Source organism: Mesorhizobium sp. WSM4844, from assembly GCF_055811775.1.
The window spans coordinates 56064-110697 of the sequence record NZ_JBVVQB010000015.1 but is presented as its reverse complement, the minus strand read 5'-3'; the positions used below and the strand labels follow the sequence as shown (position 1 = coordinate 110697).

Here is a 54634-nt window from a genome sequence, read left to right as displayed (position 1 = left end):
TGCGCGATCGACCAGCAGGGCTACTGGCAAGGCTACCTCGCCGTCTCGATCTTGAATGGCAAGATAAACTACGGGCTGACTGTGCCGACGCGCGAGATCCTCACCGGTCCTGGTATCATCGACAAGAACACTGTCGAGCTGACCATTGCCGGCGTGAAGGCCGGCGCGCGCTAGGTGTCCTTACGACCGCCCGCCTTGTGAGGCGGGCGGCCAGTTCATTGTACTTCCATAGCGACCCCCAATTTTGGCGCTCGATAACTCGCGGATTACCCATGATGACGGCACATCCCGTGACATCCACCCCAACGCCGATGGCAAACCGCGGCGGTTCTGGACTGGCCCTAGGTCGTCTGGCGCGGCGGCCCGAGACGGGCTCGTTCCTGGGCATGGTCGCAGTCTTTCTGTTCTTCGCCATATTCGGAGGCAGTGGCTTTTTGTCAGCAGCCGGTACGGCCAGTTGGCTGAGCATCGCCTCCGAGATCGGCATCATCGCTCTGCCGATAGGGCTGCTGATGATCGCTGGTGAACTGGACATCTCGGTCGGCGCCGTGATTCCCGCGGCCTCCCTAACGGCTGCGATCATATCCGGCTACTATGGCCTGCCTGATTGGCTCGGCATCACGGCCGCGCTTGGGCTCGGTCTCGCCATCGGCTTGATCAACGGCGTGTTCGTCACGCGAACCACGATCCCGTCGCTGATAATCACAATAGGAACGATGTTCGGCACAATGGGCCTGACGCTGGGTCTTACGGTGATGATCGCCGGCAGCACCGGTGTCTCGCTGGTACCCGACGAACTCACGAAGATGCTTCTCGGCCAATATCTCGGGGGCATGTTCCAAGTGACGATTCTCTGGTGGCTCGTCTACATCGCCGCCCTTCTCTGGCTCCTCCACATTTCGCCCGTGGGCAACTGGATCTATGCACTCGGGGGCGACAAGGAGAGCGCGCGCAACGCGGGCATCCCCACCAAGCGGCTTACCATAGGTCTATTCATGCTTTCGGGGTTTTCCGCCGCGTTCGTCGGAGTCAGCCAGGTGATGGTCTACCAGAGCGCTCAGGTTCTGGCTGGGCAGTCCTTCATCTTCAATTCGATCATGTGCGTGGTCATCGGGGGCGTTCTGCTTACCGGCGGATTTGGCTCGGTCGTAGGTATCGTGTTCGGCACGATCACCTTCTCTATCGTAAATCAGGGCATCTACTTCACGAGTATCGATCCCAACATGGGAAGCGTCATCATCGGCGCGCTTCTCCTGATCGCCGTACTCACCAACGACACCTTTCGGCAGCTGGCGCTCAGCTACTCATCGAAGAAGGCTTGAGGGACCGCCATGACTGAGGCAATCAAATCCTTGTTGCGCCGCCCGGAAGCCGGCTCGATCCTCAGCCTGATCGGGGTGGTGCTGTTCTTCGTATTTTTCGGTGGCGTGGACCTGGGCACACTCCTTGGCGCGGCGAGCTGGGTGAATTTCGCCGCCAATCTCGGCATTGTCGCCATTCCGGTCGGTCTGCTGATGATCTCGGGTGAACTCGACATCTCCATCGGCGCATTGATTCCCGCGGGCTCTATGACCACCGCGATCCTTAGCGGCTACTATGACCTGCCCATCGCGGTGGGCATGGCCGGCGCCCTGGCGGTCGGTGTGGCGGTCGGCCTCGTCAATGGTTTGCTGACGATCCGCACCTCGGTGCCTTCGTTGATCATTACGCTCGCCACCCTGGTTGCGATGCAGGGCTTGGTGCTCAGTGGGTCCGTGTTGTTAACTGGCAACGCCAGCGTTGCCGTCACCGCTCCCGAATGGGCCAAATTCCTGTTCGGACAGCTTATCGGTGGAAGCCACCAGGTCATCATCGTCTGGTGGGTAGTGTTCGCTGTCATCATTGGCTTCGTGCTGCACAAGACCCGCTATGGCAACTGGCTGTTTGCAATGGGCGGCGATCGCGTCAGCGCCCGCAATGCAGGCATTCCGACAAGCCGCATGACCATCGCACTGTTCGTGCTGTCCGCCGTCAGCGCCACATTCGTTGGCATGTGCCAGGCGATCCTGTTCAACTCGGCCCAGGTTTCCGGCGGAATGAACTTCATCTTCAACGCGATCGTGTCCGTGGTGGTCGGCGGCGTGCTGCTCACGGGAGGGTTCGGCTCGGTCATCGGCATCTTCGTCGGTACCATCACGTTCGCCATTGTCAGCCAGGGCATCTACTTCACCCAGATCGACCGGAACTGGTCGAACCTGATCATCGGCGTGATGCTTTTGACGGCGGTTCTGATGAATCAGGCATTCCGGGAACTGGCTCTGTCTTATTGGCGAGGTTCAAAACAAAGCGTGCCGAGGGCACCCATACAGCACTGAGCGATGCGGCTGCAGTTGCGATCAGCGACTGCTTGGAAGAACGAAAGATGCGACAATCATGAGCGAAAAACCTGCCATTCTCGAACTGAAAAATGTCAACAAGTCTTTCGGCCCGATCGACGTGTTGCATAACATCTCGCTGCAAATTCGCCGGGGTGAGGTCTTGTGTCTCCTCGGCGACAACGGCGCCGGGAAGTCCACTCTCATCAAGGTGTTGGCAGGCGTCCACAAGCCGACCAGCGGCGAGATCCTGATGGACGGAAAGGCGGTCAGCTTCGACCGTCCGAGCGCTGCGCAGGAGCGGGGCATTGCCACCGTGCACCAGTTCGGCGGAACGTTCCCCTTGATGAGCATTGGCCGCTCCTTCTTCGTTGGGTTGGAGCCGACAAAGGGTTGGGGTCCGTTCAAGATCTACGACCGCAAGCGCGCCAACGAGATCGCGGTGAAAGCGGTGCGGGATTTCGGCATCACGCGTATCGACGACGGCGACCGGCTGGTCGGTGGCCTGTCAGGCGGCGAACGCCAGTCTTTGGCCATTGCCCGCGCCGTGCATTTCGGCGCTCGTGTTCTGATCCTCGATGAGCCGACGGCAGCGCTCGGCGTCAAGCAGGCAGCTCACGTGCTGCGCATCGTCAATGAAGCCAAGCGGCGCGGTCTCGCGGTCGTCTTCATCACCCACCAGGTGATGCACGCGATGGCGGTGGGAGACCATTTCGCCGTCCTCATTCGCGGTGCGATCGCAGCCGATTTCCGGAAGCGCGAGAAGACCCGCGAGGAGATCACCGACCTGATGGCCGGCGGTGAAACCATGGCTGACCTCGAGGCGGAAATCGAGCATGAACTGCATGCATGATCACAATGACAATGCGCCGTCTTTCGAGCTGGATCGGCGGGCGGCTCGATCGTTTTCCTCGGGAAACCTCTGCCGTCGACCGGCCCTGATGACCCTTGGCGCCACAAGCCACTTCACGTCGAACAAAGCAGAAGAAATATGACAATACGGATTGCGGTGATCGGTGCCGGTGTGATGGGCGCCGACCACGCCAGGATAGTGGCGGAAGACCTTCCCGGAGCAAGCCTTCAGCTGGTGTGCGATAGGGATGAGGCGCGTGCCCGCACTGTTGCCGACACCTTTGGTGCGCCCGACATCTCCACCGATCCGGAAGGCGTTGCCGCGCGGAAGGACGTGGACGCAATCATTGTGGCGAGTCCCGATGCCACGCATGCGCCGCTGTCGAAGGTCTGTATTGCCGCCGGCAAGCGTGTCTTGTGCGAAAAGCCCCTCTCCCAAGCGTCGGCTGACTGTATCGCTGTGATGGAGGCCGAACAGAAGGCGGGCGCGAAATTCGTCCAGCTTGGCTTCATGCGGCGTTACGATCGCTCCTACCAGGAGATGAAACGGGCGCTAGCAGACGGCCGCCTTGGCCGGCCCCTGATGATGCACAATTTTCACCGCAATGTCGAAACGCCGGCTGCAGATTTCACCGGCGCTATGGCTATCACCAATTCGGCTCCACACGAGTTCGATGTCGTGCGCTATGTGGTCTCGACGGAATATGCGTCGATCTCGGCCTTCCAGCCGAAACGCTCAGATGCCCGAGTCGCGCCTGTCTTCATCGTGCTGGAGACGGTCGATGGCCAACTCGTCAACATCGAGATCAACAACAATGCCGCATATGGTTACGATGTCCGTGCCGAGCTGATCGGCGAGCGAGGGACCGTTGCGATGAACAACGTCGCCTACACTCGCATCGATTCTGTGCTTGCACAGAGCACGAGCTACGACGCCGACTGGCGAACCCGCTATGCCGATGCCTACCGTCGGCAGAACCGCGACTTCCTACGCTTCGCCATGACTGGTGAGTTCCCGGCAACCGCTGCGAATTGCTGGGACGGTTATTGCGCCGCCGTCGTTGCCGAGGCGGGCGTGAAGGCGTTGCACGAGGGCCGCCGCATACCCGTCCAAATGATTGCAAAGCCGGAGTTTTACACGTGAAGCTGGGTTTCGTTTCAGACAGCCTCGGCAACCTGCCCTTCGAAACGATGCTGGATCATGCGAAGCGCATGGGTGTCTCCGGCGTCGAGGTAAACACCTGTGGCTGGTCCACCGCGCCGCATTTTCGGCTTTCGCCCATGCTGGGCAACAGGGAAGGCCAGAAGCGCTTCGTTGGCGCGTTCGAGGAGCGCGGCCTGGAAATCATCAGCCTCAACGCAAACGGCAACCCGCTACACCCGACCGACCCGGCCCAGGGCGAAGGGCTGAAAACCACTATTCGCGTCGCGGGCGAAATGGGCATCCGGACGGTCTGCACCATGAGCGGCCTCCCGGCCGGCAACGCTGCAGATACCATGCCCAACTGGGTCGTCTCGTCGTGGCCTCCGGAAACACAGGCCATTTTGAAACACCAGTGGGAAGAGAAGCTGATTCCCTTCTGGACCGAGATCGTGGCGTTGGCTGAAGAGAACGGCGTGGAGCGCATCGCGCTTGAACTCCACGGCAACCAGTGTGTCTTCAACGTGCCCTCGCTTCTGAAGCTGCGACAGGCGGTCGGACCGGTCGTAGGGGCGAATCTGGACCCTTCGCATCTGTTCTGGATGGGTGCCGACCCGCTGGCGGCGGCCCAATCGTTGGGCGAGGCGGTTTATCACGTTCATGCCAAGGACACGATGCTCAACGCACCAGTGCAGGCGACGACATCTCTGCTCGAGAATGGCAGCCTGATGGATCTTCCGGCCCGGTCATGGAGCTACATCACGCTTGGCTTCGGCCATGGCGAGGAGTGGTGGCGGCAATTCTGCTATCGCCTCAAGATGGCCGGCTATGACGGCTGGCTTTCCATCGAGCATGAGGACGTGCTCCTGAACTCCCTGGAGGGACTCGAAAAGTCCGTGGCGCTACTGCAGGGGGTCATGCCGTCCGCCCCCGCCGACTACAAACCGCAAGCCATCTGAAGGAAGGTTCCATGCCTTGGATCGTCGCCTGTGCCGCCGACGACATCGAAGCCGAGGAAGCCAAGCGCTTCGATCATGGCGGTCGCACCTTTGCGATCTTTCGAAATGATGCGGACGAATATTTCTGCACCGACGGGCTTTGCACGCACGAGAGTATTCACCTCGCTGACGGTCTCGTAATGGGGAATACAGTGGAGTGTCCTAAACACGCATCCGTCTTCGACTTCACGACTGGGGACGTAGAGACCCCGCCAGCTTGCGAGAATCTCAAGACATACAAAACGAAGGTCGAAAATGGCCGCATCATGATCGAGATCTGAGCCATATGGACCAGCCGTTCCAGCTTGCAGCCTGCGCCGAGATGCTCTGGCGCGATCGCCCGATTACTTGGCGCGCCGAAATGAATTGGCCATTCATCGCCAAAGCGCTGTTTGACATACAAGGCTGCCTGATCCCCTGCGGAGGCTGATTATGGGCATGACGCTTGACGAGCTCAAAGCGCTGATTGCCAAAAGGGAACTGACACTTCCGGCGAAGTCGGAGGCTGTCGCCCGGGTGATATTTGCGGAGCCGGATTACGTGGCTTTCGAAAATGCCGCCGCAATCGCGCGCCGATGCCATGTATCACCCGCGACCGTGTCCCGACTTGCATCGCGTCTCGGGTTTGGGTCGTTTGAGGAAATGCAGAGCTGCTTCCGAAATCATATACTGCATCGTTTCAAACTTCAGGAAGAACACGTGAAGGCGAACGGCTGAGAAGGACCATGGCATAACACGGGCAACATGTGGCGCTCCCTACAGCGACCAGTTTGATTGTTCTTGCACGAACGCGATCCAGAGCAATGCCGGGACGCCCAGTCATCGTCCAACGCCACCCCAGACGGGGTTAGCCGACTTCTAACTCACAGCGATGCGCAGGCCGGTGTCATCGAAAAGATGCAGATGGCTGGTATCGAACTTCAGATCCACCGTGTCGCCGGAAGCCACCGGATATTGTCCGGCGACAACCGCCAGCATGGTCTGGCCGCCGCTTGTCCTGGTGTGGACGATCGTCTCGGAGCCGAGGGCTTCGACCAGCGCGACGCGGGCCGCAACGTCTCCCTTGCCGGCATCGGCGAGGCTGATGTGATGTGGCCGCAGCCCGAGCGTCACGTCGCCATTGGCCGCGCTGACGTTCCCGTCGATCTCGAATCCAGCTGAAGCGTCCAACGTGAGGCTTGACCGGCCAGCGCCCCCGGGTGCCACCTTTACCGGCAGGAAGTTCATACGCGGTGCACCGATGAAACCGGCGACGAACAGATTGGCCGGATGGTTGTAGAGCTCGAGCGGCGTGCCAATCTGCTCGATGCGGCCGGCGCGCAGCACGACGATGCGGTCGGCAAGCGTCATCGCCTCGATCTGGTCGTGCGTGACATAGACCATCGTCGCCGACAGCCGCTCGTGCAGGGCGGCCAGTTCGGCGCGTGTCGAGATGCGCAGTTCGGCGTCGAGATTGGACAGCGGCTCGTCGAGCAGGAAAGCGGTTGGATTGCGCACGATGGCGCGGCCGATCGCGACGCGCTGGCGCTGGCCGCCGGAGAGCTGGCCGGGGCGCCGGTCGAGATATGGCGCGATTTCCAGCATCCGCGCGGCTTCGGCGATGCGCGCATCGATTTCGGCGCGCGCCATACGGGCGTTCTCCAGTCCGAAGGCCAGGTTCTGGCGCACGCTCATGTGCGGGTACAGCGCGTAGGATTGGAACACCATCGCCAATCCCCTGTCGGCGGCCGGAACGGTGGTCACGTCCTTGCCGTCGATCGCGATGACGCCGCCTGTCGGCCGGTCAAGCCCGGCGATGAGCCGCAGCAGCGTGGACTTGCCGCAGCCGGAGGGGCCGACGAAGACGATCAGCTCGCCGTCAAGGATGTCGAGATTTATGTCGTGCAGCACGCCGACCTTGCCGAAAGCCCTCGATACGCCGGTGAGTGTGATCTGGCTCATGATAGCCTCTATTTCAGACCGGAGCCGGCAATGCCGGTGGTGATGAAGCGCTGAAGGAAAATGAACATCAGCACGACCGGGATCATGGTGACGACGGTCATGGCCAGGATGTAATGCCATTGCACATTGAGTTGGCCGGCATAGGTGTTGAGACCAACCTGCAGTGTATAGACCTCCTTGCGCGACAGGACGATCAGTGGCCAGAGGAAGTCGTTCCAGCGCCAGACGACGGAAAAGATCGCCAGCACCGCCAGCGCCGGGGCGGTCAGCGGCAGGATGATGCGCCAGTAGATCTGCCATTCCGACGCCTTGTCCATGCGCGCTGCATCGATCAGCTCGTCGGGGATCGTCAGCATGTACTGGCGCAGCATGAAGACGCCCGTGGGCGTCGCCACTGTCGGCAGGATCACGCCCCATAGCGAATTGAACAGTCCCATTGCCGAGATGACCGAATAGAGCGGCACCAGGATGACGGAAAGCGGCACCATCAGCGTCGCGACGATGAGCATCATCACAGCGGAGCGTCCCCGAAAATTGTACTTCGACAGAGCGAATGCAGCCATCGAATTGGTCAGCAGCGTAATCAGGGTGGCGACCACGGTGACGAAGACCGAGTTGCGCAGGTAGAGGAAGAAGTCAAAGGCGAGGAAAGGCTGGACATAATTGTCGAGCGCGAAGGCGATGCTGCGCTTGGGCGTACGGTTCTTGATGTTGACGCGTATGATCTCGCCCGGGTTGGCGGGATCGACCATCTGCGCGACGGTGCCGAGGCGGCGCACTTCGGCGAGCACGCGCACGCTGCCGTCGTCATTGCGCACTTCAAAGAGCTGCAGCGGCTCCTCATACCCTTCCACGATCGCTTCGGCGGTGACATAGGGCAAAACAGTCGGCGGGAACTCGGCCAGCGCCGCAGGCGTCTTGAACGACGAGTTGACCAGCCACAGCGCCGGGCCGAACATGACAAGCAGCCCGCCGATCAGCCAAAACCAGGTGAAAACGTCGGTCCAGTGCCAGCCGGCGCCGCCGCGCCGGCGGAACAGAAATTCCGCAACCCTGCTCATCGCATTTTGCCCCGCTGCTCGTTGCGCCTTGCGATGCCCAGCTGGATCAAGGTCAGCACGACCAGCACCGCTCCCATGAGGATCGAGGCCGCGGAGGCGAGCCCCGGATTGCGCAGCATCGAGGCGAAGCCGACCTCGTAGATGTACTGCGTGAGGAACAGCGTGCTGGTCCCGGGACCGCCGCCGGTCAGCACATAGATCTCATCGAATATCTGCACGGCGCGGATGAGTGTCAGCACCAGCACGACCAGCAGGTTGGGCGCCAGCAAGGGCAGCGTTATGCGCCGGAAGACGCGCATGGGCCGCGTGCCGTCCATCTCGGCGGCCTCATAGAGGTCTTTCGGAATGGCCTGAAGGCCGGCGAGAAGGATCAGCGCGTAGAAGCCGACATGGGCCCAGACCGACACCATGATCGCGGCGGTGAAGGCCCAGTTGCGCTCCACCAGCCAGTTGACCGGGGTTCCGCCCGCCTCGAACACCATCAGGTTGAGCAGTCCCTGCCGCTGCAGGATCCAGCGCCAGATGAGACCGACCACGACCGGCGACAAAAGCACAGGGAAGAAGAACACGGCGCGCCAGAAACTGCGCGCACGCAACTCACGGTTGAGTATGAGTGCGGTGACAAGCGCCACGGCGACCATCATCGCCACTTGCAGCACGACGAAGGCCAGGGTGTTCCAAACCGCGATCCAGAACAGGTCCTCCGTGCAGCTCTTCGGGTCGAGATAGCTGCCGCAACTGAACAGCCGCCCATACTGATCGGCGCCGACGAAGGTGCGCTCGCCGAGGAACAGCGCCCCGCCACCGGTCATCGAATAGAGGATGTTGATGACCAGCGGAAACAGCACGAAAATGCCGAACACCAGCATGTTCGGCGCCAGGAAGAACACGGCCATGCCATTGCTGCCCGTGCGCCGTTGCAACATGCGCAGTGGCGCATCGAATAAATTCGCAAGCCAGCCGACCGGCGCCAGGATCATGGCGCCGGCGCGCGTTGCTATGCCGTTTCGGACGTCTGCCATGACACTGCCGCGACGCTACTTCGATGCCTCGGCCACCTGTGCCTTGATGTCCTCGTCGATGCGGACGAAAGCCTCGTCGAGCTTCAACTCGCCGGCCATGACCTGACTGATGCGGGTCACCAGCGCGCCATAAACCGGAGTTCCCCATTTCCATGCCGGCAGCGCGGCGGCATTCGGCGCGATCTTGCCCGATGCCTTCAGGAAGGCTTCGAGCGACGCCTTGACGTTCTCGTCATCGGTCTTGTAATCGATCTTGCCGGCGAGAACGCCCTTGTGTGCGGGCAGGAACAGGGTGCGCTCGGTGAATTCGCGCATGATGTCCTCGCGGCCCAGGAAGTCCATCACCTTGCCGACTTCAGCGGGGTTCTTGGTGTATTTGACGGCGACCAGCGCGGCGCCGCCCGGCATGCCGGTGCAGGCGGCGGTGCCGCACGGCGAGCCCGTCGCCACCCAGTCGAAGTTCTTGCCGATCTTGCTGGCCAGGTTGGCAACCTGCCAACTGCCCGAATAATAGTAGGCAATCTGCCCATTGATGAAGTCGTCGGCGCCGGCGCGATAGGTGGTGCCCGACGCCGACACCCAGATTTCCTTGTTCATGCGGCCGTCGGCAACCCAATTGACCAGCTTTTCGGCGAAGGCTTTCGTGCCGGCGTCGATCGGCGCCGGCAGTCGATCACCGCCGATGTAGTTGGCGCCATAAGAGATGTTCGCCGCCGAGATACGATGGCCGCTGCGGTCGATGGCAAAGGCGGCGTTGAGCTGCTGGCTCTGCTGCACCTTGCCGGCGGCATCGACCCATTCGTCCCAGGTTGCGGTGTCGGCCGGGATCGGCACGCCGGCCTGTTCGAAAAGCGTCTTGTTGACGAAGCCGCCGGTCAGCGTGATCTGGGTCATGAAGCCTGGAATGACCTTGGAACCGTCAGGGCGCATCCAGTCGAACTGGTCGCCGAAATTCGTCTGCCAGTATGCTGGATCGGCAACCACAGGCGTCAGGTCGAGCCAATGATCGGCGAGTTCCTTGATGTTGGTGACGCGGGCGATATCGGGGCCCCGTCCTGCCTCGAGTTCGACCGGAAGCTGCTCCTGGACAACCTTGTAGGCGACATTGTCGAGAATGACGTTGATGTCCGGATTGTCTTTCATGAAGCGGTTGAGCAGGTCCTGTATGACCTCGCCCTCGACGCCGTCCGAGTACCACATCACGCGAACGTCGCCTGCGAACGCGGTCGACGACAGAAGGCCCGCCGAAAGGCCCAGGATTATCGAATTCATTCTCATGGTTCACTCTCCTCCGCTTTTGCGGTCTTCACCGCTTGATTGTCGCTGTCCGAGCTGCTTGTCCTGCTCCTTTTGATCCGATCCTCACCTGGTTGCGATGGCGTCGGCCGTGAAGTACGTGGCTTCGCCCGTGACTTGCCAGTCGGCCGGATCGACGACACGGTCCTCAGCCTCCATGCGGCCATCCGGATGGAACAGCACGTCGCCATATTCCGGGTCATTGACATGCAGAAGGCCGTTTTTTCCGTGGCCGAGGGCGATCTGAGAAAACCGCGCCTCGAATTCCTCCAGCGACCCATATTGCCGGAGCCGGCCCAAGCGGATGATCCATGCGGCTTGATGGCCCGGCACGCGCAACTCGTTTCCAGCGGTCGGCCCGCGGCCGACGAGCTCAAAGGCGCTGTCGGCCTTCAGCATCGCGAGCCCATCGCCGCCGCGCGCCGAAGCGATATGTTCCTTGACCCACGCTTCGTCGAACGCGCTCTGTGGGAACCAGGCATGGGTAAAGTCGGGCTGCTCGGCAGCGCAGCTGAACAGCACAACCGCCAGGTCGCGGTATTGATGCACGCGCGGCAGAGAGCCGGAGCCGCCCCAGTAGGACGGCCGGCCATAGCCCGAATGAATCGTCTCGCCCGGATGGTTGATCCATATCTGCGCGTCGGGATTGCCGCCGAGGCGCAGGTGCAGCACCGTTTCCTGATAACCCCATTCGTTCCAGCGATAGGCGGCTGCGCTTCCCATGGCGAAATCGCGGGTCTTGTAATGGTAGAGCTTGGCGATCCGGTTCTGGCCCTGCGCGAAGCGCCATTCCTGCGCGTCGTCGCCCGCCATGCAAGCGATGCCGGTCAGTTCTTGCGGGACGTGGAGCCCATGGTCGCGCAGGCAGAGCGCAAGCTGCGGCAGGGCGTGGAAGCGCATGCCATAAAAACCTTTGCCCCACAGCATGCGTGCAATGCCGGAAAGTTCCAGCGAACGGGCGGCGCGCAGCGTGTGTTCGTAGGAGCGTCCCTGCGCGCCGGTAAGCATGCCCTGCTGAGCCGAGCGGGCGACGATCTCGAGCAGGCGGTTGATCGCAGCCCCGGCGCGCCGGCGGACGTCGGCGTCTGGCCCAAGCGCGTAGAGGATCGTCAATCCCTTGAGATCGATCGGGAAATAAGGGGCGGAGTTGAATTCCGCCATTTCCCATTCCTCGAAATGATCGAGCCAGGCGCGCACGCGCGCAAGGCCCACGGTCGACTGCTCCGCGCCGGTGCGCCCGGAGCGGACAAAGCGGGCATCGGGCAGGAGATGGCCGCCGAGATAAGCCGCGGTGTGAAACAGAAGCGCGTGGTTTTCGGAAAAGTACCACTGCACGTCGTTGCCCGGCTCATCCATCCAATAGCGGTAATTGAGGATCGCCTCGTCAATGCGGTGACGGAGACCGACCGCGATCCTGTCGCCATAGGCACGACGGCACCAGAGCAGTGGAACCAGGATGAAATCGGCGCAGTCGTGGCAATCTTCGATCGCCGGCAGTGCAGCAGCAATGATGGCGTCGGTTTCGGCGCCGCCACGGCCGGTCGCCAGCCGCGCCAGCGCCCGCACGGTATCGGCCTCCGCGAAGTTGGAGACCTGTTCCAGGGCTTCGCCGATCCTGTCGGCAAGGATGGCAGGGGCGCGGCCCTGACGCGCCGCATGACAGATTTCGACGCCGAAGACCCGCCGGGCAACAAAGCCTGAAGATGAGAGCGATACGGCAAAATGCCGGAAGTCGGCGGGAAGGTCTTCCGTGGTGGAAATCGTGATGCGTCTTGCCCCCGCTTCGATGCGGCGGCGGAAGATCACGGGCGCCTCGATCGACATGAAGTCGCCCTCGATCACAACAGCTACATCCACGGCAACCGGCAGCGCGACATCCGTCACCAGCGCCACTTCGCCGCCGGAATAAAATGGACGCTCGAAATGCATCGCGTCGAGAGCGGCTTCCATGGCCGCCGCGACGTCGCCTTTGACGGTCGTGGGCAAGACCTGTTCGGCAGCTGGGCCCCAGAGATAGTCGAGTTGGAAGAAGTAGCGAGCGTCACGCTCGGCGAGATCGTCGAACCAGATGCTGATCTCGTTGGCGCCGGCGACGAGATCGACCTCGAAATCCTGGGAAGCCTCGAGATTGCGCCCGTAGGGCGCCATCCAGCCGGCCTCTATTCCGTTGACGAACAAAACGGCGCCGCCGCAGGTGCGCAGCCGCAGCCGCGCCCGGCCGTCCGAGCCTGCGTCGAGCATGGTACTTGCCCAGGTGGCGACCACGGTCGGGCGGAACCAGAAGCCCGACAGGTCGACGCGCGGCGAGCCGAACGGAAGCCAAACACGGTCCGGCTCGAACACGCCCTGCGGCTTGGGCCGTTTCCCGCGGCGTTCGGCGGCAAACTCGGTTCGGCAGGGATATTCGTGCGGGATGAAATTCTTGTGCTTGGTCAGGAAGAAGAAGGGATCCATCTCCCCTTGCATCGGCTGATCTGCAACATCGTAGCGCTGCTCGGACGTCGTGCCGACGAGCCAGTAAACGACGGGGCCGCCGAGCGCGAGCGGCCGGCGCAGCGCAAGATCGTGCGTGATCGGTTCCACGGTGTTCATCGCAGCGTCTCAACGGGCACGGGCGACACGTCGTTATAGGCCTGGTTCTCGCCGGTCATACCCCAGACGAAGGCGTAGGGGCCGGTTCCGCTGCCCATATGGATCGACCAGGCCGGCGAGATGACACAGTCGCCATTGGCCACGATCAGATGGCGGGTATTGTCCGGCCGTCCCATCAGATGGATTACCCGATCTTCCGCCGCGAGATCGAAATAGAGATAGGCTTCCATGCGCCGCTCATGCAGGTGAGGGGGCATGGTGTTCCAGACGCTGCCCGCAGCGAGATCCGTGATGCCCATCAGCAGCAGGCAGGAAGGCGCGACTTCCGGATGAATGTACATGCGCAATGTGCGCTTGTTGGCGCGTCGCTCCTCGCCGAGTTCGAGCGGCTTCGCCTCGGATTTCGTGATCAGCCGATGCTTGATGTCTGCGCCGGCCGGAACCGAGTTCATATAGAACCAGGACGGGTGCGCGGCGCTGTCGCTTTCGAGCGTCACTTGCTTAGCGCCGCGCCCGACATAGAGCACATCGCGGTTGGCGAGCGCGAAGCGCTGCTGGTCGACGCTCACCGTTCCTGCGCCGCCGAGATTGGCGATGCCCATCTCGCGCGCGGTGAACAGATGCGGCGTGCCGACGTCCGCGCCATCGCCGAAACTCAGCGGCTCTCCGGTTGGGCACGCGCCGCCGACGATCATCCGGTCGACATGGGTGTAAGCGAAGGCGATGCGGCCGGGCTCGAACAGCCGCTCCACCAGGAACTCGGCGCGCAGCCGCTCCGTCCCGTAGCCATCGATGTCGCCCGGACCGGCGCCGAAGAGAACGCGCATCGTCATGCCGCTGCCTCGTCAGCTTCGGCATGGATCATCCCCTCGGTGAGGCAGAGGATCGCCAGGGCCTGGCCGTAGCCGGTAGGCTGGATCGGGATGTCGCGGTAGAATTGGAGATCATGGCCCATGCGGGTGCCATAGGAAACGTTTCCGAGCACGCCGTTCTCGTCGATGCTGGCCAGCACCGCGTCGAGAGCGCGCCGGCCCGCCGGACCGCACGCCTTTGGCCCGAAGCCCAGGCGCGCAGCTTTCATGAGACCATAGCCGATGCCGGCGGTGGCCGACATCTCCTCATAGGAGGTCGGGTCATCGAGCAAAGTGTGCCATGCTCCCGATGGCGCCTGCAGGCGCAGCAGCGCTTCGATCTGTGCTTTCAGCACGCCGAGCAGATAGGCTTCGACTGGCTTGCCGACACCGCCATTTTCGATCAGGTCGAGGATGCCGACTGTGATCCAGGCGTTGCCGCGGGCCCAGAGAGCGCCGGCAAAATTATGTCGGCCGGCAAATGTCCAGCCATGGAACCACAAGCCGGTTTTCGGGTCGGCGAGATAGCGCGCATGGACGAGGAACTGGCGCACAGCCTCGTCGATGCAAGCTTGCCGGCCGGCCGCGCGGCCGTGGAAAGCGAGGAACAGGCCGGCCATGAACAACGTGTCGTCCCACAATTCGTCGTCGTTGATCTTGTCCGAGACATTGTGCTGGAACCCGCCCTCGGGCGTGCGAGGCATGTCGCGAAGCAGCCTTTCGGCCCATTGGCCGAGAGGCGTTTCCCAGCGCGGGTCGCGTGTCTCGCCCCAGAGCAATGCCAGCGCCATCATCGGAGCGGTGGTGTTGATGTTCATCGGCGGCAGGCCCGCCCTTAAATGGCGCTCGTACCAGTCTTCGATTGTCTTTAGGAGTTTCGGGTCGCGATTGTGCCGCCAGAGGCAAACGAGGCCGTAGAGGCCCACGCCCTGCGGCCATTCCCAGGAATCGAAGCTGATGTAGTCGCCGGCCGTGCCGTCGAGGTTGGGCTCGTCGAAACGGCCGTCATGGCGCAGGCCGGTCATGCCGCGCACGAGCAGGTCGAGCTTTGAGCGCATATCTCTCATGGACGACGCCACTACTCCTCCCAAGTTTGCGCGAGGTCGGGCAAATGGGTGCCACAGGAATTTTTATTGCGCAATCTGAAATTTTTTTGCAGCATGAAGGTCTGGTGAGGAAACAGCCGATGGTCGTCAAGGTCGAAAGCGGGAAACGCGGCACGCCCAGCCGGCGCGTGCGGCTCGAAGACGTCGCCGCGCGCTGTGGCGTATCCGTCAGCACGGCGTCGCGGGCGCTTGCCGGCGGCAAGGGCGTGCGCGGCGACCTTCGGTCGACGATCATCGAAACCGCCAGGAAGTTGAACTACACGATCCCCACGTCGATCGCCGGCCGCAAGGTGATCCTCGCCGCAAGCAACGCTGCGAGGATCGACTATGGCCGCAACCAGTTCACCTTCTATGTGCTCGACGGACTGAACGAGCGCGCAAAAACTCTCGGTGTCGAGCTGGTGTCGCGCTCGATCGCCGACTCCGGTGAGCAGATCGCGCTGCTCAATGAGGCAAGCCAGGACAAGAGCGTCGTCGGTTGCCTGTTTCTGACGCTTGACGACGAGGCGGTGCTGACGCTGAGCGGCGGTTTCGGCAAGCCGATCGTGCTCATAAACGGCGACGATCCGGCGATGCACCATTCGAGCCTGACGCCATGCAACCGCTCGGCGGCGCATCTCGCGACGCAGCACCTGCTCGACCTCGGCCACCGGCGCATCCTGTTCCTGATGCGACGCGGGCGGCGCACGATCGAGCGTCGCTTCGAGGGCTGGCAGGATGCACTGGGAGAGCGCGGCCTGGCGGCCGGCGACCTGGCCGTGGAGGTGGCGGATTGGCTGCCGGACCTTGCGGCCGAAGCGATCGCGCGGCGCATCGAGACGCGCGGCCTCGACTTCACAGCTGTGCTCGCCGCGGGCGACAGTCTCGCTATCGGCGCGATGATGGCGATCCGGAAGTCGGGTTACGAGGTGCCTGCCGACGTGTCGGTCATGGGCATGGATGACCTTCCGCAGGCAGCTTTCCAAAACCCGCCGCTCACGACGATGCATATCCCGATGCGCGAGATCGGCGCGGCGTCGCTCGACCTCCTGCTCGCCGATCTCGGCGGGGACCTGCCGCCGCGCCGTATCGAATTCGCCTGCCATATCGTGCAACGCCAGTCGACCGGCCCGGTTCGCGCCTGAGACGTATGGTTCACACCGCTGTCCGGGCCAGGCCATCACTACATCGATGGGGTCACGTTCGAACCGTCGTCGAAGCGTCCGTAACCTCCGCCGAAGAAAAGCAGAGGTTCGCCGTCTCGCAAGGTCGCGGCGGTTACGCGGGCTACGACGATCAAATGGTCACCGCCCTCATGCCCGGAGATCCGGACGCATTCGAACCGCGACAGGCAGTCACCCAGCAGCGGCACGCCGGCATCGTTCAGGTCGTGCGGGAGGCCGTCGAAGGCTTGCCCGGCGCGAGCGAAGCGCTGGCTCAGCTCGATCTGCTCCGCGCCCAAGACATGAACCGCGAAATGCTCGCAACCAGCGAAGGCAGCAAAGCGCCTCGAATGCCGGCCGATCGACCAGAGCACGATTGGCGGGTCGAGGGACACCGATGCAAAGCTGTTCGCGGTGATGCCGACGGGACCATCAAGCGTCATCGTGGTGACGACGGTGATACCGGTCGCAAACCGGCCGAGCGCGTCGCGGAACTCGCGCTTGCGGTCGGGGCCGGGCACGAAGCTTTTCATCGGTTGCTGCTCGGGGCTGAGGAAGTGGTACATCAGGCGCCCTCCTGGCCAAGGGCTGCGGTGGAGGCCTCAATCTCGTTGAGGCGCATTCGCAGCATCATCATCGCCGCTCGCCGGTTCCGAGCGGAGTCGCCGGGGTGAGTTCCGGCACCCGGCCATAGGCATGCGGCAGCGAACAGGTCTTGATATTCGGCAGCACGCGCTTGCCGAAGGACAAGGCCTCGTCGATATGCGGATAGCCGGAGAAGATGAAGGCGCGGATGCCCATTTTCCGGTATTCCTCGATCTCGCACATGACCTGGTCGGTCGAGCCGACGATCGCGGCGCCACAACCAGAGCGTGCGCGGCCAACGCCGGTCCACAGATGCCGCTCGACATAGCCTTGTGCGTCGGCGCCGGCGCGGTTCTTTGCCTGGTGCGCGACGCCCAGGGATGTCGCGTCCAGTGCGCGGGTACGGATAACGCTGCCCTGCTCGTCGTCGAGTTTCGAAACCAACTCCTCGGCATATTCGCGGGCTTCGGCTTCGGTGTCGCGCACAATCACATGGACGCGCAGGCCATAATCCAATGTGCGGCCATGGGCGGCTGCACGCTCGTGAACATCACGCATGCGGTGCGCCAACACGTCCTTCGCCTCCGGCCACATCAGATACACGTCGCACTGTGCGCCGCAGAGTTCGAGCGCGTCGGGCGAATAGCCGCCGAAATAGAGCAGCGGCCCGCCATTCTGTTGGTAGGGCTTTGCGGGGTCGGCGGTTACTTTCCCGAATTGGTAGACCTCGCCCTGATGGTTGATTTCGTCGCGCGTCCAGGCCTGACGCAGGATTTCGATGACCTCGTGCGAACGCTGATAGCGGAAGCGGCTGTCGGCGAGTTCGCCGGGAAAGTCGGAAGAGATGACGTTTATAGTCAATCTGCCCTTTAGCATGTGGTCGAGCGTTGCGAGCGTGCGCGCCAGCATGATCGGTTGCATTTCGCCGCAACGCACCGCCGCGAGAAGGTTGATCGAATGGGTTATCGGAGCGCAGCCCGCCACGAAGGACAGAGTATCCTGGCCGACCTGATAGGACGAGGGGCACAGGATATTGCGAAAGCCCAGTCCTTCGGCTGTCTTGACGATATCGGAGCAGTGCTCCCAACTCGACCGCAGCGCGCCATCCGGTATGCCGAGATAGCGGAAATCATCGGAGCACAAAGCGGAAAACCACGACACTTCAGCAGCATCGAGATCTGCGGACGTCACCGGAACTACCGTCAATGTCGGCACTCCTCGTTGTCAGAGACTGGATTTCCCTGTTGCATATCATTCGTGTTTGTGTAGATCAATAGTGTATCAATTTTGCGTTGGAGACAATGTGACCACGTCCAGAAACGCCTATGCGCTTCCGATGCATCAGCAGGTCAGCGAAATGCTGATCCGCGAGATCGCGGCCGGGCGGATGATTGAGGGCGAGAAGCTTCCGCCGGAGCGCGACATGGCTGCGGGGCTCGGAATAGCGGTCGGTACTTTGCGCAAGGCGCTCGGCGATCTCGAGCGCAAGGGCTTGCTCAGTCGCATCCAGGGTTCCGGCAACTACGTACGTTCGCAACCTGACGTGGCCAGTGTCTATTCCATGTTCCGGCTGGAACTCCTGGAGGGAGGCGGGCTGCCGACGGCGCGCGTTCTGTCAGTCGATCGGCTGGCGAAACCGATGGACCTGCCGGTGTTCGGGTCGAGCAGCGATGCCCATAGAATAAGACGGCTGCGGAGCCTCAGCGGCAAGCCGGCGGCGCTGGAGGAGATCTGGCTCGACGGTGCCCGTGTGGAGACGGTTGCTATCGAAGAACTGTCGGATTCGCTCTATCTCTACTACCGCAAGGCGCTCGGCTTCTGGATCCTGCGTGCAGAGGACCGCGTCGGGGTCGGCCAGGTGCCGGGATGGGCGCCGCCTGAATTCGGCCTGGCGCCGGGCGCTGCCGCCGGCTTCATCGAGCGTACCGGCTGGATGCAGGACGGCGCCAGTGCGGAGTTCTCCAGGACCTGGTTTGATCATGGCGTCGCACGCTACGTCGCGCGGCTGCGATAGGGAACGGCTATGGCGAAGCACATTTCCTACGGCATCATCGGCTGCGGCATGATGGGGCAGGAGCATCTTCGCAATATCGCGCTGCTGCCCGATGTCGGCGTCGCGGCGGTCTTCGAGCCCGACGCGACAATGCGCGCCCGCGCGGCAGACCTTGCCCCGCAAGCGTCGATCGCCGGCTCAATCGCGGAGGTGGCGGCCGATCCGCGCGTCGACTGCTTGCTCATCGCCAGTCCGAACCATGTGCATTTCGCGCAGCTTAGGGAAGTCGCTGCTGTCCGTGCGCTGCCCATCCTGGTCGAGAAGCCGCTTTTCACCGACCCGGTCGACGCAGCCGCGGTGAAGGCGTTCGCCGCGACCTATACCGCACCGGTCTGGGTCGCGATGGAATACCGCTATATGCCGCCGGTCGCTCGATTCATCGAGCAGGCGCAGGACGCCACCGGCGGCATCCGGATGCTGACAATCCGCGAACATCGCTACCCGTTCCTGGACAAGGTGGCCCACTGGAACCGCTTCAACCGTCGATCGGGAGGCACGTTCGTCGAAAAATGCTGCCATTTCTTCGATCTCATGCGGCTGATCCTGAAATCGGAACCGGTGAGAATCATGGCGTCGGCCGGGCAGGAAGTGAACCATCTCAACGAGCATTATGATGGCGAGACACCCGATATCTGGGATTGCGGCTACGTGCTGGTCGATTTCGCCAGCGGCGCGCGCGCCATGCTGGAACTATGCATGTATGCAGAGGGCAGCCGCTACCAGGAGGAGATCAGCGCCGTCGGTGCGCAAGGTAAAGTCGAATGCCTGGTGCCGGGTCCCGGCCGCTTCTGGCCAGCTCATCTCGGCGCGGCGCCAACGCCGCAGCTGATCGTCAGCCCGCGCGCTCCGCAGGGACCGTACACCGTCGAGATCCCGGTCGACCCGCAATTGTTGACGGCCGGCGATCACAATGGCTCGACTTTCTATCAGCATCAGCGGTTCTGCGCCGCCCTGCGAGGCGAGGGCCAGGTCGAGGTGACGCTGGATGATGGCTGGAAAGCTGTCGCCATGGGTATGGCCGCACAATTGTCGGCAAACCAGGGCACGGCCATTTCCAACCCACTCGACGCATCAGTGACCACTTGATCTTGCTGACCAAGTGGTAGCGGAGACGGCTAAATCGCAAGATCCACGGCGTGAGCCGCCTAAAGCGCGTCGCGTTTGTCCCGGCCTCATGCGACGCGCTTCAGGTTGTTGTTTTTATGCATGTCGTTGTCGCAAAACCGCTGCACACTTTTGCGCGACATGCATTGGTGGGATCAGTCAACCCTTGCCTCCGATTGCCGCTATGGTTCGGACCAGCCTGTCCGCGACACAGGTCGATGCTCCAGCCGCCATGAGCATCTGCGGCAGGATCAACCATTCCAGCGTCCAGGCTGCACCAGAGCGCTCTTGCTCATGGATCAGCGCATGATGCATTCCCGACAATTGGACTGCGTTGAAGCGGGCAAGCGTCACCAGCATCTCGGCGTCGATGGGATTGCGCTTGTGCGCCATGGCGGACGACGAACCGCCGCCCGCCCGTTGCAGCTCGTCGCCTGCCTGCGCCATCAGTGCAATGTCCTGCCCGAACTTGCCGAGGCCTCCCGTCACAAGTGACAGCCAGCTGGCCAGCTCAGCGATGCGGTCGCGCTGGCTGTGCCATTGCGGCGCGTCGCCAAGGCTTAGCTGCCGGGCCAGCGCGGCACGGAGGGCGGCGCCCTTGTCTGCAAACTTCTCGAGTGTCCCGGCGGCGCCGCCGAACTGGACGACGAGAACCGATCCCCGCACCGATTGAAGCCGCTCGTGGTGGCGCACGAGCGGTTCGCGCCAGCTTGTGACGCGGTCGGCTACGGAAATCGGAATTGCTGCCTGCATGCGGGTTCGGGCCATCAGCGTGCGATCGCCAAACCGATGGCCGAGATCGGCGAAGGCGACCACCAGAGCCGAAAGCCGTTCTTCCAACAGGTCGATACAGGCGCGAATTCTCAGGATCATGGCCGTGTCGATCACGTCCTGGCTGGTCGCACCGAAATGCACATGCTGCGAATGCGGCTCTCCGACAGCATGCCTGATCTGCCGCACGAGTTCCGGCACCATGACGCCGTCGCGCGCCGTTGCGTCCCTCAGGGCCTGGATTTCCGGCCGGAAGTTGTCGAGGACGCGCCCGATGACGCTTGCTGCAGCCGCCGGGACGATGCCGAGCGCAGCTTCTGCGTCGGCGAGCGCTTTCTCGAATTGCAGCATCGTCGCAAGTTCGGCCTCGACGCCGAGCAGCGTCGCCATCTTCTCATCGCCGAGAAGCCCGGACAGGAGGGGCCCGGACAGAAGGGGATTGTCGAATGCTGCGATCATATGTCGAAGAAGACCGTCTCGTTGATGCCCTGGAGATGAATGTCGAACTTGTAGATGTCGCCATCGCGCGGCGCGACCAGCGTTGACACGCGCTCTTTCTGCTCAATGCGCATCAGGACGGGATCCTCGGCGTTGGCGGTTTCCTCATCGCCGAAATACATACGGGTGTGAAGGCCAATGTTGATTCCACGCGCGACGATCCAGACCGTCAAATGCGGCGCCATCTTGCGGCCGTCAAAAAACGGCACGCGACCGGGTTTGATGGTTTCGAACAGGCATTCGCCCGTCGTCATGTCGGTGGGCAGCCGGCCCCAGCCGGTAAAGTTCGGGTCGGCGGAGCCGCGCAGATCCGAGGGCGAATTGTAGATGCCGGCGGCGTCCGCCTGCCAGATCTCCACAAGTGCGTCGTTCAGCGGCGAGCCGGCGCCGTCGATCACCCGGATGTTGACCCTGATGCGTTCGCCCCTGGTCTTGTCGTTGACCATCGCGGTGCCAAGGTCGCGTTCATAGACGCCCGAGATACCGGCGAAGTTGGGCGTCAGCCCGATATGGACGTAGGGTCCCGCGGTCTGCGAGGCGCTTTCCTTCAGCCGGCCAAGAGCCTGGACCATCAGTTGCCCTCGATGCGGTTTTCGAACAGTGTCGAGCGGCGGCCGCGCAGTACAACGTCGAATTTGTATGCCCGCGCATCCATCGGTATCGTTGCCTCCATGTCGAGTGCGGCGGTGAGGCCTTCAATAGCGCGGCGGTCGTTGATGGTCCGCACGATCGGACACCTCCAGATCATCGGGTCGCCCTCGAAATACATCTGGGTGATCAGGCGCTGCGCGAAGCCGTGCCCGAAGATCGAGAAATGGATGTGCGCTGGACGCCAGTCGTTGGGTCCGTTGGGCCAGGGATATGGCCCCGGCTGGATCGTGCGGAAACAATAGGAGCCATCCTCGCCGGTGATCGTGCGGCCGCAGCCGCCGAAGTTCGGATCGAGTGGCGCGCGATAAGTCTCCTTCTTGTGTCGATAGCGTCCGCCGGCGTTGGCCTGCCATACCTCCAGCAACGCACCAGCGACGCCGATGCCGCGCTCGTCGAGCAGGCGGCCATAGACGAGGATGCGTGGCCCGATCGCGCTTTCGCCCGGCCCGGCAAAATTGTGTAGGAGGTCATTGTCCAGTTCACCGAGAATACTTTGGCCGAAGACCGGCCCCGTAAGCTCCGACAGCGTGTTGTCGAGGGAAAGAAGCGGCCGTTGCGGCGAGCGCAGAACGGACGTCTTGTAGGCCGGCGTGAAGGCCGGCGGATGCCAGTTGCGGTCGCGCGGAAAGAAGGCGCCGATTTCCGGCGTACGGTTGGCGGGAAAGCGCGACTTGGTCATGATTAGCCGGCCTGAGCGTCGATTTCGTCGAACGTCTTCCTGGCGATCTTCATCGCATGATTTGCCGCCGGCACCCCGGCATAGATTGCCACATGCAGCAGCGCCTCGCGTATGTCGTCGCGCGTCGCCCCGGTATTGACGCTGGCGCGGATATGCATCGCAACCTCTTCGTCCTGCTTCAGCGCGGCGAGCAGCGCGATGGTGATCATGGAACGCTCGCGCCTGGTGATGTTAGGCCGCGACCAGACGTGGCTCCATGCAGCCTCCGTGATCAGTTCCTGGAAAGGAATGTCGAATTCGGTCTTGGCCGCCTCTGCGCGGTCGACATGGGCGTCACCCAGCACTGAGCGGCGCGTCGCCATCCCTTCGACGTATCGGTCGCCGTGTCGTGGCTTGCTCATTTGCGCTCTCTTGGCATGTCGTTCAGGAAGCCACGGATCAGCCCGGCCAGCCTTTCCGGCTGCTCGACGCATGGGATGTGGCCCGCACCGGCAATGATCTCGAACCGTGCGGCGGGGATTGAGCGGGCCAGCGATTCCACCAGTTCAGGCGGCGTCGATCCGTCCTGATCGCCGACAATGCAGAGTGTCGGCACGTTGATCGCGGCGGTCGTCGCGGTGAAATCGGCGTCGCGGATCGCCGCGCAGGCAGCAGCGTAGCCGGCCGGATCCTGGCGCGTCAGCATCGTTTTATAACCCGCCAGTTCCTCGCCGCGATTGTTATGGAAATCCGGCGTGAACCATTTTCGCATCACGTCGTCGGCAAAGCTGGCGATGCCCTCCGACAGGGTCGCATTGATGCGCCCGTTCCACATCTCGGCTGTGCCGATTTTCGCTGCCGTATCGCAAAGGATCAATCCCTCGATCAAATCCGGCCGCGTCTTGTAAAGGCATTGCGCAATGACGCCGCCGATCGAAAGCCCGCAGATCACCGCGCGCTTTACGCTGAGATGGTCGAGCAGCCCTGCAAGGTCCGTCGCATGGGTCTCGATTGTTTGCGGCGCGCCACCCAGTTCGCTCAGGCCGTGTCCGCGCTTGTCGAACGCAACGGATGTACAGTCGTCGGCCAGCCTTCGCTCGACCTCGTTCCAGATGCGCATATCCGTGCCGAGCGAGTTCGCGAAGACGACCGTCGGCCTGCCAGTTTTGGGACGATGCCGGTAGTGGATCGTCGCGCCATTGATGCGAGCAAAGTTCATACTTGTCATAGCTTTGGCATTCCTTTGGGCCGCATCAGCCGTTTTTGCGCGGCGATGCGGAATGGTGCGTTCGGCGCACCATAGCCTGCATACGCGCCGCGCCGTTCAACGAACTCGATAATGAATCCCTCTCCGAATGTCGGCGCATAGAGCTGAAAAAATTCGCCGTTGTCGTCGCGGTCATAAAGGATGTTGGCCGAGCGTAACCGATCGGCGACCTCGGGATCCAGACCGAAGCGCGCTTCTACGTCGTCGTAGTAGTTCATCGATATCTGAAGCGGTTCGAAGCCGTTGGCCTGCAGCTTCGCCGCCGTCGCAAAGATGTCATCCGTCGCGAGTGCCAGATGCTGGACGCCGGAACCAAAGGTTTCAGCGATGAAATGGCCGGCCAGGGTGCGGTGACTCTCGGCACCGTTCAGCGTGAGGCGGAAGCGCTTGTCCAGACCTTCGATGACCTGGCTGCGCACGAGGCCGGCCGGATCGACGATGTCGACCATCGGGGTCTTGGTCGTCCTGAAGATCGAGACATAGAACAGCAGCCAGCTCGGCATCTCCTCCTGTGCCATGGTCTGCCCGACATGATCGATACGGGTGAGGCCGACGCCATTGCCGGAACTTGCCGACGTGACTGGCGTGAACTCTATGTCCCAGACCTTCGCCAGGTCGGTCTTGGCATCGAGGAAGTAGATCAGTCCGCCGCCGACGCCGCGGATCGCCGGGATCGACAACTCGCCGGGCCCAACCCGCTGGTGAAAGATCTCCGCGCCCAGTGCCTCGGCGCGCGCCACCGTGGCGGCGGCGTCCTCGACCTTCAGGCCCATTGCGTATGCCGACGTGCCATGGACAACAAAGGAAGAATGGGCAAAGCCCTGCCGCTCGGTATTGATGACAATATTGATCTCGCCCTGGCGGTAGAGCGTGACGTCCTTCGAGACGTGCCGACCGGCCTCGACAAAGCCGAGCATGCGCAACAGCGATCCAAGCTGTCCGGCGTCCTGGCGATCGGCCGCGAACTCGATGAACTCGACCCCTCCAACTCCGATGCGGTCGGGCATGGGCGGGATAGCCATGTCAAGTGCCGGTTCTTCACGCCGCACCTGATCCATCAACCATACGAGCGAACGCCGTCCGTCGACGGAGATCGCCTTTGCCGACCCGCCACGGAACTGATCGTTGAAAATCTCGAGCGACAGATAGCCGTCATAACCGGTTGCGGCGACCGCCTGCATGAACTGTCGCACCGGCAGATCACCTTCGCCTGGCATGTTGCGGAAGTGCCGGCTCCAATAGAGCAAGTCCATTTCGATCAGCGGCGCGTCGGCGAGTTGGACAATGAAGATCTTGTCCGCGGGTATCGAACGGATCGAGCCAAGTTCAATCCTGCGGGCCAGCGTGTGGAAGGAATCGAGAACCAGCCCGACGTTCGGATGGTCGGTCCTGCGCACGATTTCCCAGGCATCGCGATGATCGTTGACGTGACGCCCCCAGGCCAATGCCTCGTAGCCGACGCGCAGACCGCGCCTGGCGGCGCGCTCGCCAAGCTCGCGAAAGTCCATGGCCGCCCGGTCGATCCCGCCAAGCGAGACGGGCGACACCGACGAGCATACCAGCATCAGGTCGGTGCCGAGTTCCTGCATGACGTCGAACTTGCGCTCGGCACGATCGAAGGCGCGGTTGCGCTGCGGCTCCGGCAACCCCTCAAAATCCCTGAACGGCTGGAAGAGCGTTATGGTCAGGCCTGTGTCACCAGCCATTCGGCCGACGTCGCGCGGTGAGCCGTCAAAGGCGAGGAAATCGTTCTCGAAGATTTCGACACCGTCGAAGCCCGCGGCGGAAATTGCCGCGAATTTCTCCGCCAGGTCACCGGCGATCGACACCGTCGCGATCGACGTCTTCAAACGCGCCTCCTCCCTGGTTTGTAGTGAACGAACCAGTTCGTACATAACTAAGGCAACGCTGCCAGCACCGCAAGTTTTGGCGCGCTCAGCGTTCTGCGGGAGCTTCGTCCTTCGCGACAAAACGCAACAGCATCTCGACGCTGTTGCGTTTGAGCCGCTCGAGTTGTGCCGGCGCGCCGAAGTCGCGTCCGAAGATCATCGAAAAGGTGGTGCGATTGGAAACGTTGAAGAAGCACAGCGCGCTTATCTGCCAATGGAGTTCGACCGCGTCGAGTCCCGGCCGGAACACGCCCTCTTCGACACCGCGTGAATAGATGCGAGAGATATGGTCGATCGCAGTCACGTTCAGTTCGCGGATCGCATCCGATTGTTCGAGATATTGGCCGTGATGGATATTCTCGATCATCACCATGCGGATGAATTCCTCGTGTCGGTGATGGTGGTCGAACGTGAACTCCACCAGGCGTGTCAGTGCCGCCACGGGCGGCAGGCCTTCGATATCAAGTTGAGCCTCGCCCTCGCGCACCTGGCGATACGCGTTCTCGAGCGCGCGCAGGTAGAGGCCTTCCTTGTCGCCGAAGTAGTAGTAGATCATGCGCTTGCTGAAGCGTGTGCGCGCTGCAATCTCGTCTATGCGCGCGCCCGACAAGCCGTTCAGGGCAAACTCCTTGGAGGCGATCTCCAGGATGTTGCGGCGCGTGCCCTCAGGGTCCTGGATACGCGTCGTGCTCGCGTCCGGCTTCGGCTTTCGTTCTTTCTTGATAACGGCCATGCAGTTGAGTTCCCGCCCCGGCGTGCCGGCATTTGACTAAACTAACCAGTTAGTACATTATTCGCAAATCGCGACAGGCTCATTTACCGGCGCGTTTTGCGTGAACACAAGGGCGATCCGGGAATTGCCGCATTTGGGCTGGGAGGCGGCCCGCACAGGGAGGAATTTCGCGAGATGGACGACAGCCTTGTCGACCTCCTTTGCCGTCTTGCCGACGAGCACAAGGGCGCCGCCGGCGGCGACAACGAAAAGGTCGTGATTGGCCTCGTCGGACGCGGTATTCAGTCCTCGCGCACTCCCGGCATGCACGAGCGTGAAGCCCGGCGCCTCGGCATCGGCTATTCGTACCTTTTGCTCGATTTCGACAGGCTCGGATTGCCAGACGCGGCGATCGGCGACTTGATCGCGGCGGCGGAAATTGCAGGCTTTCACGGCCTCAACATCACGCATCCGTTTAAACAGGCTGTCATTCCCGTCCTCGATGCATTGTCGCCGGAAGCGCGCGTGATAGGCGCGGTGAATACGGTCGTCTTTGCTGGCGGACGCAAGGAAGGCCACAACAGCGACAGCTGGGGTTTCGCGGAGAGTTTTCGCGAAGCGATGACAGGCGCATCGATGGGCTGTGTCGCAATGTTCGGCGCGGGCGGAGCGGGCGCCGCAGTCGCAAACGCACTGATGGAAATGGGCGTTGGCCGGCTGTTCGTACTCGACAGCCAACCCGGTCGCGCCTCGGATCTTGCGTTGCGCATGGGCGCCTTGTTTGGCGGTCGCGTCGAGACGTGGCCGGACCCGGCTGCAGCCGTGCGCATGGCAAACGGCATCGTCAACACGACCCCGGTGGGCATGGCGAAGTACCCCGGAACACCGTTCGACACGGCTCTTCTGACAGCCGAAAAATGGGTCGCCGACATAATCTACTTTCCGACCGAAACAGAGTTGTTGGTCGCGGCCCGTGCGATCGGCTGCAGAACGCTGCCGGGCATCGGCATGGCGATCTATCAGGCCGTCCGCGCGTTCGAACTCTTTACCGGGCGCAAGGCCGACCGCCGCGCCATGGCAGATCATTTCGAGGCCGCCGCATGAAGGCAATGACGCCTATAACCATATGAAGACCATAGGGAGGAAATCGACATGAAAGCTGAAATGAACCGACGCCTGTTTATGGCCGCCGCCGGCGCACTCGCCGCCGCGACCGCCGTTCCCGCCTTCGCGCAGGACAAGCCGAAGCTGCGTTTCTCGGCCGTGTTCTCGGAACAGGACATCCGGGCCGAGATGATGAAAAAGTTCGCCGACGCCATCAAGGGCGACTTTGCCTTCGAGGGTTATTACGGCGGCAACCTGTTCAAGCAGGGCACCGAACTTGTCGCCATCCAGCGCGGCAACCTCGAGATGGGCAACGTCGCCCCGCAGGACATCTCCAAGCAGATTCCGGCGTGGTCCATCGTCACCGCCGGCTACCTGTTCCGTGACGCCGCGCACGTGAAGGCGTTCTTTGCCAGCGATGCCGGTGCGGAGCTGAAGAGGATGACCGAGGACCAGCTCGGCGTGAGGGTGCTCGGCCCTACCTATTTCGGCCTGCGCCAGGTCGGCCTGAAGCCGGACAAGGAAATCAAGACTCCCGCCGACATGGCAGGCATCAAGCTGCGTATGCCGGGTGGCGACGCCTGGCAATTCCTCGGCCAGGCGCTCGGTGCGAACCCTACGCCAATGGCCTACGCCGAGGTCTATACCGGCCTGCAGACAGGCGCAATCGACGGGCAGGACAATCCGTTGCCCAACGTCGAGAACATGAAATTCTACGAGGTCATGTCGCAGATCGTGCTTACCTCGCACCTTGTCGGCTTCGACCTTCTCAGCATCTCGAAAAAGCTGTGGGACGAGATGGGGGCCGAGAAGCAGGCAAAGGTCCAGGCCGCGGCGGACAAGGCGATCGACTTTTCGACAGAGAAACACCTGACGCGCGAGAAGGAACTCGTTGAAACATTCAAGGGCAAGGGCCTGAAGATCTACGAACCCGATGTCGCAGCATTCCGCAAGCATGTGCAGGAGCAATATCTTGCCTCCGACCTGGCCAAGGAATGGCCTGCCGGGATGGTCGACAAGATCAACGCGCTTTGACGCGACGAACGCGCCGGCCGGTCCGCTTGCGACCGGCTGGCCGGTTTGGCCAGACGCCCGTCAGGGAGGCATCATGAACCCGGGATTGAGAAAGGTCGGCGGCTGGCTCTACCGGCGCGCCGAGAACGCCATCGCCATCGCAATCGGCGCCATGTTCGCCGCGTTTCTGCTGCAGGTTGCTTTTCGCTACCTTCTCAACTGGCCGACCGGCTGGAGCAACGAGCTCACCGTCGTACTCTGGATCTGGGTTGTGCTGTTCGGCGCAGCGTTCGTCGTTCGTGAAGAAGAGGAAATCCGTTTTGATCTCCTCTACGCCACAGTCGGTCCGGACATCAGGCGGGTAATGACGCTTGCCTTCGCAATCGCTCTCGTCGCGCTCTATGGCTGGTCCTTTCCGGCCGTCTTCAGCTACGTCACCTTCATGAAGGTCGAGAGCACCGCCTATCTCAAGATACGCTTCGACTGGCTGTTCTCGATCTATCTCGTCTTCGTGGTCGCCGTGATCGCCCGCTACCTATGGCTGGCGTGGCGTGCTCTGCGCGGCGAAGCACCGGCGGAATTTGACCCCACGAAAGCGAGCTCCGGCGTATGAATCTCGCAAGCCCTTTTTCGCTGTCAGTCGTTGCGATCACAGCGCTGGCCCTGCTTGGCCTGCCGATCGGTCACTCGATGATCGCCGGGTCGATCCTCTATCTCTGGCTGGCAGGGCTCGACATGGGCACGTCGGCCGAGCAGCTCCTCAACGGTCTCTACACAAGCTACATTCTGCTTGCCGTACCGATGTTCATTCTCGCGGCGGAGTTGATGAACGCCGGGACAATGACCGACCGGCTGCTGCAATTCTGCAACGCCGTTGTCGGCCGTTTCCGCGGCGGCCTGGCGCAAGTCAACGTGCTGCAGTCGATCATCTTCGCCGGCATGTCCGGCTCGGCCATCGCCGACGCCGCGGGCACCGGCAAGATGATGCAGCAACTCATGACCAGGGATGGCAAGTACCCGGCGAGCTATGCCGCTGCGCTGACAGCCGTCACCTCCGTCATCGGCCCGATCATTCCTCCGTCGATTCCGCTAGTCATCTACGCGCTGATCTCGGATGCATCCATCGGCTACCTCTTCATTGCGGGTATCGTGCCGGGCCTTCTTCTCGCCCTGTCGCAGATGATCATCGTCGCCATCGACGCGCGGCGGAAGAACTTTCCGGTCGAGAAGCCGGTGCCGCTCAGGGAATTACCGGGGATCACCTTGCGCGCATTTCCGGCGCTGATGCTGCCGGTCGTTCTGCTGGTCGGCATAAGGGGCGGCGTGATGACCCCGACCGAGGCCGCGGCGGTCGCCGCCGGCTACGCGCTGCTCATCTCGGTCGCGATCTATCGCAGCGTGACGCCGGGCCAGCTCTACCATGCGCTTCTCAACAGCGCCCGCACCACCGCCTCGATCGGCATGCTTATCGCCGGCGCCCTGGTGTTCAACTACGTTGTTACGGTTGAGAACATTCCGCAGTCCCTGTCGGTGATCCTGAAGTCCTGGGATCTTTCGCCGATGGGTTTCCTGATCCTGGTCAACATCCTGCTGCTGCTCCTGGGCTGCGTGCTGGAGGGCACGACCATCCTGCTGGTAATCGTGCCGGTGCTGATTCCGACGGCGCAGGCGCTCGGTGTCGACATGGTGCATTTCGGCGTAATGGTCGTCGTCAACATCATGCTCGGGCTCGTCACCCCGCCCTACGGGTTGCTGCTGTTCATCATGACCCGCATCGCAGAGGTGCCGCTGCGCGACCTGGTGCACGACGTAATGCCGTTTCTCTACGCCATGATTGCCGCCCTGATGCTGATCACCTTCTTCCCATCGCTGGTGCTGTGGCTGCCGCGCCTGCTGGGCTATCAAGGATAGGACCATGACCAAGCCAATCTTCGTCCTCAACGGCCCAAATCTCAATCGGCTCGGCATGCGCGAGCCGGAGATCTATGGCAGGACGACGCTCGCAGAAATCGAGGCGATGTGCCGTGACGCCGCCGGCGACCATCCGATCCGTTTTCACCAGTCGAACATCGAGGGCGAAATCGTCAACTGGGTGCATGAGGCGATCGACGACGGCGCGGGCATTCTGATCAATCCTGCGGGTTTGAGTTTTATTTCGATCCCGGTGCTCGATGCGCTCAAGATGTTTCCGGGCCCGATCGTTGAACTGCATATCTCGAACATCCATCGCCGCGAGGAGATCTATCATCGGTCGCTGGTATCGAAGGTCGCCACCGGCGTGATCGCGGGACTTGGCGCCGAAGGCTATCCGCTCGCGATCCGCTGGCTCATCGACCAGATCGACGGATAGTGTATCGCCATGCCTGAACCCTGCATCATCGCTGTTGCGATCACCGGCTCGCTGCCGCGCAAGGAAGACAATCCTGCGGTGCCAATCAGCGTGGCCGAACAGATCGAGTCGACCCAGGAAGCCTTTGAAGCAGGTGCGTCGCTGGTGCACATCCACGTGCGCAATGACGATCAGAGTTCATCGTCTGAACCAACGCGCTTCGCTGCCGTTCAGGCGGGGGTGCGCAGGCATTGCCCCGGTATGATCGTCCAGTTTTCGACCGGCGGGCGCGGTCGTGATCCTGCCGCGCGTGGCTCGGCACTTTATCTGAAACCGGACATGGCCTCGCTTTCGACCGGTTCGGTCAACTTCCCATCCATCGTCTACGAGAACCATCCCGCCCTGATCGGTGATCTCGCAACCGCGATGAAGGCAAATGGCGTGCTGCCGGAGATCGAGATCTTCGACCTCTCGCACCTTCACACTGCCAGGCGGCTGGCCGACGCGGGACTTTTGGGTGAGCGCCCGCACATCCAGTTTGTCATGGGAGTGCAAAACGCACTGCCTGCGCAGGAGAGATTGCTCGATGTGCTCCTCACGGAAGCGAAACTCCTGTTTCCACAATCCACCTGGACAGCGGCCGGAATAGGCCGCAACCAGACGATCGTCATGCAATGGGCGTTGGCGCGCGGAGCAGACGCAGTGCGCACCGGACTTGAGGACAATATCAGGATCACCAGGGAACGCCTGGCGCGCAGCAACGCCGAGCTTGTCGAACTCGCGGCGGCCTCAGTCGAGAAGTTTGGCCGGCGCGTGGCCACTGTCAACGAGGCGCGCCAAACGCTTGGTCTGGCGTCAGGATCGTAATTCTTGGGCCGTCGTCACGGCTAGGCCGCCTCCCGATGGTTGAATGCCGGCAGAAAATCGGCGCGAAGAAAATCGTCAATCGAACTCGTGGCCCGTATGCTGGCCTGTGCGGTCGGAGCTCGCAAAAGGCCGAAACGGCTGAACGTGTCCCAAGTATCGTTAATTAGTGTCGAGAAATCACGCTGCATGCCTGCCATGACCATTGCCTCGATATCGTCCTGACGCAGAGCCTTTCGAACTACAATGTTGCGCCCGGCGATTTGTGAGAGCCGCTCGGCGATTAGGCGCATGGTTAGCACCTCGCGCCCATGCAACTCGACGGTAGTGTTCCCCTCGAAGTCCAGGGCCAACAGGCGCTGCAGAGCAGCTTCGCCGATGTCCTTCGAATGCGCCATGTCGAACTGAGCGTCTGGGTCGAGCGGCGTCACGAGTGCGTCGGCTGCTTGGGAGGCAGGAAGAAAATAAAACAGGTTTTCGAAGAATTTTGGCGCTCGTAGATGCAAGATGTTGACACCCTTGAGCTTGTTCAAGATGTGCTCGACGTCACCGTGGGTGAGGATGAAGCCGCGATACCGATCATCATGTGCCCCAATCGTGCTGAGAAACACCACGGCAGGTAGGCTCGTTGCTTCGGCTGCCTGAGCGTAGACAGAGCCTGTATCTGCAAACTCGCGACGAAAATCACGAGCGTCGTGACCTCCTGGAACGACAAGGTATGCTGCGTCGGCGCCGTCGAAGCTACGACGCATGAAGAGTTCGTCCGAAAGCTCGCCGACAAACCCCTCGGCTCCGAGTTCGACGAGTGGTTTCAGGCGATCGGCATCCCTGCCCAGCGCGCGAACGAGATGTCCTGCCTTTAAGAGGGCTCGCGCAATATGGCTTCCAGTCCGACCTGTTGCAGCAGTGATGACATACGTGCGTTTGACTTCCTTATTCGGCGACATGTCCTGTACCTCCATGACTCCTTGCTCCGATGAGCACACTGAAAAGAGGCGCAAGCAGCGCGAAAGGATTCGGTGGACAAAAAAATATGCAAATGCCGCATCGTTTCAGTCGGATAATCGCTCTTTAAAAGGGCCGGCCAAGACAGATGCAAAGACGGTGATCCAAATGTCCAGTTTCGAGTCCGAAGGCGATTTCAGGCAATGGCTTATTGAAATGCGGCCACGGCTACACCGGTATTGCGCGCGCATGGCCGGTTCTGTGATCGACGGTGACGACCTTGTCCAAGACGCAATCGTCGGCGCGCTCTCGGCTGCCAACAGATTCGCGTCGATCGAGCGTCCAGACGCCTGGCTGTTCCGCATCGCCCACAACGCCGTTCGCAAGGAGATGAGAAAACGAGCTTTGCGGAATCTAATGCCTCAGGAGGATCTGGAAATGGTCGAAGACGGCCGAAGCGACACCGCGAGCCGCATTGCTGTTGCTGCAAGCGTCCGCTCCTTTCTCACTCTCGTCCCCTCTCAACGTGCCGCAGTGGTCCTGAAGGACGTGCTAGGCTACTCGCTCGAGGAGATATGCGAGGTTACGGACGCGACCTTGCCCGCAGTCAAGGCATCGCTCCACCGCGGCAGGGAAAATCTCAGACTGCGGGCCGATACACCACCTGCTACGATCGGGTGGGCGGATTCGAAAAATCGGAAACTGCTCGACGCTTATGTCGACCGATTCAACGCCCACGATTTCGCGGCGGTGGCAGATATGCTGGCCAACGACGTCAAGCTGAGCTTGGTGGGCAATTCCGAGATGGAGGGTGCCACAGCGGTCAAGACTTACCTTGGCAACTACAGCCGGCAGTCGGACTGGCGTGTTCACTCCGGCTTTGTCGATCTGCAGCCTGCGGTGTTGTTTTACAGCAGGACCAGCACTGAGCGGCCTACACACTTCGCGTTGATCAACTGGCAATCGGGCAACGTGATCAATATTCGGGACTATCGCTACGCACGTTACGTTCTCGAAGGCGCGGAGGTAGTCGTTTCGTCTTAGCAGAGTTGGTTGCTCTGACGACTACAACGCGATTGGCCGTGAAACCAGCGACGACCACGGCGAGCACTAAATAACACTAAGGAACCACTTCGTCAGGCCGGTGAGGCCCACCAGCATCTCCGGGCTGTGCCGCTAAGAACGATTTCTTGACTAACGCTTACCGCTAGTAAAGACTTCGTTCCCAGAGAGATCGCCAAGGAACGAGTACTATCGGCGTCTCAATTTGGTCCGGCTGCGAGGGCTGGATCGACTTCTTTCTCGATGGAGTCGGTTCCGATACACGGCTTGCAACTTTCACCCGCTTAGCCTGACGACTGGATCTCACGGCTCGCCCAGCACATCGGCAGCCCAGGCCCGCTCAAACCTGGCTTCAGCCTCGTGCTGGACGTTTCGAACGCTGGCGATGTCAGCGGCTTCGTATTCGCAGATCATGCGCAGCCGGTCGGATGACCAGTAACTACGGATCCAGCGGACATCGTAGAGGTCGAGGCACGGCGCCATCCGCGCCTCCACCGCGTCGAGTTCTTGCTGGGTGAACGGGGCTTCAAACGTCCGCTCGACGATTATGCGAGGCATGGTGCTCTCCTGTTCGATGGCCCGTTCAAGTCTGAAGGCCTGGCGTGGGTGCCGCCGTTGGAACGCTGCGCGCCGGTTCGGCAGGATGGCGCAAAACTGCTCGCGCCCTCGCGCTGAAATCCTCAAGCTCGATCGACGCCCGGCAATCGTCGTCGATTTCCGCTGCCGAAGAACTGTTGGCGGCCGCGCTGAGCAGGGCCTTGGCAATGGCGATCTCGCAGCGCCGGCGGATTTTTGAGGCGACTGTCAGTGCCTCGCTGGCGTGGAGCCGGACTTGCTCCATTAGACCGGCACGACAATAAAAACTCGCGGCGCTGTTGAGAGCGTAAGCCAGGTAAGACTTGTCGTCGGCAGCACGAAGCCGCGCCAAGGCACTCTCCAGCGCCTCATCGGCTGCATCAGCCGCCGTCATGAGGGCAGCAAGCGCCTGCAGGGCATCGACGAAAGGCGTCTCCTCCCCAATCCGTGCGGCAACCGACCGTAGCTCATCACAGCGGGCGTGCATGTCGGCATATCGTGCCATTTCGAAATGAAGCGTCGCCAGCCAGGTCAGGCATTTGTACTCGCGCCAGCGGTCTTCGCTTCGGCGCGCCAGGGCAAGAGAGCGCGCAAGATGCACGGCGGCTTGATCCTGCCGCCCGTCCCATCGCTCCAGCAGCCCGCTGGCCCAATGCAGTTCGCACAACTCTGTACCAAGCGACTGCGCGATATCGCCGGCCTCCGCGATCAATTCGCGCGCGCGAGCGATTTCTGTCTCCAGCTCAAGCAGGCAGCGAGCCGTGTTGGCGAGGTGATGCGCCTGGATCTTGCGGTCAGCGTTGCGCCCTATCTCGGCCGCACGAAGCGTGCTGGCCTCGGCCTGCTCTATTTGTCCGGCCTGCTGATGGAGAATGGAAAGCAGATAGTGCCCTGTCGCCGCGGCAGCCTGCAGCCCTTGTTCCTCCGCTGCGGTGGTCGCGTCGGCGATCTCGTCTTCGATGGGCGGAAGTGATCGCAATCCGGGACCAGTCGCGGCAAGAACGCGGATCTTGAGCAGCGCAATCCGGGAAACCAGCTTCTCCGGCGCTTCCGGCAGCCGCGCGACATGCCGCAGCCCTCGCTCGGCCAGGCCGGCGGCCTCGGCATTGGCGAAGAGCCGAAGCGCCCGCTCGCCCGCGACGATGCAAGCTCGTGCTGCCATCTCGTCATCCTCGGCGAGCACGGCATGATGCACGAGATCGGCCGCAGCGTCACCGCCGCGCTCCGCCGCCGGTCGAAGCGCGCGCGCGATATGTCGATGCAACAGCTTGCGCCTGGGATGGGACAAGCTGCGGTAGGTGACTTGCCGGACGAGGTCGTGGGTGAAGTCATAGGCGTCGCCGCCTGCCGGCCGCACCAGCCCGCGCCGCTCAAGCTCCCCCAGTGCCATCAGAAGCCCGGAAGCATCAAACGGCGCCAAGCGCGCAAGATCCTCCGGCGTGAAGGTGCGGCCATGCGCTGCAGCCCAGACCAGGGTTTCGCGCACCTGGTCGGTCAGCCCAGCCAGTTGTCCTTCTATCAGGGCTTTCACGGTACGGCCGGGGCCGGGATCCCCCCGCAGGTGAGCGCGGGCAAGTTCAAGCGCAAACAGCGGATTGCCATCGCTCGCGGCGACGATTTGAGCTGCGTCGAGAGCCGGGTCGAGCCGCCGGACCAGCTCTGCCGTGTGCTCGGCGCTCAACGTATCGAGTTCGATCTCCGTCAGTCGGCCATCGCGGGCGAGTGAGCGCAGCACCCGCGATACTGCAATGTTGTCTTCGACTTCTCCAGAACGTGCTGCGCAGGCGATGACCAGACCGGGGGCTGCCTCCGTCCGGCGAGCAACATAGTGAAGCAGCGACGCGGACGCATCGTCGAGCCACTGGACGTCGTCGAGGGCAATACCCACCGGCTCGTCGGCGGCGAGCCCGTAAAACACGTCGACAATGGCGTCGAACAGCTGAGTGCGATCCCCGACCCCGCCTTCGCCGCCTCCAAGCTCGGGGAGCAGCGGGCCGAGAACCGAAGGCAATCCATGGCGCGGTCGCTGCCGCTGGACCGAGCGCAGGAGATCGATCCAGATGCCATAGGATCGTGCCGTCTCGGCTTCGAATGCGCGCGCGCTGAAGGCGCGCCCGCCGGCAGCGGCCACCCGTTCGCTGAAATAGCCGAGCATGTGGCTCTTGCCGACGCCGGGCTCTCCAGTCACAAGGATGACATCCTGGCCGCTGTCGGCTGCCATCCCGACGAGGCGATCGATGGTTGTGCGCTCGGCGTCGCGCCCAACCATGGGCCCGGAAGCCGCAGGCCGCGGGACGTCGTCCAGGGTTCGCCTGGCTGCACCGGAAGGGGCGGCTCGGGCAACTGCGATTGGGGTCGGTCGCAGCGCCTGCCTCGCCGCCTTCAGTTCCTCGCCTGGCGGCGCGCCAAGCTCGGCTTCGAATATGCGATGCGCCCGCTCGTAATGAACGAGCGCGTCATTGGTCCGGCCCAACTTCCCAAGCAGCCGGACCACCGCAGCATGACCGGTTTCGGATAGCGGGTCGGCCGCAACCAATGCGTAGGCATAGGGCAGGGCATCCGTCGGGACGTCTTCCAGTCGCGCGATAAGCGCGGCGAGAACCCTGAACCGGAGCTGGCTCATCGCCTCCCGCTCCGCTATGCACCATTCCTGGTAGCGGTAACAGAGCGGCAGATCGAGCCCGTCGAGGAACTCGCCTCCAAACAGCGCCACAGTCTCGGTCAGCACCTCGGTGGTCGCGGCGGAGACGCTGCTTGCGGCAAGCGAGCGCACGACCGCATGGTCGACCAGCGCATCGCCAAGCTCGATGCCGACCCGCTCACGATCCGCCACGAGCCGAGCTCTGCTGCCGTCGCCGAGCAGCGCGCGGATCTTGCTGAGGCTCCAGCGCAACTCGGCGCGCGGATCGTCCGGTCCGTCCCAGAACAGATCGCATAGCCGTTCACGCCGGTGCACCTGGCCGGTGGCAATGAGATAGCCAAGAAGCGCGCGCGTTTTGCGGGAGGCAGGTAAAGCAAGGACCTTCCCGTCGGCGCCGACAAGCTGGAGCTCGCCGAGCAGACGTACCTGGAGAGGGATAGGACGTTGCATCGCTGGCTGCCTGCTCTGCCTCGAGATAATTCGACGCCGGTTTCCACGGGCGCTCCCACGATCGTAGGCAAGTTTAGCCGTGAACACGGTCTTGCGAAACAGCCTTGAGGAGCCAGCCGATGACAACGACAACGGCGACGAAACCATTCGAACCTGCACAACACAAGGAGACGACCCTCGACCAATGGCGGGCTGCCGCCGCCAACCGCGAAGCCACCCTCAGCAAAGCGATCGAAGCCGCTGATGTGGCGCCACACTGGTCGTCTTTCCCTAAGCATGGATACCGGGATATCCGACTGGGGTGTGAAGGCTGGGGGGACTGAACATGAGATCATTCGCACCCGCCATCGCATTGCCGATTGCAGAAGCTGCTGCCGTCGCTGAAAGCCGGCGGCTAGGTCTTCGTGTTACGGCACACCGACGCCGACAGGACTGCTCACAAGAAAACCATTGTGGCTGAAGTGTAGTGGGAACGTGAATTGGGAGTAGAGGAAACCGTCATGCAAGCAAAAATTGCCGTCGTTCAGAAGCCGCCGGTCTTTCTCGATCGCGAGGCGACCATCGCCAGAGCCGTCGAGGCGATCGACGAAGCCGCCGATGCCGGCGCCACCCTGGTGATCTTCCCTGAAGCCTGGATACCCGGATATCCGACGTGGGTCTGGCGGCTGAAGCCCGGCACGGATATGGCATTGTCAAGCGAGCTTCACGCCAGGCTGCGCAGCAACGCCGTCGATATCGAGCGAGATGATCTTGAGCCTCTGCAGCAGGTCGCCAGCCAGCGTGCGGTGACGATTGTCGTCGGTGTGAACGAGATCGATAGCCGATTCTCGGGCACAACGCTGTTTAACACCGTGGTCGTGATTGGACCGGATGGCACACTCCAAAACCGACATCGCAAGTTGATGCCGACCAACCCCGAGCGCATGGTCTGGGGGACGGGCGACGCGAGCGGCCTTAGAGTTGTCGACACGCCGGTCGGCCGCCTGGGGTGCCTGATCTGCTGGGAAAGCTATATGCCGCTGGCGCGCTACGCTCTCTACGCCCAGAACATCGACATTCTCGTCAATCCGACGTGGGACAATGGTGAACTCTGCCTCGCCACATTGCGCCACATCGCCCGCGAGGGCGGATGCTGGGTCATCGGCACCGCGACGGCAATACAGGGCAGCGATCTGCCGGCCGACTTTCCCGATCGCGACCGACTGTTCAAGGCCGAAGAGTGGATCAACGACGGCGACGCCGTCGTCGTGAAGCCGGGCGGCGCAATCGCGGCCGGACCGCTGAACCGCGACAAGGGAATCCTGTTCGCCGAAATTGATCCGGAAGCGGTCGGCCGCGCCCGGCGGTCGCTCGACGTCGCCGGGCACTATTCTCGGCCGGATATTTTCTCGCTGTCGATCAGCCGGAAACCGCTTACACCCGTTGTGTTCACCGACTGAGCCGAGAGGGGCTGACGATCGCACCGGCGGTGGGCGGAAGCCGGGAGCCGGACTGTCGTGGAGCGCGTCCCATGACGCCGTCCGGTTAGCCGGGCGGCATGATGCTTCGCTCGTCTGCCCTGCCTGGCTCAACGCGGTCGCCGCAGCATCGGGACTTGCGTCGGCGATGACCCGACCTGGATCGCGCCGAGAGGTTCGAAGCCGTGGCGCCGGTAGAACGGAATGTTGCGCGGGTTTGAGGATTCCAGATAGGCGGGCGCGTGATCGCGATCGCACTGCGCGAGCGCGTACGCCATCAAGGCATCGCCGTGACCTTCGCCCTGGTGCGCCGGGTCGACGCCGATCGCGGGCAAGTACCAATGCGGTTCGGTCGGGTGGTACTTGGCCATCTGCTCGAATATGGCGGCGACGTCAGAGGCAAGGGAGGGCGCAACCGTGCTCTCGACAAGCGCACCAAGCCCTTCCTCGTCGGGATGCACACCGGGCGACAGCCACAGCGCCGTCCCGACATAACCATCGGTGCAAAAGCCGCTTCCGTTTGAGAATGCCTTGGCCCCGAACGCGCGGACCAGTCGCGGCATGGCCGCGAGGTACTGGTGTGCATGCGGCCAGGTCCATCGCGCCATGGGATCGGCTGCAAACGCCAGCAAGATTGTTCCGACCGCTGGATCTTCATCGGCCGCGGCCATGACTCTCACTGTCGGCGATTTCATGCTGCCCTCCAAGCGACGCAAATGGTTCGACGAGGCGTCCGCGCCCGCAACGGGCGCCGCAACAAGCCGGCAGGGATCAGGCAGTGCATCGGAAACCGTCCCACATCCAGCTGCCATGCTTCGCCTCCGGTGTTGAGTTTAACGCCTGACGCAACAAGTTGTTTCGAGAAACGGAGGGGAAATCCCCGAGGAAGGAGACAGCAGCGATGACGAAACACAAGACCGGAACACGCGAGGAATGGCTCGGAGCGCGGCTCGCACTGCTCGAGGCGGAGAAACGGCTCATGCGGCAGAGCGACGAGCTGGCGCGACAGCGACAGGAGCTGCCCTGGGTTCGGATCGACAAGGAGTATCTGCTGGAGACCGAGGAGGGCAGCGCCTCGCTCGCCGACCTTTTCCAGGGGCGCTCGCAACTCTTGGTCTATCATTTCATGTTCGGCTACGGATACCGGCTCACGGATGAGCGCCAAGGATGCACCGGATGCTCCTTGATCGCCGATCACTTCGACTGCGTCATCCCGCACTTGAACGGCCGCGACATTACCCTGGTTTGCGAATCGATCGCGCCGTTGCAGGAGATCCAGGACTACAAGCAGCAAATGGGCTGGCGCTTCCCGTGGGTTTCGTCGCTCGGGAGCGATTTCAAATACGACTTCGGCGCCGCCTTCACCGAAGAGCAGCAGAGAGACGGCGCCGACTACAACTATCAGCATGTCGACAGGGCCGAGCCGCAGAAGGAGGGAATGAGCGTCTTTGCGCTCCAGGACGGTGCCGTCTACCACACCTACTCCACCTACGCCCGTGGCACCGAGGCGTTTATGGGGGTCTACCGTTTCCTCGACCTGGCTCCGTGGGGAAGGAACGAGAACGGGCTCGAGTTCCCCCAGGCGTGGTGGCGCCGTCATGACGAGTACGGCAATGGCTGAGCGCTGGGTGTCATGGGCACAACCGCGAATTACGGTGACAGTGCACTGTTTTCGTTTCTGCCGTGCCTTCGATCCGTAATGCCGCGGTGGGCGTGCGCGTCCGCCCTGCCGCCGGGCCGGTTAGCCCTGCGGCATCTTCTCGAAGGTCTTCAGCGCGGTATCCATCTTGTCCCAGGGGAGAGCCCGGCTGCCGTAGGTGACAACGGTCGGATTGAATCGGCTCGGATCGTCGAGGCTTGCGGCATGGACCGTGATCGGCTCCGGCATGGCGGTGTACGTCAGGTAAACCGGAGTTCCGCAGACCGGGCAGAAGGAATGGATTTTGACATTTCCGTTGTCCGCCGCGACACGCCAGTCCCTCGTCGTGCCGGTGATGGCCACGTCCGCCCGCGACGCAAACGTCAGATAGGATCCATGACCGGTGCCGCTTCTTTTCTGGCAATCGTGGCATTGGCAGTGGTTTTCGAAGATCGGGGCTGCCTTGGCCTCGTAGCGGACCGCGCCGCACGCGCATCCGCCGGTGTAGAGAGTGCTCATCTGCTCGGTCCTTTGTTCTGGATCAGGCCGCCAGTTCGGGCGCGCGCGGCCTGGCGAAGACATCGATCGCCTGACCCGTTTCGAGGAAGGATTTCAGGCTGGAGAGGACGATCGGCCAACCCTTTTTGATGCCGTTCGCCATGCCGCTGCCGGCTTCGAGGTCGTCATGGCTGACGGTCAGCCGGACCATGGCCTCGTATTCCTCGAGCTCGAAGGTCACCCGGCTGTAGCTCGCCGGATCGGACGCCTGCGAAGCGTTTGCCCAGGTGATGACGAGACGGGTCGGCGGCGACACCTCGACGACCTTGCCGACGAGCTCGACGGTCCGTTCGTCATTAGCGCGGATGTGCTGCCAGCTCGAGCCGGGCTTCCAGTCGGAGACGTTCTCGTGGCCCCAGTAGCGCCGTGCGAGGTCCGGTTTGGTTATGGCCTCGAACACCTTTCCCGGTGTCGAGACAATATAGGTCGTGTAAGTAAAGCTGATCGTTTCCCTGGTCATTGCTACGCTCCTTTTGTTTCGCGAGCATAGGTAGATGGGGAAACCGGGTTCGTGTGAGTGACAATCTTGTCGCGAATTGCATCTGATATGAAAATGAGATGAAGGTTGACGCATGACGCGCTGGCAGCTTGCTCATGGACGGCATCTCGATCTTGGCGCGCAATCATTGCTGATGGGGATTTTGAACGTCACGCCGGACAGTTTTTCCGACGGCGGAGAATTCGACCGGCCGGAGCGGGCGCTGCAGCAGGCGCGGCGCATGATCGGCGAGGGCGCGGCGATCATCGATGTCGGCGGCGAATCCACCCGGCCCGGCGCCGGCGCCGTTTCTGCGCGCGAGGAACAATCGCGCATCCTGCCGGTCATCGAGGCGCTGTCGTCCGACGGCGACAGCCTGGTTTCAGTCGACACCTACAGGGCCGAGACGGCGCGGCTGGCGGTCGCCGCAGGCGCGCATATCGTCAACGACGTGCATGGACTGCAGCGCGAACCCGACATCGCGCAGGTCGCGGCGGAAACCGGCGCCGGCCTCGTCATCATGCACACCGGGCGCGGCCGCGAAAAACTGGCGGATGTGATCGCCGACCAGTTCCTGTTCCTGAACAGATCGCTGGAGATCGCGCGCGACGCCGGCATCGCGGACGAGCGGATCGTGCTCGACCCGGGCTTCGGCTTCGCCAAGGACGGCGAGGAAAACCTCGAGCTCATGGCTCGCTTCGGTGAATTGCGCGCGCTCGGTTTTCCATTGCTCGTCGGCACGTCACGCAAGCGCCTTGCCCGTCATCTCGTCGGCGGAAGTGACGAGGGGCGAGACGTCGGCACAGCGGCAACAAGCGTCATCCTGCGGCTGAAGGGCGCTTCGATCTTTCGCGTGCACAACGTTGCCGTCAATCGCGAGGCACTGGCATTCGCTGACGCGGTGCGCGAGCGCGAGACCGGGGAAGAGATCAGGCGGGCTCGGTGACGACGCCGATCCGTCGGTAGACGAATTGTTCGTCGTTCGAAGGAATTGCCGCAGCACGCTGGGCTTCGTCGATCAGCATGGCCATGCGCGCATGGATCGGCGATTTCGCGCAAGCCGGGTCCGTCGCGGCGGCGTCGCCGGCGATCGCCATCGCCTGGCAGCGGCAGCCGCCCCAGTCGATCTCACGCCGTTCGCAGCTGCGACAGGGCTGCTGCATCCAGTCGGTGCCGCGAAAGGCGTTGAATGCCGGCGAATCGGTCCAGATTTCGGCCAGGCTGCGCGGTCCGAAACGCTCAAAGCTGAGCGACGGGATGGTCTGTGCGGCATGGCACGGCAGCACGGTGCCGTCCGGCGCCACCATGAACGCGTCGCGCGCCCAGCCGCCCATGCACGGCTTGGGATAGATGGCGAAATAATCCGGCGTGACGAAATCGATGTTCATGATGCCGGTGAGCCGTTCGCGCGCCGCCGCGACGATCTCCGCCTGACGGTCGACCGCAGCACGCTCGGGCATCAGTTGATCGCGATTGGTCAGCGCCCAGCCGGCATACTGCACATTGGCGATCTCGAGCCGCTCCGCGCCGAGCGAGAGCGCCAGGTCGATGAATTCCGGCACTTCCTCGATGTTGTGGCGATGGATCGGCGCGTTGATGGTCAGCGGCAGCCCTGCCGCCCGTGCGCGGCGTGCCGTCTCCAGCTTCTTTTCGTGGCCGCCTTTGTGATTGCCGATGCGGTCGGTGGTCGCCTGCCGTGCGCCTTGAAAGCTCAGTTGCAGATGGTCGAGCCCGGCTTCGGCAAACGCCTCGATGCGGCCTTCGGCGATGCCGACGCCGGCGGTGATCAGGTTGGTGTAGACGCCGCGCGCCGAAAGCCCGGCGATCAATTGCTCGAGGTCGCGGCGCAGCGTCGGTTCACCGCCCGACAGATGCACCTGGAGAACGCCGAGATCGGCGGCCTGCGAGAACAGGTCGAGCCAGGTCTGTGTATCGAGTTCGCGATTGGCCTTCAGCAATTCGAGCGGATTGGAGCAATACGGGCATTGCAGCGGGCAGCGATGCGTCAGTTCCGCCAGCATGCCGATCGGAGGGAGAAGGGGCTCGCTCATAGTTTTACCAGCAGCTTGTCCGACCATTCCTGCAGGAAGGCGACGACGTCGGCAGCCACCGCCTCCTGTTCGGCGTCATAATCCGCGGCAAGCTCGGCGATGATGTGGCCGACCGTGGACCGCCCGTCGCAGCGGCGCAATATGTCGAGGCTGATGTCGTTCGGCCAAAACACCTTTTCCGGCGAGAGCACGGCGAACGCCTGCCGCACGGGATCGTACTGTATGCGCACGTGCTTCGGCAGCGACGGCACCGATCGCGGTGAAACCAAAGCTCTTTCGCGCAGCGCCATCATTGGGCTGGCTCCGGACGAAAGGCGCCGGGCGGGATGTTTCCCGGCTCGCCATAGGCGTGTTGAAGCGCGTCGAGCATGGCCCACAGTATATCGCATTTGAACACCAGCGCATCGATCGCCTGCTGCTGGCGTTCCGCCGTGTCGGCATGGCCGAGCACGTAGGCGAGGGCGAAGTCGGCGTCGCGCGAGGCCTGTTCGGGCCGTCGGCTGAAATAGGCCAGCGTATCCTCGGTGATGTAATCGTATTTGGCCAGCATCGCCGGGACCCGCTCACCGATGATGAGCGGCGAGAACATCTCGGTCAACGACGAGGCGACCGCCTCGAACAGCGTCCGGTTCGTGCAAAAGGCGAGGTAGGCGCCGACCGCGAAACGTGTCGCCGGCAGCGCCAGCCTTTCGCTCTTCACGTCATCGGCATCGAGGCCGAGCGAGGTCGCCAGATGCAGCCAGCGCGCGATGCCGCCGCTCCAGCCGTCCTCGCCGTCATGGTCCTCGATGCGTTTGCGCCAGGCGGCGCGAAACGCCGGGTCCTGCGCATGTGCGAGGATCATGGCGTCCTTGCGCGGGATGACGGCCTGGTAGCAATAGCGGTTCAGCGCCCAGGCCTGCATCTCGGTCCTCGACAGCGCACCGCTGGTCATCCTGTGATGGAAAGGATGGCGGTTGTGATAGCGCTCGGCGCCGACCTGCCGCAGCACGGCTTCGAGCTCGCTGGAGGACAGGCCGTTCCTTGCCGCGTCGCGGAAATCGCTCAAAATTCCATCTCCATGCCGTCGCGGGCGACTTCCCAGCCAGCCGCTTTGACCGCTGCGTGTTCGGCGGAATTCTCGTCGAGAACCGGATTGGTGTTGTTGATGTGGACGAAGACACGGCGGCCGATCCTCAACGCGGCCAGGCCGGCGATCGACCCATCGTCTCCCGACATTGCCAGATGCCCCATGCGCGCCCCGGTCTTTTGGCCGACGCCGGCGGCAATCATCTCGTCGTCCGTGTAGACCGTGCCATCGAACAGGACACAGGCGGCATCGGCCAGGCGCGTGCGCAGGGCCGCATCGATGCGCGCGCAGCCTGGGATATAGAAGACGCAGCCGCGGCTGCCGGCACCGCCGATACGGACGCCGATCGTGTCGCCGGCGTCGGAACTGAAATTGGCTTCCGGCCGGCTTGTTTCCTCGAGATAGAGGGCTATCTTGCCGGGCACGGGAAAACTCTCGACAGTCACGCCGGTGTCGTGGCCGTCTGCGTCGCAGATCGCCAGTTCTTCCGCCGGGGGCAAGATGCGTCGCGGCACGAGCGCCGGATCGAGGACATTGAAGATCGAATTCGCCTCCAGCGTCGCCAGAACCTGTGTCGTTGCGTAGATGGCGAAGGGCTGCCGCTCACGCAGGCTGAGCAGGCCGGCGACATGATCGACATCGGCATTGGTCAGCACCACCGCGCGGATGGGCGTCGAACGCAACGGCGCATCCTGCGCGGGCTGCAATTCAGGCGTTTGCGCAATCTGCTGGCGGATATCGGGTGAGGCATTGAAGAGAACCCAGGCGGCCCCATCCACTGACGCGGCGATGCTTGATTGGGTTCGCGAATGCACGCCAGCCATCCCGGTGCGAGCCGCGCGGCTCAGGCGATAGTTGCAATTCCACTGCGGAAAGCCGCCGCCTGCCGCCGAGCCGATGATCTTCAAGCGCATTGCAATGCCCGCTCTGCGGCTTGTTCAACCAACAGAAAATCTTCGACCGCCAATGGCTTCGCGCCCGCATTGAACGCGTCAAAGCCTTTCACGAAGACCTCGCGCGGCAAGACAGTGCGTGTCCCCGTTGCCGGGGACACGCACCTCTGCGGCCTACTTCTTGGGAGTAATTTCAGCAGGCAGATACCGCGAAATCTCGAAGCCCGCAGCAACCTGGCACATGGTCGGTTTTGTCCAGCTCTTCTTCATGGCATATCTCCTCTTCTACCAGCCCGAAGGGGCCGATCCTTTTCTCAGTCAACCATTGCTGGGCACCATTGCAATGGCTCGTCCATCAGCTCTCAAAATGGACAAATGAAACGGCAGGTTCTGAAAAGTCCAAAAACAAAGACGATCGAAAATAACAATGCTCATGCTCAATTGCTAATCACATAAGGCTTCCTTTCCTCCAGCGGAAGGTTGGCACCTTCCCATCCATCGGCGCCGGAGGGATACCAGATCACCGAACTGTAGCCCCATTCGATGGCCCGCTTCGCGGCATTCCACGACATCCAGCAATTCGTCATGCAATAGAACAGAATGGCACGCGACTTGTCGGGACCGGCTGCGGCCGCGAGGCCCTGGCGAAAATAGTTGGCGGTCTCCTCGGAGATGGCGCCGTAACCGACATTGGCCAGCCAGGTGCTGCCTGGGATGTCCTTTCTGATCGTGGCTCTCCAAATCGTTCCCGCCGGCAAATTGGCCGGCTTCGGCGTGTTCGGCATGACGTCGAAGAATACCGCCTTCTTCTCCCGCCACAGCGCCCCCGCCTCCTCCGTCGTCACGACCTTCGCGCCCTGCAGCGTCTGCGGCACCGGCGCCCGATATTCGTCCATCCGGTAGCCGCCGGGCTCGGCGATCTCGCCAGCCCACATCGGTTCGGTCAGACCCAGGAGGCCCGCAGCGACCAGCAAAATCGTCTCCTTTCCCTTCATACCGTTATCGTCATTGCGTGATCGGATTATCGTGTTCGTCGATCAGCGGCACATCGTAGTCCAGCAGGATCCTGGTGATCTCCGCCTGGTTTTCCCTGATCACCCGGTTGAGCGTCCGCTTCCATTCCTGGTCGGATGGACGCACGCCCATGGTGATGCGGTATGACATGCGCGAGCCGGTTTTTTCCTTCACCAGCGGAACGATCGTGAGATTGGCGCCGAGTTGCTTGGCATAGTAGCCGGCCATCGGTCCCCACATGACCGCCGCATCGATCTTGCCGGCGAGCATGTCCTTGATCATGACCTCCCCCATGGAAGGGGTGAGGCGGGTATCCACCGCCAGCGGATAGATTTTTGCCGTTCGCATGAGCTTGTTGGCGGCCATGTTGGCAGTCGGCGGTGTGCTTTCGACGACGCCGATCCTCTTGCCGGTGAGTTTCGGATCCTCGATGGTCTCGACGCCTTCCATGCCGTTGCCCTTGGGGTGCACCAGCACATAGGACGAGCGATAGTAGGCGTTGGTGTTCTGCACCAGTTCATCGCCCTGGGCATAGCCCATGATGATGTCGCATCGGTTGGCGGCCAGCGTGTTGCGCACGAAGCCGGCGACAAGAGGAAACCATGTATAGGCGACGGACTTTCGGCCGGTTTTCGCGGCGACCAGGTCGGCCAGCCGGTTTTCGAAGCCTTCGCCGCTCTTGTCGGTGAACGGCATGTTCGAAGGGTCGGCGCAGACGCGCAGAATGTCTGGGTCGACCAGTTCGCCCGCGGCACCAAGGCCGGCGTCCTGCGCCTGGGCGTTCGCAGGCAGCAAGGCGAGTGCGCCGAGCATCGGCAGGACAAAACACAGCTTCAACGCGTCACGGCCAATCATATCATCCACCCATGCAGGATGCTTCGGCATCCTTCGCTGCCTGTGGCTTGTCTGCTTTCTTCGGCGGCCTGCCGCGCGGCGCCGCACCGTCGGCGCGGGCACGCAGATAGACGTAGAGGTCATCCATGTAGCAATAGACGTTCTTGTTGTCGCCAAAGGCAGGCATGACATTTTCCTTGCCGCCGCCGACATTCTTGCGGCCCTCGGCGACGATCGAGATGAAGGTGGCGTAATCCATTGTTTTCAGGCTGTTGAGCAGGGCCGGCGCATAGCTCGAACCGGTGCCGTCCGGTCCGTGACAGACATGGCAATCGGAGTGATACCGGCGGTAACCGCTGAACGTGTACCAGTCGACGGCTCCGTTTTCGATCTTGAAGGTCGGATTTCCCTCCGCGTCGAAATGCTTGCCGCCTTCTTCCGCCACTGCCTTGGCTTTTTCAGCGCTGTCCTGGGCATGCGCGAGGCTTGAACTTGCCAGAGGCAGCGCCAGGGCGAGAGCGGAAATTACAATGCGAACGGACATTCAGTTACTTCCTTGATTTCTTGATTTCGCCTGCACACGGTTTTGCTGTCGTGAAGCGGCATGGATCGATGTGGGTGCGCGGCGAAATTGAGAGCCCGGTCCTGGCTTCCCGGTGATCCGGGCTCTCGCTTTTCAAGCCTTGGTCTTCTCAAAAAACCGAGGCGTGCCTATGGTTCCCGTGTTTCAGTCCGGGAGACCGAAGACGGTGAGCTGGCCGCCCAGCGTCGTGTAGTCGGCAAGTGCTGCGTAGCCACCGACCGCGCCCAGACCAGCAGTCCCAACGACCGCAGCCTCGTCGCCTTGCGCACGGCCCTGATCGACGGCGCCATGCCAGGCAGCGGCGTTGTCGGGCGAAAGCAGTCCGCCTGCCAGACCGATACCGGCCCATCCACCGACGCCGGACAGAACGGCGATATACTGCTTGCCGCCATGCTCGTAGGCCGTGATGTTGCCGATGATGCCGGACGGGGTCTTGAACTTGTAGAGTTCATTGCCGTCATGATCGACCGCCTTGATGTAGCCCTCGAGCGTGCCGTAGAAGACCACGTCGCCATCGGTCGCAAGCGCGCCCGACCAGACCGAGAACTTCTCGGGCTTGGACCAGACGATCTCGCCCTTGGCAGCATCCCAGGCAATGAAGTTGCCCATGTGGTCGGCTCCAGCGGGAGGATACATCGACACGGTGGCGCCCACGTAGGGCTGACCGGCGGTGTAGCTCACCTTGTAGGGCTCATAGTCCATGCAGACATGGTTTGTCGGCACGTAGAACAGACCGGTCTTCGGCGAATAGGTCGCCGGTTGCTGGTCCTTGGTTCCAAGCGCGGCCGGGCAGATGCCCGTCGAGTTGGTGTCTTCGCCGTTCTGCTGGGTCGAATATTTGGCGACCACCTGCGGGCGGCCGTACTGGTCGCTGCTGGGGTCCATGTTGACTTCCGTCGCCCAGTTCACTGCCGGATCGTATTTCTTGGCGACGAGAAGCTCGCCATTGGCGCGATCCATGGTGTAGGCAAAGCCATTGCGGTCGAAATGCACCAGCACATCGCGCTTGGCGCCCTTGATGTCCATGCCGTCGACAAGGATCATCTCGTTGACGCCGTCATAATCCCACTCGTCATGCGGGGTCATCTGGTAGAGCCACTTGGCCATCCCGGTATCCGCATCGCGAGCCATGATCGTCATCGACCAGCGATTGTCGCCTGGCCTCTGGACCGGGTTCCAGGTCGATGGATTGCCGGTGCCGTAGTAGATCAGGTTAAGCTTGGGATCATAGGCATACCATCCCCAAGTCGTGCCGCCACCGGTCTTCCACTGCTCGCCTTCCCAGGTGTTCGTGCCCGAGTCCGCGCCGACTGGTTTGCCGAGATGGGTGGTCTTTTCGGAATCGATCAGGGTTTCTGCATCGGGTCCCGTCGAATAGGCCCGCCAGGCAAGCTTGCCATCCGAAAGATTGTAGGCCGAGAGGTGGCCGCGAACACCATATTCGGCGCCGGAGATGCCGACGATAACCTTGTCCTTGACGACCACAGGCGCCGACGTGCCGGATTCGCCCTTTCCGCCGTCGATCTGATCGCCGTTCTTGACCGTCCAGACGACTTTGCCGGACTTGGCATCGAGCGCCACGACGGTGGTGTCGGCCTGGTTGAGGATGATCTTGCCGTCACCATAGGCGACGCCACGGTTGACCGTGTCGCAGCACATGATGCCAATAACATTCGGGTCTTGCTTGGGCTCGTATTTCCAGAGGATCTTTCCGTCATTCTTGAGATCGAGAGCATAGACGGTGTTCGGGAACGGCGCGTGGACATACATCACATCGCCGATGACCAGCGGCCCGCCTTCATGGCCGCGCAGCACGCCCGTGGAGAAGGTCCACTTGACCTGCAGGTTCTTCACATTGTCCTTGGTGATCTGGTTGAGCTTGGAAAAGCGGGTGTTGGCGTAGTCACCCGTCTGCATCACCCAGTCCTTGGGATTCTCGGCCATTTTCATCAGTTCTTCATTGGCCGACGTCATGTGGACCGCGCCGAACGACATGAGCGCCGCGGTCGTTAGTAGGTAGGCAGTTTTCGCTAATACACGCATCAAAGTCCTCCCAGGGTGCACAATGACGAATCGTCCGTTGAGCCCACCAGGGCTTGCCCAAGCGATTCATGTGGGGGAAGTATTTCCGGCAGCGTGTCACGACCTAAGCCGAATGAGCAGAGGGCACCGTTACTGCCCATCCCACCTGGCCTACGAAAGACTGTCGCCGCTCCCTAATTGACGGTGACGCCCTTGAAGCCGGAAACAGGATGAAGCTATGTCATCCCCAGAAGGAAGGCAAGAAAAATCACTTCCACCTATGTTGCACTGCAATATAGAGAAATAGATATGAAAAAATTCGGACTGAAAGCTATTGATCGACTGTGGATGAAGCGCGATTTATATAAGTGGTTAAATTTTACGTATTTTTTGGGCAAAATGTATTGATTTTTATTTGGGAATATTCGCTGGATCGTATGATTTTAAGTATGCGCGCGTAGCTTCGGGTGCCGATAGTGGAGGAGACCTGAAATCAAGCTCAGCACCAGGATTCGGAGCCGATGTTCGTGCTGTCGGGGAGGCCTTTTGCCGGCCGGGACGGCCCTGTCCTTTGGTACTATATGGCCTGCATGAGAACTTGACGGGCGTGGCGACAGGAGGCCAACTGGTGCGGTGATCCGTCTCGATCCATTGGGCTCGATCTGTCACGTTCCGCGCCAATCGGAGGTTCCCCATGATCAGATATGTCGGCTTTTCGAGCTTGCCGCTGTTGCTCACGTCGGCCCTGGCCTTCGCCAATCCGGCCGGCGCCGCCTCAGATTATCCGACGGTGACGGTTGTCGACTATGTGCTCGGCTGCATGCAGACGAATGGCCAGACACGTCGGGCGCTGGAGAGCTGTTCCTGCTCGATCGACGTCATCGCCTCGATCCTTCCCTTCGAGGACTATGAAAGGGCCGAGACCTTCAAGAGCATGTCCCTGACGACAGGGGAGCGTTCGGGACTGTTCCGCGAAAGCGCGCCGGCAAAAGCCGCAAGCACGGGACTGAAGCGCGCGCAGGCGGAAGCCGACGTGCGCTGCTTTTAGACGCTGTGTAAGACCGCCGACGGCGGCTGCATACGGTTTCGAGGCTTCAAAGCCCCGTAGCCTCCAGCGGCCATTGATTGCGAAATACCTTGCCGTCCGTATCGATCGCTTCGACCTGGATTTGGCCAGTGCCGTGCGCGGTGAAATCGAACCGGAAATTGGGATCTTCCGAAATCGATATCCCCCCTTCCATCGACAGGATCAGCCGGTCTGCCTGCGAGACCGACAGTTTCTGAACGAAATGCGCGGGGATGAAATACTGGGTCAAGGGGTTGCGCTGCAGGCCCGAATTGTTCGGGTGGCGGATCATCAGCTGCAATTCCTGCGCCTTTGTCATCGTCTCTTGCGGCGGGAATTGGCGCAGCTTCATCTGCCCCATCGTCGCTATCGCCTCGTCCTGGTTCTTGAGCGCCGGGGCGGAGCATCCGCCTGACGCCTTGACGAAGGTCTGGGCCATGTGAAGCTCGCCGCCCTGCGTCTCTGCTATGGCACGCAAATAGGAATAGTCGTCGACGCGCACGCGCGTCGACAGATGTGTCACACCGGCGTCCTTGCCGATCTCGAACGTCGCCGCTACCGGCGCTGGATTGACGTCGATGATCAAGGTGACGGATTTGATGCCGGCGGGCGCCTTGGCCGGGTCGATATAGATGTCGACGGGCACGATGGCGGCATCCTGCGCCCGCTTCGGCGCCTCGATCCTGACGACGCCGCTATCGACCAGAATCGCCCGATCTCCGAACACGTCGCCTTTCATATCCTGCCAGATCCGGTCCGAAGAGGCGGTTGTTTGCTGGGCGTTGGCGGCTCCGGAGGCGCCAAACAGCGCGCCGATGGCCAGGATGATCGCGGCGAAGATGGCTGCGAGCGGCAAGCCGAGCTGCCGGCTCCGGTAAGCGTGGTTCTGCATTTCGATGCCTCCACCAATGTCAGAGAGGTGGTGCCCAGGCCAATGTCGAGGATAGACCCTTGACGATGCGTTTGGCAAATCGATCCACCACGTCCAGCGCTCGTCGCTGTGACCTATTCCCATTCGAGTTCGGTAAAGGCGGCTGTTGCATTGCGCTCGTTGTAGTCGTCGAACAGATGCCAATTGCTCCGTTCGCTTGCGCCGGCGGTCTTGACGGCGTCGCGGAGCGGCGTCCCGTCGGCGATCGCCTTGCGAATATCGCGCGCCAGAATTTCGAAATAGCGCCGCTCTGCCATCAGCGCCTGCGGCCAGTCGGCCGGCACCGGGCCATGACCCGGCACGACGCGCGTGGCGCCAATCGCGGCGAGCCCATCCATCTGGCGGAGCCAGCCGAGCAGCGATCCGTCGAGCGTCGGCAAGGAACCGATGAAAACCAGATCGCCGGCAAACAGCGTGCGGGTCGCGCTGTCGAAGACGGTCAGGTCGTTGTCGGTGTGAGCCGCCTTCCATGCCCGCAATTCGAGCACGCGCCCGCCAAGGTCGAGCTGCAGGCGATCGTCGACCAGCATCGTCGGCGGTATGATCTCGATCCCTTTGATGAGCGCGTCGCCGATCTGTTCGCGAAAGTTCTGCAGGTAGAAGGCGCCACGCGCCTCGAGGGCGCGCGGCAGATTGTGGTGGCCGACGATGGTGGCGCCGATCTGCCGGAACGCCGCGTTGCCGAAGACATGGTCGGGGTGCATGTGGGTGTTGATCAGGTAGCGGACCGGCTTGGCGCTTATCTTGCCGATTGCGGCGATGAGGGCGTTCGCCTCGATCAGGCTGCCGCCGCTGTCGATGACGGCGATGGCGTTGGCGCCGACGACGACGCCGAGGTTGGAGATCGCGCCCTGGTTGGCGGCGCTCATCAATTCATCGACGCCCTGGAAAGCGAAAACGCCGTCGGCGACTTTCCTGAGCTTGAATTCAAGGCCGTAGGCTGCGGCGAGAGCGGCCCGCCCGAGGCAACAGGGCAGCATCGCGGCGCTGACCGCGGTGCAGGCGAAGCCGTTCACAAGCTTGCGTCGTATCCTGTCGATTGGCATGACTTCCTCCCGATTCCGAACTGTAAGGCGATCAGGCCACGCCCGGAAATTTTTGCTGGAAACACCGCAAAAGGTCGCTCATCACCTGTGGATTGCGATAGTGCCGCGGCAGCCTTACGTCGAACATGCCGAGCACATGCGCCGGCCGCTGCGCGAGCACGATGATGCGGTCCGACAGCATCAAGGCCTCGCGCAGATTGTGGGTTACCATCAAGGCGGTCGTGGGCCGTGCCGACCACACGGTCAAAAGCAGGTGCCGAAGCCGCTCGGCGGTCCGTTCGTCGAGTGAGGCAAAGGGTTCGTCCAGGAACAGCACCGCCGGTTCGGTGGCGAAGGCCCTGGCAAGCGCTGCCCTGCGTGCAAGGCCGAGCGAAAGCTCGGCCGGATAGAGCGAGCGCATGCCGGCGAGGCCGAGCGTGTCGAACAGCCCGTCGAGGTTCTTCGTTCTCAGGCTTTTCGGCAGCGCCAGCCTGACATTCTGCTCCACCGTCCGCCACGGCAGCAAGACCGGCTCCTGGAACACGGCGGCGATCCGGTCGGAGCCGCCTTCAGGCAGCTGGAACGAGCCGGAAAAGTCCTTGTCCAACCCAAGCAGGATGCGCAGCGTCGTGGTCTTGCCGCAGCCGGACGGCCCCAGCAAGCAGGCGAATTCGCCTTGCCGGACCTCGAAGGAAAGGTCCTGGAGCGCCTTGATCGAGACGCCTTGCGCGGACCTAAAGATCTTTTCGGCGATGTCGACCCTAAGCGGGACGACGCCGCCAACGGGTTGCATGTCGTTCAACGGGCTGCACCAGAAAGAGTTCGATGACAAGCATCACCGCCACGAAAGCCAGGGTGTAGGCAAGTATGGCGGCGACGTCGAAGAGCTGGAAATAAAGGTAGATCTGGAAGCCGACGCCGTTGGAGCGGCCGAGCAGCTCGACCACCAGGACGATCTTCCAGATGAGAGCGATGCCGGATCGTGAGGCGGCGGCAAGATAGGGCTGCAGTTGCGGCAGCAGGACATGGCGGGCGCGGTCGAGGAGACCGAAGCGGTAGACGGCGGCCATTTCGGCGTAACTCGGATCAAGCGCCCTGGCGCCCTCGCGCATCGTCACCACGACATTCGGGATCTTGTTGACGGCAACCGCGCCAATCGCCGCCGCTTCGTTGAGGCCGAACCAGATGTAGGCAAGCACGATGACCACCAGCGCGGGAATGTTGAGGAACAGGACTACCCAGGGAGCGAAGAACCGGTCTGCGCGGCGGTGGCTGCCGAGGAGGACGCCGATGACCGAGCCAACAACCATCGCGACGACATAGGCCGCGGCAACCCGGCCGAGCGTCGCGCCGAGATGGTAGAAAAGATCGCCGTTCGCCGCCTCTGCGAGCAGCACCTGCCAGACCTGTCCCGGCCCTGGAAAGGCACGGCTCGGCCAGGCACTTGCCGCAACGCCCCACAGCAGGCCAAGCCCGAGCAGAGAG

58 protein-coding genes and 1 pseudogene (2 of these 59 only partly in view) are annotated in these 54634 nt (G+C 62.2%); 25 read left to right on the top strand and 34 right to left on the bottom strand.

Going from position 1 to position 54634, the window contains the following annotated elements:
* From AC0L2A_RS14920 to AC0L2A_RS14880, 9 genes and pseudogenes are all read left to right on the top strand, one after another.
* Positions 1–174: the 3' end of a sugar ABC transporter substrate-binding protein gene (locus AC0L2A_RS14920; RefSeq protein WP_473609429.1), read on the top strand. Its footprint begins 762 nt before the window's first position; only the last 174 of its 936 coding nucleotides appear in the window; the start codon falls outside the window, past its left edge; its stop codon occupies positions 172–174.
* A gap of 137 nt (positions 175–311) precedes the next feature.
* The gene (locus tag AC0L2A_RS14915) at positions 312–1322 is read left to right on the top strand and encodes an ABC transporter permease (protein WP_473609427.1); all 1011 of its coding nucleotides are present in this window, start codon (positions 312–314) and stop codon (positions 1320–1322) included.
* Positions 1323–1331: 9 nt separating this feature from the next.
* Entirely contained in the window at positions 1332–2354 is a 1023-nt protein-coding gene (locus tag AC0L2A_RS14910) for an ABC transporter permease (protein ID WP_473609390.1), read from the top strand.
* Between the two features lie 58 nt (positions 2355–2412).
* The gene (locus AC0L2A_RS14905) at positions 2413–3207 is read left to right on the top strand and encodes an ATP-binding cassette domain-containing protein (RefSeq protein ID WP_287219718.1); all 795 of its coding nucleotides are present in this window, start codon (positions 2413–2415) and stop codon (positions 3205–3207) included.
* 138 nt (positions 3208–3345) lie between these two features.
* The gene (locus AC0L2A_RS14900) at positions 3346–4350 is read left to right on the top strand and encodes a Gfo/Idh/MocA family oxidoreductase (RefSeq protein ID WP_473609389.1); all 1005 of its coding nucleotides are present in this window, start codon (positions 3346–3348) and stop codon (positions 4348–4350) included.
* On the top strand, positions 4347–5306 hold the full coding sequence (locus AC0L2A_RS14895) for a sugar phosphate isomerase/epimerase family protein (protein ID WP_473609388.1): 960 nt from the start codon (positions 4347–4349) through the stop codon (positions 5304–5306). The genes AC0L2A_RS14900 and AC0L2A_RS14895 overlap by 4 nt, the downstream gene beginning before the upstream one ends.
* Positions 5307–5317: 11 nt before the next feature.
* Complete coding sequence (locus AC0L2A_RS14890) at positions 5318–5626, top strand: MocE family 2Fe-2S type ferredoxin (RefSeq protein ID WP_473609386.1); 309 nt, start codon at positions 5318–5320, stop codon at positions 5624–5626.
* Positions 5627–5631: 5 nt separating this feature from the next.
* Positions 5632–5718 (top strand): annotated as a pseudogene (locus AC0L2A_RS14885) (hydroxypyruvate isomerase); the annotation flags it as partial.
* A gap of 59 nt (positions 5719–5777) precedes the next feature.
* Positions 5778–6062: a MurR/RpiR family transcriptional regulator gene (locus tag AC0L2A_RS14880; protein WP_473609385.1), complete on the top strand. Its 285-nt coding sequence runs from the start codon at positions 5778–5780 to the stop codon at positions 6060–6062.
* A gap of 141 nt (positions 6063–6203) precedes the next feature.
* Here AC0L2A_RS14880 and AC0L2A_RS14875 read toward each other — a convergent pair whose 3' ends face one another.
* The 7 genes from AC0L2A_RS14875 to bglB form a co-directional block, all read right to left on the bottom strand.
* The gene (locus AC0L2A_RS14875; RefSeq protein ID WP_473609384.1) at positions 6204–7286 is read right to left on the bottom strand and encodes an ABC transporter ATP-binding protein; all 1083 of its coding nucleotides are present in this window, start codon (positions 7284–7286) and stop codon (positions 6204–6206) included.
* Between the two features lie 8 nt (positions 7287–7294).
* Positions 7295–8347 carry a carbohydrate ABC transporter permease gene (locus AC0L2A_RS14870; RefSeq protein WP_473609382.1) on the bottom strand — a complete coding sequence of 351 codons (1053 nt, stop codon included), beginning with the start codon at positions 8345–8347 and terminating at the stop codon, positions 7295–7297.
* Complete coding sequence (locus tag AC0L2A_RS14865) at positions 8344–9369, bottom strand: carbohydrate ABC transporter permease (protein ID WP_473609381.1); 1026 nt, start codon at positions 9367–9369, stop codon at positions 8344–8346. Before AC0L2A_RS14865 ends, AC0L2A_RS14870 begins: the two co-directional genes overlap by 4 nt.
* 15 nt (positions 9370–9384) lie before the next feature.
* Positions 9385–10647, bottom strand: coding sequence for an ABC transporter substrate-binding protein (locus tag AC0L2A_RS14860; RefSeq protein ID WP_128166347.1), 1263 nt, complete (start codon positions 10645–10647; stop codon positions 9385–9387).
* An 84-nt stretch (positions 10648–10731) separates the two neighbouring features.
* Positions 10732–13257: a hypothetical protein gene (locus AC0L2A_RS14855; protein ID WP_473609379.1), complete on the bottom strand. Its 2526-nt coding sequence runs from the start codon at positions 13255–13257 to the stop codon at positions 10732–10734.
* The gene (kduI, locus tag AC0L2A_RS14850) at positions 13254–14090 is read right to left on the bottom strand and encodes a 5-dehydro-4-deoxy-D-glucuronate isomerase (RefSeq protein WP_473609378.1); all 837 of its coding nucleotides are present in this window, start codon (positions 14088–14090) and stop codon (positions 13254–13256) included. Before kduI ends, AC0L2A_RS14855 begins: the two co-directional genes overlap by 4 nt.
* Entirely contained in the window at positions 14087–15175 is a 1089-nt protein-coding gene (bglB, locus tag AC0L2A_RS14845; RefSeq protein ID WP_473609377.1) for a beta-galactosidase BglB, read from the bottom strand. Before bglB ends, kduI begins: the two co-directional genes overlap by 4 nt.
* A gap of 119 nt (positions 15176–15294) precedes the next feature.
* On the opposite strand from bglB, the gene AC0L2A_RS14840 reads away from it, so the two are divergent.
* The gene (locus AC0L2A_RS14840) at positions 15295–16338 is read left to right on the top strand and encodes a LacI family DNA-binding transcriptional regulator (RefSeq protein ID WP_473609375.1); all 1044 of its coding nucleotides are present in this window, start codon (positions 15295–15297) and stop codon (positions 16336–16338) included.
* Positions 16339–16376: 38 nt separating this feature from the next.
* Here AC0L2A_RS14840 and AC0L2A_RS14835 read toward each other — a convergent pair whose 3' ends face one another.
* Complete coding sequence (locus tag AC0L2A_RS14835) at positions 16377–16922, bottom strand: flavin reductase family protein (protein ID WP_473609374.1); 546 nt, start codon at positions 16920–16922, stop codon at positions 16377–16379.
* 67 nt (positions 16923–16989) lie between these two features.
* Complete coding sequence (locus AC0L2A_RS14830) at positions 16990–18147, bottom strand: LLM class flavin-dependent oxidoreductase (RefSeq protein WP_473609372.1); 1158 nt, start codon at positions 18145–18147, stop codon at positions 16990–16992.
* Positions 18148–18277: 130 nt separating this feature from the next.
* Here AC0L2A_RS14830 and AC0L2A_RS14825 point away from each other — a divergent pair, with 130 nt between their 5' ends.
* Together AC0L2A_RS14825 and AC0L2A_RS14820 are read left to right on the top strand one after the other, a co-directional pair.
* Positions 18278–18955 (top strand): GntR family transcriptional regulator, encoded by a 678-nt coding sequence (locus AC0L2A_RS14825; RefSeq protein ID WP_473609426.1) that lies wholly within the window; start codon positions 18278–18280, stop codon positions 18953–18955.
* Between the two features lie 9 nt (positions 18956–18964).
* On the top strand, positions 18965–20080 hold the full coding sequence (locus tag AC0L2A_RS14820; RefSeq protein ID WP_473609371.1) for a Gfo/Idh/MocA family protein: 1116 nt from the start codon (positions 18965–18967) through the stop codon (positions 20078–20080).
* Between the two features lie 177 nt (positions 20081–20257).
* Here the strand turns inward: AC0L2A_RS14820 and AC0L2A_RS14815 are convergent, their stop codons facing one another.
* The 7 genes from AC0L2A_RS14815 to AC0L2A_RS14785 all read right to left on the bottom strand — a co-directional run bounded on the left by AC0L2A_RS14815 (position 20258) and on the right by AC0L2A_RS14785 (position 26565).
* The gene (locus AC0L2A_RS14815) at positions 20258–21328 is read right to left on the bottom strand and encodes a 3-carboxy-cis,cis-muconate cycloisomerase (RefSeq protein ID WP_473609370.1); all 1071 of its coding nucleotides are present in this window, start codon (positions 21326–21328) and stop codon (positions 20258–20260) included.
* Positions 21325–21939 (bottom strand): protocatechuate 3,4-dioxygenase subunit alpha, encoded by a 615-nt coding sequence (pcaG, locus tag AC0L2A_RS14810; RefSeq protein ID WP_128166355.1) that lies wholly within the window; start codon positions 21937–21939, stop codon positions 21325–21327. Before pcaG ends, AC0L2A_RS14815 begins: the two co-directional genes overlap by 4 nt.
* On the bottom strand, positions 21939–22697 hold the full coding sequence (gene pcaH / locus AC0L2A_RS14805; RefSeq protein WP_473609368.1) for a protocatechuate 3,4-dioxygenase subunit beta: 759 nt from the start codon (positions 22695–22697) through the stop codon (positions 21939–21941). The genes pcaG and pcaH overlap by 1 nt, the downstream gene beginning before the upstream one ends.
* Positions 22698–22699: 2 nt before the next feature.
* Positions 22700–23098, bottom strand: a complete 399-nt coding sequence (gene pcaC, locus AC0L2A_RS14800) for a 4-carboxymuconolactone decarboxylase (protein ID WP_128166359.1) — start codon at positions 23096–23098, stop codon at positions 22700–22702.
* Positions 23095–23895: a 3-oxoadipate enol-lactonase gene (gene pcaD, locus AC0L2A_RS14795; protein WP_473609425.1), complete on the bottom strand. Its 801-nt coding sequence runs from the start codon at positions 23893–23895 to the stop codon at positions 23095–23097. The genes pcaC and pcaD overlap by 4 nt, the downstream gene beginning before the upstream one ends.
* Before the next feature lie 5 nt (positions 23896–23900).
* Positions 23901–25793, bottom strand: coding sequence for a bifunctional sugar phosphate isomerase/epimerase/4-hydroxyphenylpyruvate dioxygenase family protein (locus AC0L2A_RS14790; protein ID WP_473609367.1), 1893 nt, complete (start codon positions 25791–25793; stop codon positions 23901–23903).
* A gap of 85 nt (positions 25794–25878) precedes the next feature.
* Positions 25879–26565: a TetR/AcrR family transcriptional regulator gene (locus AC0L2A_RS14785; RefSeq protein ID WP_287119354.1), complete on the bottom strand. Its 687-nt coding sequence runs from the start codon at positions 26563–26565 to the stop codon at positions 25879–25881.
* Positions 26566–26739: 174 nt separating this feature from the next.
* Here AC0L2A_RS14785 and AC0L2A_RS14780 point away from each other — a divergent pair, with 174 nt between their 5' ends.
* From AC0L2A_RS14780 to AC0L2A_RS14755, 6 genes are all read left to right on the top strand, one after another.
* Complete coding sequence (locus AC0L2A_RS14780; protein ID WP_473609366.1) at positions 26740–27648, top strand: shikimate dehydrogenase; 909 nt, start codon at positions 26740–26742, stop codon at positions 27646–27648.
* A 48-nt stretch (positions 27649–27696) separates the two neighbouring features.
* Positions 27697–28683 (top strand): TRAP transporter substrate-binding protein DctP, encoded by a 987-nt coding sequence (dctP, locus tag AC0L2A_RS14775; protein ID WP_473609364.1) that lies wholly within the window; start codon positions 27697–27699, stop codon positions 28681–28683.
* Between the two features lie 73 nt (positions 28684–28756).
* Positions 28757–29275 (top strand): TRAP transporter small permease, encoded by a 519-nt coding sequence (locus AC0L2A_RS14770; RefSeq protein ID WP_091595709.1) that lies wholly within the window; start codon positions 28757–28759, stop codon positions 29273–29275.
* The gene (locus AC0L2A_RS14765) at positions 29272–30573 is read left to right on the top strand and encodes a TRAP transporter large permease (RefSeq protein ID WP_128166371.1); all 1302 of its coding nucleotides are present in this window, start codon (positions 29272–29274) and stop codon (positions 30571–30573) included. The genes AC0L2A_RS14770 and AC0L2A_RS14765 overlap by 4 nt, the downstream gene beginning before the upstream one ends.
* Before the next feature lie 4 nt (positions 30574–30577).
* The gene (locus AC0L2A_RS14760; protein WP_473609363.1) at positions 30578–31012 is read left to right on the top strand and encodes a type II 3-dehydroquinate dehydratase; all 435 of its coding nucleotides are present in this window, start codon (positions 30578–30580) and stop codon (positions 31010–31012) included.
* A 9-nt stretch (positions 31013–31021) separates the two neighbouring features.
* Positions 31022–31858 carry a 3-oxoadipate:acetyl-CoA acetyltransferase gene (locus AC0L2A_RS14755; protein WP_473609362.1) on the top strand — a complete coding sequence of 279 codons (837 nt, stop codon included), beginning with the start codon at positions 31022–31024 and terminating at the stop codon, positions 31856–31858.
* A 20-nt stretch (positions 31859–31878) separates the two neighbouring features.
* Here AC0L2A_RS14755 and AC0L2A_RS14750 read toward each other — a convergent pair whose 3' ends face one another.
* The gene (locus AC0L2A_RS14750) at positions 31879–32817 is read right to left on the bottom strand and encodes an NmrA family NAD(P)-binding protein (RefSeq protein ID WP_473609360.1); all 939 of its coding nucleotides are present in this window, start codon (positions 32815–32817) and stop codon (positions 31879–31881) included.
* Between the two features lie 151 nt (positions 32818–32968).
* Between AC0L2A_RS14750 and AC0L2A_RS14745 the strand changes: the two genes are divergently transcribed.
* Positions 32969–33844 (top strand): sigma-70 family RNA polymerase sigma factor, encoded by an 876-nt coding sequence (locus AC0L2A_RS14745; RefSeq protein WP_473609359.1) that lies wholly within the window; start codon positions 32969–32971, stop codon positions 33842–33844.
* A 321-nt stretch (positions 33845–34165) separates the two neighbouring features.
* Here the strand turns inward: AC0L2A_RS14745 and AC0L2A_RS14740 are convergent, their stop codons facing one another.
* Positions 34166–34420: a nickel-binding protein gene (locus AC0L2A_RS14740; RefSeq protein ID WP_128180888.1), complete on the bottom strand. Its 255-nt coding sequence runs from the start codon at positions 34418–34420 to the stop codon at positions 34166–34168.
* Positions 34421–34445: 25 nt separating this feature from the next.
* Positions 34446–37529 (bottom strand): ATP-binding protein, encoded by a 3084-nt coding sequence (locus AC0L2A_RS14735; protein WP_473609357.1) that lies wholly within the window; start codon positions 37527–37529, stop codon positions 34446–34448.
* Positions 37530–37648: 119 nt separating this feature from the next.
* On the opposite strand from AC0L2A_RS14735, the gene AC0L2A_RS14730 reads away from it, so the two are divergent.
* Positions 37649–37852: a hypothetical protein gene (locus AC0L2A_RS14730; RefSeq protein ID WP_473609356.1), complete on the top strand. Its 204-nt coding sequence runs from the start codon at positions 37649–37651 to the stop codon at positions 37850–37852.
* 177 nt (positions 37853–38029) lie between these two features.
* Complete coding sequence (locus AC0L2A_RS14725) at positions 38030–38968, top strand: carbon-nitrogen hydrolase family protein (protein ID WP_473609355.1); 939 nt, start codon at positions 38030–38032, stop codon at positions 38966–38968.
* A gap of 128 nt (positions 38969–39096) precedes the next feature.
* Here the strand turns inward: AC0L2A_RS14725 and AC0L2A_RS14720 are convergent, their stop codons facing one another.
* Entirely contained in the window at positions 39097–39681 is a 585-nt protein-coding gene (locus tag AC0L2A_RS14720) for a GNAT family N-acetyltransferase (RefSeq protein ID WP_236377838.1), read from the bottom strand.
* Positions 39682–39887: 206 nt separating this feature from the next.
* On the opposite strand from AC0L2A_RS14720, the gene AC0L2A_RS14715 reads away from it, so the two are divergent.
* Positions 39888–40607: a DUF899 domain-containing protein gene (locus tag AC0L2A_RS14715; RefSeq protein WP_473609353.1), complete on the top strand. Its 720-nt coding sequence runs from the start codon at positions 39888–39890 to the stop codon at positions 40605–40607.
* Positions 40608–40727: 120 nt separating this feature from the next.
* Here AC0L2A_RS14715 and AC0L2A_RS14710 read toward each other — a convergent pair whose 3' ends face one another.
* Together AC0L2A_RS14710 and AC0L2A_RS14705 are read right to left on the bottom strand one after the other, a co-directional pair.
* Positions 40728–41144: a GFA family protein gene (locus AC0L2A_RS14710; RefSeq protein ID WP_128180880.1), complete on the bottom strand. Its 417-nt coding sequence runs from the start codon at positions 41142–41144 to the stop codon at positions 40728–40730.
* A 22-nt stretch (positions 41145–41166) separates the two neighbouring features.
* A complete protein-coding gene (locus tag AC0L2A_RS14705; RefSeq protein WP_473609352.1) occupies positions 41167–41643 on the bottom strand; it encodes an SRPBCC family protein in 477 nt (158 codons plus the stop codon).
* Between the two features lie 112 nt (positions 41644–41755).
* Between AC0L2A_RS14705 and folP the strand changes: the two genes are divergently transcribed.
* The gene (gene folP, locus AC0L2A_RS14700; RefSeq protein WP_473609351.1) at positions 41756–42607 is read left to right on the top strand and encodes a dihydropteroate synthase; all 852 of its coding nucleotides are present in this window, start codon (positions 41756–41758) and stop codon (positions 42605–42607) included.
* On the opposite strand, the gene pqqE is transcribed toward folP, so the two are convergent.
* Genes pqqE through pqqB form a run of 4 tightly spaced genes read right to left on the bottom strand, consistent with a single transcriptional unit; the run spans position 42591 to position 45695 of the window.
* Entirely contained in the window at positions 42591–43712 is a 1122-nt protein-coding gene (pqqE, locus tag AC0L2A_RS14695; RefSeq protein WP_473609349.1) for a pyrroloquinoline quinone biosynthesis protein PqqE, read from the bottom strand. The genes folP and pqqE overlap by 17 nt on opposite strands.
* Positions 43709–44005 (bottom strand): pyrroloquinoline quinone biosynthesis peptide chaperone PqqD, encoded by a 297-nt coding sequence (pqqD, locus tag AC0L2A_RS14690; protein ID WP_128166389.1) that lies wholly within the window; start codon positions 44003–44005, stop codon positions 43709–43711. The genes pqqE and pqqD overlap by 4 nt, the downstream gene beginning before the upstream one ends.
* Positions 44002–44760, bottom strand: coding sequence for a pyrroloquinoline-quinone synthase PqqC (gene pqqC / locus AC0L2A_RS14685; protein ID WP_473609348.1), 759 nt, complete (start codon positions 44758–44760; stop codon positions 44002–44004). Before pqqC ends, pqqD begins: the two co-directional genes overlap by 4 nt.
* Positions 44757–45695, bottom strand: a complete 939-nt coding sequence (gene pqqB, locus AC0L2A_RS14680) for a pyrroloquinoline quinone biosynthesis protein PqqB (RefSeq protein WP_473609347.1) — start codon at positions 45693–45695, stop codon at positions 44757–44759. Before pqqB ends, pqqC begins: the two co-directional genes overlap by 4 nt.
* 220 nt (positions 45696–45915) lie before the next feature.
* Here pqqB and AC0L2A_RS14675 point away from each other — a divergent pair, with 220 nt between their 5' ends.
* A complete protein-coding gene (locus AC0L2A_RS14675) occupies positions 45916–46053 on the top strand; it encodes a hypothetical protein (protein WP_023797673.1) in 138 nt (45 codons plus the stop codon).
* 58 nt (positions 46054–46111) lie between these two features.
* Here the strand turns inward: AC0L2A_RS14675 and AC0L2A_RS14670 are convergent, their stop codons facing one another.
* The 4 genes from AC0L2A_RS14670 to AC0L2A_RS14655 form a co-directional block, all read right to left on the bottom strand.
* Positions 46112–46669: a PQQ-dependent catabolism-associated CXXCW motif protein gene (locus AC0L2A_RS14670; RefSeq protein ID WP_473609345.1), complete on the bottom strand. Its 558-nt coding sequence runs from the start codon at positions 46667–46669 to the stop codon at positions 46112–46114.
* Between the two features lie 10 nt (positions 46670–46679).
* Entirely contained in the window at positions 46680–47543 is an 864-nt protein-coding gene (locus AC0L2A_RS14665; RefSeq protein WP_473609344.1) for a quinoprotein dehydrogenase-associated putative ABC transporter substrate-binding protein, read from the bottom strand.
* A 1-nt stretch (position 47544) separates the two neighbouring features.
* Entirely contained in the window at positions 47545–48066 is a 522-nt protein-coding gene (locus AC0L2A_RS14660) for a c-type cytochrome, methanol metabolism-related (RefSeq protein ID WP_473609342.1), read from the bottom strand.
* A gap of 183 nt (positions 48067–48249) precedes the next feature.
* On the bottom strand, positions 48250–50148 hold the full coding sequence (locus tag AC0L2A_RS14655) for a methanol/ethanol family PQQ-dependent dehydrogenase (protein WP_027151294.1): 1899 nt from the start codon (positions 50146–50148) through the stop codon (positions 48250–48252).
* A gap of 673 nt (positions 50149–50821) precedes the next feature.
* Between AC0L2A_RS14655 and AC0L2A_RS14650 the strand changes: the two genes are divergently transcribed.
* A complete protein-coding gene (locus tag AC0L2A_RS14650) occupies positions 50822–51175 on the top strand; it encodes a hypothetical protein (protein WP_023797678.1) in 354 nt (117 codons plus the stop codon).
* A gap of 46 nt (positions 51176–51221) precedes the next feature.
* Here the strand turns inward: AC0L2A_RS14650 and AC0L2A_RS14645 are convergent, their stop codons facing one another.
* From AC0L2A_RS14645 to AC0L2A_RS14630, 4 genes are all read right to left on the bottom strand, one after another.
* On the bottom strand, positions 51222–52085 hold the full coding sequence (locus tag AC0L2A_RS14645; RefSeq protein ID WP_473490814.1) for a quinoprotein dehydrogenase-associated SoxYZ-like carrier: 864 nt from the start codon (positions 52083–52085) through the stop codon (positions 51222–51224).
* A 113-nt stretch (positions 52086–52198) separates the two neighbouring features.
* Positions 52199–53170, bottom strand: a complete 972-nt coding sequence (locus tag AC0L2A_RS14640; protein ID WP_473609341.1) for a quinoprotein relay system zinc metallohydrolase 2 — start codon at positions 53168–53170, stop codon at positions 52199–52201.
* A gap of 31 nt (positions 53171–53201) precedes the next feature.
* On the bottom strand, positions 53202–53942 hold the full coding sequence (locus tag AC0L2A_RS14635) for an ABC transporter ATP-binding protein (RefSeq protein ID WP_473609423.1): 741 nt from the start codon (positions 53940–53942) through the stop codon (positions 53202–53204).
* Positions 53911–54634, bottom strand: the 3' portion of a protein-coding gene (locus AC0L2A_RS14630) for an ABC transporter permease (RefSeq protein ID WP_473609422.1). Its footprint extends 56 nt past the window's final position; 724 of the gene's 780 nt are visible here — the last part of the coding sequence; the start codon falls outside the window, past its right edge — the gene reads right to left on this strand; it ends in the stop codon at positions 53911–53913. The genes AC0L2A_RS14635 and AC0L2A_RS14630 overlap by 32 nt, the downstream gene beginning before the upstream one ends.

Coding starts and splice junctions, on each gene's coding strand:
- AC0L2A_RS14915 (WP_473609427.1), top strand. CDS start 312: ATGGCAAACCGCGGCGGTTCTGGACTGGCCCTAGGTCGTCTGGCGCGG.
- AC0L2A_RS14910 (WP_473609390.1), top strand. CDS start 1,332: ATGACTGAGGCAATCAAATCCTTGTTGCGCCGCCCGGAAGCCGGCTCG.
- AC0L2A_RS14905 (WP_287219718.1), top strand. CDS start 2,413: ATGAGCGAAAAACCTGCCATTCTCGAACTGAAAAATGTCAACAAGTCT.
- AC0L2A_RS14900 (WP_473609389.1), top strand. CDS start 3,346: ATGACAATACGGATTGCGGTGATCGGTGCCGGTGTGATGGGCGCCGAC.
- AC0L2A_RS14890 (WP_473609386.1), top strand. CDS start 5,318: ATGCCTTGGATCGTCGCCTGTGCCGCCGACGACATCGAAGCCGAGGAA.
- AC0L2A_RS14880 (WP_473609385.1), top strand. CDS start 5,778: ATGGGCATGACGCTTGACGAGCTCAAAGCGCTGATTGCCAAAAGGGAA.
- AC0L2A_RS14875 (WP_473609384.1), bottom strand. CDS start 7,286: ATGAGCCAGATCACACTCACCGGCGTATCGAGGGCTTTCGGCAAGGTC.
- AC0L2A_RS14870 (WP_473609382.1), bottom strand. CDS start 8,347: ATGAGCAGGGTTGCGGAATTTCTGTTCCGCCGGCGCGGCGGCGCCGGC.
- AC0L2A_RS14865 (WP_473609381.1), bottom strand. CDS start 9,369: ATGGCAGACGTCCGAAACGGCATAGCAACGCGCGCCGGCGCCATGATC.
- AC0L2A_RS14860 (WP_128166347.1), bottom strand. CDS start 10,647: ATGAGAATGAATTCGATAATCCTGGGCCTTTCGGCGGGCCTTCTGTCG.
- AC0L2A_RS14855 (WP_473609379.1), bottom strand. CDS start 13,257: ATGAACACCGTGGAACCGATCACGCACGATCTTGCGCTGCGCCGGCCG.
- kduI (WP_473609378.1), bottom strand. CDS start 14,090: ATGACGATGCGCGTTCTCTTCGGCGCCGGTCCGGGCGACATCGATGGC.
- bglB (WP_473609377.1), bottom strand. CDS start 15,175: ATGAGAGATATGCGCTCAAAGCTCGACCTGCTCGTGCGCGGCATGACC.
- AC0L2A_RS14840 (WP_473609375.1), top strand. CDS start 15,295: ATGGTCGTCAAGGTCGAAAGCGGGAAACGCGGCACGCCCAGCCGGCGC.
- AC0L2A_RS14835 (WP_473609374.1), bottom strand. CDS start 16,922: ATGTACCACTTCCTCAGCCCCGAGCAGCAACCGATGAAAAGCTTCGTG.
- AC0L2A_RS14825 (WP_473609426.1), top strand. CDS start 18,278: ATGCATCAGCAGGTCAGCGAAATGCTGATCCGCGAGATCGCGGCCGGG.
- AC0L2A_RS14820 (WP_473609371.1), top strand. CDS start 18,965: ATGGCGAAGCACATTTCCTACGGCATCATCGGCTGCGGCATGATGGGG.
- AC0L2A_RS14815 (WP_473609370.1), bottom strand. CDS start 21,328: ATGATCGCAGCATTCGACAATCCCCTTCTGTCCGGGCCCCTCCTGTCC.
- pcaG (WP_128166355.1), bottom strand. CDS start 21,939: ATGGTCCAGGCTCTTGGCCGGCTGAAGGAAAGCGCCTCGCAGACCGCG.
- pcaH (WP_473609368.1), bottom strand. CDS start 22,697: ATGACCAAGTCGCGCTTTCCCGCCAACCGTACGCCGGAAATCGGCGCC.
- pcaC (WP_128166359.1), bottom strand. CDS start 23,098: ATGAGCAAGCCACGACACGGCGACCGATACGTCGAAGGGATGGCGACG.
- pcaD (WP_473609425.1), bottom strand. CDS start 23,895: ATGAACTTTGCTCGCATCAATGGCGCGACGATCCACTACCGGCATCGT.
- AC0L2A_RS14785 (WP_287119354.1), bottom strand. CDS start 26,565: ATGGCCGTTATCAAGAAAGAACGAAAGCCGAAGCCGGACGCGAGCACG.
- AC0L2A_RS14780 (WP_473609366.1), top strand. CDS start 26,740: ATGGACGACAGCCTTGTCGACCTCCTTTGCCGTCTTGCCGACGAGCAC.
- dctP (WP_473609364.1), top strand. CDS start 27,697: ATGAAAGCTGAAATGAACCGACGCCTGTTTATGGCCGCCGCCGGCGCA.
- AC0L2A_RS14770 (WP_091595709.1), top strand. CDS start 28,757: ATGAACCCGGGATTGAGAAAGGTCGGCGGCTGGCTCTACCGGCGCGCC.
- AC0L2A_RS14765 (WP_128166371.1), top strand. CDS start 29,272: ATGAATCTCGCAAGCCCTTTTTCGCTGTCAGTCGTTGCGATCACAGCG.
- AC0L2A_RS14760 (WP_473609363.1), top strand. CDS start 30,578: ATGACCAAGCCAATCTTCGTCCTCAACGGCCCAAATCTCAATCGGCTC.
- AC0L2A_RS14755 (WP_473609362.1), top strand. CDS start 31,022: ATGCCTGAACCCTGCATCATCGCTGTTGCGATCACCGGCTCGCTGCCG.
- AC0L2A_RS14750 (WP_473609360.1), bottom strand. CDS start 32,817: ATGGAGGTACAGGACATGTCGCCGAATAAGGAAGTCAAACGCACGTAT.
- AC0L2A_RS14745 (WP_473609359.1), top strand. CDS start 32,969: ATGTCCAGTTTCGAGTCCGAAGGCGATTTCAGGCAATGGCTTATTGAA.
- AC0L2A_RS14740 (WP_128180888.1), bottom strand. CDS start 34,420: ATGCCTCGCATAATCGTCGAGCGGACGTTTGAAGCCCCGTTCACCCAG.
- AC0L2A_RS14735 (WP_473609357.1), bottom strand. CDS start 37,529: ATGCAACGTCCTATCCCTCTCCAGGTACGTCTGCTCGGCGAGCTCCAG.
- AC0L2A_RS14730 (WP_473609356.1), top strand. CDS start 37,649: ATGACAACGACAACGGCGACGAAACCATTCGAACCTGCACAACACAAG.
- AC0L2A_RS14725 (WP_473609355.1), top strand. CDS start 38,030: ATGCAAGCAAAAATTGCCGTCGTTCAGAAGCCGCCGGTCTTTCTCGAT.
- AC0L2A_RS14720 (WP_236377838.1), bottom strand. CDS start 39,681: ATGAAATCGCCGACAGTGAGAGTCATGGCCGCGGCCGATGAAGATCCA.
- AC0L2A_RS14715 (WP_473609353.1), top strand. CDS start 39,888: ATGACGAAACACAAGACCGGAACACGCGAGGAATGGCTCGGAGCGCGG.
- AC0L2A_RS14710 (WP_128180880.1), bottom strand. CDS start 41,144: ATGAGCACTCTCTACACCGGCGGATGCGCGTGCGGCGCGGTCCGCTAC.
- AC0L2A_RS14705 (WP_473609352.1), bottom strand. CDS start 41,643: ATGACCAGGGAAACGATCAGCTTTACTTACACGACCTATATTGTCTCG.
- folP (WP_473609351.1), top strand. CDS start 41,756: ATGACGCGCTGGCAGCTTGCTCATGGACGGCATCTCGATCTTGGCGCG.
- pqqE (WP_473609349.1), bottom strand. CDS start 43,712: ATGAGCGAGCCCCTTCTCCCTCCGATCGGCATGCTGGCGGAACTGACG.
- pqqD (WP_128166389.1), bottom strand. CDS start 44,005: ATGATGGCGCTGCGCGAAAGAGCTTTGGTTTCACCGCGATCGGTGCCG.
- pqqB (WP_473609347.1), bottom strand. CDS start 45,695: ATGCGCTTGAAGATCATCGGCTCGGCGGCAGGCGGCGGCTTTCCGCAG.
- AC0L2A_RS14675 (WP_023797673.1), top strand. CDS start 45,916: ATGGTCGGTTTTGTCCAGCTCTTCTTCATGGCATATCTCCTCTTCTAC.
- AC0L2A_RS14670 (WP_473609345.1), bottom strand. CDS start 46,669: ATGAAGGGAAAGGAGACGATTTTGCTGGTCGCTGCGGGCCTCCTGGGT.
- AC0L2A_RS14665 (WP_473609344.1), bottom strand. CDS start 47,543: ATGATTGGCCGTGACGCGTTGAAGCTGTGTTTTGTCCTGCCGATGCTC.
- AC0L2A_RS14660 (WP_473609342.1), bottom strand. CDS start 48,066: ATGTCCGTTCGCATTGTAATTTCCGCTCTCGCCCTGGCGCTGCCTCTG.
- AC0L2A_RS14655 (WP_027151294.1), bottom strand. CDS start 50,148: ATGCGTGTATTAGCGAAAACTGCCTACCTACTAACGACCGCGGCGCTC.
- AC0L2A_RS14650 (WP_023797678.1), top strand. CDS start 50,822: ATGATCAGATATGTCGGCTTTTCGAGCTTGCCGCTGTTGCTCACGTCG.
- AC0L2A_RS14645 (WP_473490814.1), bottom strand. CDS start 52,085: ATGCAGAACCACGCTTACCGGAGCCGGCAGCTCGGCTTGCCGCTCGCA.
- AC0L2A_RS14640 (WP_473609341.1), bottom strand. CDS start 53,170: ATGCCAATCGACAGGATACGACGCAAGCTTGTGAACGGCTTCGCCTGC.
- AC0L2A_RS14635 (WP_473609423.1), bottom strand. CDS start 53,942: ATGCAACCCGTTGGCGGCGTCGTCCCGCTTAGGGTCGACATCGCCGAA.